At 38.9% G+C, this 57,671-nt stretch carries 56 protein-coding genes, 1 riboswitch and 2 other annotated features (2 of these 59 running past the window's edge); of the genes, 17 read left to right on the top strand and 39 right to left on the bottom strand.

Features of this window, described 5'->3' with window-relative positions; genetic code table 11:
* The 7 genes from proS to CRI88_RS12060 form a co-directional block, all read right to left on the bottom strand.
* Window positions 1-483, bottom strand: partial view of a proline--tRNA ligase gene (gene proS / locus CRI88_RS12090; protein WP_058844416.1) — the beginning only. It extends 954 nt beyond the left edge of the window; 483 of the gene's 1,437 nt are visible here — the first part of the coding sequence; the start codon lies at window positions 481-483; its stop codon lies beyond the left edge, outside the window.
* 135 nt (window positions 484-618) lie between these two features.
* Window positions 619-838 (bottom strand) — a binding site (T-box leader).
* A gap of 69 nt (window positions 839-907) precedes the next feature.
* Complete coding sequence (locus CRI88_RS12085) at window positions 908-2,614, bottom strand: putative bifunctional diguanylate cyclase/phosphodiesterase (RefSeq protein ID WP_058844417.1); 1,707 nt, start codon at window positions 2,612-2,614, stop codon at window positions 908-910.
* A 391-nt stretch (window positions 2,615-3,005) separates the two neighbouring features.
* On the bottom strand, window positions 3,006-3,176 hold the full coding sequence (locus CRI88_RS12080) for a hypothetical protein (protein ID WP_058844418.1): 171 nt from the start codon (window positions 3,174-3,176) through the stop codon (window positions 3,006-3,008).
* A 217-nt stretch (window positions 3,177-3,393) separates the two neighbouring features.
* Window positions 3,394-3,543, bottom strand: a complete 150-nt coding sequence (locus CRI88_RS12075) for a hypothetical protein (protein ID WP_036126419.1) — start codon at window positions 3,541-3,543, stop codon at window positions 3,394-3,396.
* 175 nt (window positions 3,544-3,718) lie between these two features.
* Entirely contained in the window at window positions 3,719-4,216 is a 498-nt protein-coding gene (locus CRI88_RS12070) for a DinB family protein (RefSeq protein ID WP_374703116.1), read from the bottom strand.
* Window positions 4,217-4,270: 54 nt separating this feature from the next.
* Window positions 4,271-5,233 (bottom strand): tyrosine recombinase XerC, encoded by a 963-nt coding sequence (locus tag CRI88_RS12065; protein ID WP_101966645.1) that lies wholly within the window; start codon window positions 5,231-5,233, stop codon window positions 4,271-4,273.
* 487 nt (window positions 5,234-5,720) lie between these two features.
* On the bottom strand, window positions 5,721-6,134 hold the full coding sequence (locus CRI88_RS12060) for a hypothetical protein (protein ID WP_036126425.1): 414 nt from the start codon (window positions 6,132-6,134) through the stop codon (window positions 5,721-5,723).
* 76 nt (window positions 6,135-6,210) lie between these two features.
* On the opposite strand from CRI88_RS12060, the gene CRI88_RS12055 reads away from it, so the two are divergent.
* From CRI88_RS12055 to CRI88_RS12045, 3 genes are all read left to right on the top strand, one after another.
* Complete coding sequence (locus CRI88_RS12055; RefSeq protein ID WP_036126427.1) at window positions 6,211-7,701, top strand: circularly permuted type 2 ATP-grasp protein; 1,491 nt, start codon at window positions 6,211-6,213, stop codon at window positions 7,699-7,701.
* Window positions 7,655-8,620: an alpha-E domain-containing protein gene (locus CRI88_RS12050; RefSeq protein WP_080717130.1), complete on the top strand. Its 966-nt coding sequence runs from the start codon at window positions 7,655-7,657 to the stop codon at window positions 8,618-8,620. The genes CRI88_RS12055 and CRI88_RS12050 overlap by 47 nt, the downstream gene beginning before the upstream one ends.
* A 61-nt stretch (window positions 8,621-8,681) precedes the next feature.
* Window positions 8,682-9,536: a transglutaminase family protein gene (locus CRI88_RS12045; RefSeq protein WP_036126429.1), complete on the top strand. Its 855-nt coding sequence runs from the start codon at window positions 8,682-8,684 to the stop codon at window positions 9,534-9,536.
* Window positions 9,537-9,579: 43 nt separating this feature from the next.
* On the opposite strand, the gene CRI88_RS12040 is transcribed toward CRI88_RS12045, so the two are convergent.
* On the bottom strand, window positions 9,580-10,455 hold the full coding sequence (locus CRI88_RS12040; protein ID WP_036126431.1) for a tyrosine-type recombinase/integrase: 876 nt from the start codon (window positions 10,453-10,455) through the stop codon (window positions 9,580-9,582).
* A gap of 366 nt (window positions 10,456-10,821) precedes the next feature.
* Here CRI88_RS12040 and CRI88_RS12035 point away from each other — a divergent pair, with 366 nt between their 5' ends.
* Window positions 10,822-11,616 (top strand): enoyl-CoA hydratase/isomerase family protein, encoded by a 795-nt coding sequence (locus CRI88_RS12035; RefSeq protein WP_036126440.1) that lies wholly within the window; start codon window positions 10,822-10,824, stop codon window positions 11,614-11,616.
* Window positions 11,617-11,660: 44 nt separating this feature from the next.
* Here the strand turns inward: CRI88_RS12035 and CRI88_RS12030 are convergent, their stop codons facing one another.
* Both CRI88_RS12030 and CRI88_RS22875 read right to left on the bottom strand, forming a co-directional pair.
* The gene (locus tag CRI88_RS12030) at window positions 11,661-12,476 is read right to left on the bottom strand and encodes an AAA family ATPase (RefSeq protein ID WP_036126442.1); all 816 of its coding nucleotides are present in this window, start codon (window positions 12,474-12,476) and stop codon (window positions 11,661-11,663) included.
* Window positions 12,477-12,654: 178 nt separating this feature from the next.
* On the bottom strand, window positions 12,655-12,783 hold the full coding sequence (locus CRI88_RS22875) for a hypothetical protein (RefSeq protein ID WP_255358811.1): 129 nt from the start codon (window positions 12,781-12,783) through the stop codon (window positions 12,655-12,657).
* A gap of 517 nt (window positions 12,784-13,300) precedes the next feature.
* Between CRI88_RS22875 and CRI88_RS12025 the strand changes: the two genes are divergently transcribed.
* Window positions 13,301-14,476 (top strand): aminotransferase class I/II-fold pyridoxal phosphate-dependent enzyme, encoded by a 1,176-nt coding sequence (locus tag CRI88_RS12025; RefSeq protein WP_058844421.1) that lies wholly within the window; start codon window positions 13,301-13,303, stop codon window positions 14,474-14,476.
* Window positions 14,477-14,547: 71 nt separating this feature from the next.
* Here the strand turns inward: CRI88_RS12025 and CRI88_RS12020 are convergent, their stop codons facing one another.
* From CRI88_RS12020 to CRI88_RS12010, 3 genes are all read right to left on the bottom strand, one after another.
* A complete protein-coding gene (locus CRI88_RS12020; protein ID WP_036126449.1) occupies window positions 14,548-14,913 on the bottom strand; it encodes a cupin domain-containing protein in 366 nt (121 codons plus the stop codon).
* A 91-nt stretch (window positions 14,914-15,004) separates the two neighbouring features.
* Window positions 15,005-16,204 (bottom strand): AI-2E family transporter, encoded by a 1,200-nt coding sequence (locus CRI88_RS12015; protein ID WP_089933574.1) that lies wholly within the window; start codon window positions 16,202-16,204, stop codon window positions 15,005-15,007.
* A gap of 64 nt (window positions 16,205-16,268) precedes the next feature.
* On the bottom strand, window positions 16,269-17,219 hold the full coding sequence (locus tag CRI88_RS12010; RefSeq protein ID WP_036126458.1) for an LCP family protein: 951 nt from the start codon (window positions 17,217-17,219) through the stop codon (window positions 16,269-16,271).
* A gap of 174 nt (window positions 17,220-17,393) precedes the next feature.
* Between CRI88_RS12010 and msrA the strand changes: the two genes are divergently transcribed.
* Window positions 17,394-17,915, top strand: coding sequence for a peptide-methionine (S)-S-oxide reductase MsrA (gene msrA, locus CRI88_RS12005; protein ID WP_082673741.1), 522 nt, complete (start codon window positions 17,394-17,396; stop codon window positions 17,913-17,915).
* A 54-nt stretch (window positions 17,916-17,969) separates the two neighbouring features.
* Here the strand turns inward: msrA and recQ are convergent, their stop codons facing one another.
* The 4 genes from recQ to argS all read right to left on the bottom strand — a co-directional run bounded on the left by recQ (window position 17,970) and on the right by argS (window position 24,108).
* Window positions 17,970-19,742, bottom strand: coding sequence for a DNA helicase RecQ (gene recQ, locus CRI88_RS12000; RefSeq protein WP_058844424.1), 1,773 nt, complete (start codon window positions 19,740-19,742; stop codon window positions 17,970-17,972).
* A gap of 7 nt (window positions 19,743-19,749) precedes the next feature.
* Complete coding sequence (locus tag CRI88_RS11995) at window positions 19,750-20,853, bottom strand: hypothetical protein (protein WP_058844425.1); 1,104 nt, start codon at window positions 20,851-20,853, stop codon at window positions 19,750-19,752.
* Between the two features lie 254 nt (window positions 20,854-21,107).
* Window positions 21,108-22,316 (bottom strand): MFS transporter, encoded by a 1,209-nt coding sequence (locus tag CRI88_RS11990; protein ID WP_257982897.1) that lies wholly within the window; start codon window positions 22,314-22,316, stop codon window positions 21,108-21,110.
* 118 nt (window positions 22,317-22,434) lie between these two features.
* A complete protein-coding gene (gene argS / locus CRI88_RS11985) occupies window positions 22,435-24,108 on the bottom strand; it encodes an arginine--tRNA ligase (RefSeq protein WP_089933581.1) in 1,674 nt (557 codons plus the stop codon).
* 44 nt (window positions 24,109-24,152) lie between these two features.
* Window positions 24,153-24,371, bottom strand: a binding site (T-box leader).
* Between the two features lie 113 nt (window positions 24,372-24,484).
* On the opposite strand from argS, the gene CRI88_RS11980 reads away from it, so the two are divergent.
* Together CRI88_RS11980 and CRI88_RS11975 are read left to right on the top strand one after the other, a co-directional pair.
* The gene (locus tag CRI88_RS11980) at window positions 24,485-24,784 is read left to right on the top strand and encodes an ArsR/SmtB family transcription factor (RefSeq protein WP_036125983.1); all 300 of its coding nucleotides are present in this window, start codon (window positions 24,485-24,487) and stop codon (window positions 24,782-24,784) included.
* A 138-nt stretch (window positions 24,785-24,922) separates the two neighbouring features.
* The gene (locus CRI88_RS11975) at window positions 24,923-26,113 is read left to right on the top strand and encodes an MFS transporter (protein WP_089933664.1); all 1,191 of its coding nucleotides are present in this window, start codon (window positions 24,923-24,925) and stop codon (window positions 26,111-26,113) included.
* Window positions 26,114-26,279: 166 nt separating this feature from the next.
* Here CRI88_RS11975 and CRI88_RS11970 read toward each other — a convergent pair whose 3' ends face one another.
* Window positions 26,280-28,166 (bottom strand): FAD-dependent oxidoreductase, encoded by a 1,887-nt coding sequence (locus CRI88_RS11970; protein ID WP_036125984.1) that lies wholly within the window; start codon window positions 28,164-28,166, stop codon window positions 26,280-26,282.
* A complete protein-coding gene (locus CRI88_RS22870; RefSeq protein WP_255358812.1) occupies window positions 28,130-28,264 on the bottom strand; it encodes a hypothetical protein in 135 nt (44 codons plus the stop codon). The genes CRI88_RS11970 and CRI88_RS22870 overlap by 37 nt, the downstream gene beginning before the upstream one ends.
* Before the next feature lie 532 nt (window positions 28,265-28,796).
* Between CRI88_RS22870 and CRI88_RS11965 the strand changes: the two genes are divergently transcribed.
* Window positions 28,797-30,401, top strand: coding sequence for an ABC-F family ATP-binding cassette domain-containing protein (locus CRI88_RS11965; protein WP_036125988.1), 1,605 nt, complete (start codon window positions 28,797-28,799; stop codon window positions 30,399-30,401).
* A gap of 456 nt (window positions 30,402-30,857) precedes the next feature.
* On the opposite strand, the gene fabF is transcribed toward CRI88_RS11965, so the two are convergent.
* The 3 genes from fabF to CRI88_RS11950 all read right to left on the bottom strand — a co-directional run bounded on the left by fabF (window position 30,858) and on the right by CRI88_RS11950 (window position 33,230).
* The gene (gene fabF, locus CRI88_RS11960; protein ID WP_089933587.1) at window positions 30,858-32,093 is read right to left on the bottom strand and encodes a beta-ketoacyl-ACP synthase II; all 1,236 of its coding nucleotides are present in this window, start codon (window positions 32,091-32,093) and stop codon (window positions 30,858-30,860) included.
* Window positions 32,094-32,120: 27 nt separating this feature from the next.
* The gene (locus tag CRI88_RS11955; protein WP_089933590.1) at window positions 32,121-32,678 is read right to left on the bottom strand and encodes a TetR/AcrR family transcriptional regulator; all 558 of its coding nucleotides are present in this window, start codon (window positions 32,676-32,678) and stop codon (window positions 32,121-32,123) included.
* 81 nt (window positions 32,679-32,759) lie between these two features.
* On the bottom strand, window positions 32,760-33,230 hold the full coding sequence (locus tag CRI88_RS11950; protein ID WP_036125994.1) for a DinB family protein: 471 nt from the start codon (window positions 33,228-33,230) through the stop codon (window positions 32,760-32,762).
* Between the two features lie 169 nt (window positions 33,231-33,399).
* Here CRI88_RS11950 and CRI88_RS11945 point away from each other — a divergent pair, with 169 nt between their 5' ends.
* Window positions 33,400-34,026 carry a hypothetical protein gene (locus CRI88_RS11945; protein WP_089933593.1) on the top strand — a complete coding sequence of 209 codons (627 nt, stop codon included), beginning with the start codon at window positions 33,400-33,402 and terminating at the stop codon, window positions 34,024-34,026.
* Window positions 34,027-34,084: 58 nt separating this feature from the next.
* Entirely contained in the window at window positions 34,085-34,909 is an 825-nt protein-coding gene (locus CRI88_RS11940) for a S1 family peptidase (protein ID WP_101966644.1), read from the top strand.
* Window positions 34,910-34,961: 52 nt separating this feature from the next.
* Here the strand turns inward: CRI88_RS11940 and CRI88_RS11935 are convergent, their stop codons facing one another.
* The 5 genes from CRI88_RS11935 to CRI88_RS11925 form a co-directional block, all read right to left on the bottom strand.
* The gene (locus CRI88_RS11935) at window positions 34,962-35,453 is read right to left on the bottom strand and encodes a YkvA family protein (RefSeq protein WP_089933600.1); all 492 of its coding nucleotides are present in this window, start codon (window positions 35,451-35,453) and stop codon (window positions 34,962-34,964) included.
* A 149-nt stretch (window positions 35,454-35,602) separates the two neighbouring features.
* Entirely contained in the window at window positions 35,603-35,734 is a 132-nt protein-coding gene (locus CRI88_RS22865; protein WP_256375538.1) for a hypothetical protein, read from the bottom strand.
* Window positions 35,727-35,858 carry a hypothetical protein gene (locus CRI88_RS22860; RefSeq protein ID WP_255358813.1) on the bottom strand — a complete coding sequence of 44 codons (132 nt, stop codon included), beginning with the start codon at window positions 35,856-35,858 and terminating at the stop codon, window positions 35,727-35,729. Before CRI88_RS22860 ends, CRI88_RS22865 begins: the two co-directional genes overlap by 8 nt.
* Before the next feature lie 307 nt (window positions 35,859-36,165).
* Window positions 36,166-36,366 (bottom strand): cold-shock protein, encoded by a 201-nt coding sequence (locus CRI88_RS11930; protein WP_004230088.1) that lies wholly within the window; start codon window positions 36,364-36,366, stop codon window positions 36,166-36,168.
* Window positions 36,367-36,587: 221 nt separating this feature from the next.
* Complete coding sequence (locus CRI88_RS11925) at window positions 36,588-36,908, bottom strand: DUF1033 family protein (RefSeq protein WP_230593917.1); 321 nt, start codon at window positions 36,906-36,908, stop codon at window positions 36,588-36,590.
* A gap of 88 nt (window positions 36,909-36,996) precedes the next feature.
* On the opposite strand from CRI88_RS11925, the gene CRI88_RS11920 reads away from it, so the two are divergent.
* Together CRI88_RS11920 and CRI88_RS11915 are read left to right on the top strand one after the other, a co-directional pair.
* Window positions 36,997-38,724, top strand: coding sequence for a methyl-accepting chemotaxis protein (locus CRI88_RS11920; protein ID WP_036126005.1), 1,728 nt, complete (start codon window positions 36,997-36,999; stop codon window positions 38,722-38,724).
* 45 nt (window positions 38,725-38,769) lie between these two features.
* Window positions 38,770-39,051, top strand: a complete 282-nt coding sequence (locus CRI88_RS11915) for an acylphosphatase (RefSeq protein WP_036126007.1) — start codon at window positions 38,770-38,772, stop codon at window positions 39,049-39,051.
* A 152-nt stretch (window positions 39,052-39,203) separates the two neighbouring features.
* Here CRI88_RS11915 and CRI88_RS11910 read toward each other — a convergent pair whose 3' ends face one another.
* Window positions 39,204-39,725, bottom strand: coding sequence for a hypothetical protein (locus CRI88_RS11910; RefSeq protein ID WP_058844433.1), 522 nt, complete (start codon window positions 39,723-39,725; stop codon window positions 39,204-39,206).
* Window positions 39,726-39,895: 170 nt separating this feature from the next.
* The gene (locus CRI88_RS11905) at window positions 39,896-40,042 is read right to left on the bottom strand and encodes a hypothetical protein (RefSeq protein WP_231745069.1); all 147 of its coding nucleotides are present in this window, start codon (window positions 40,040-40,042) and stop codon (window positions 39,896-39,898) included.
* Between the two features lie 407 nt (window positions 40,043-40,449).
* On the opposite strand from CRI88_RS11905, the gene CRI88_RS11900 reads away from it, so the two are divergent.
* Together CRI88_RS11900 and CRI88_RS11895 are read left to right on the top strand one after the other, a co-directional pair.
* The gene (locus tag CRI88_RS11900) at window positions 40,450-41,100 is read left to right on the top strand and encodes a 5-bromo-4-chloroindolyl phosphate hydrolysis family protein (RefSeq protein ID WP_036126015.1); all 651 of its coding nucleotides are present in this window, start codon (window positions 40,450-40,452) and stop codon (window positions 41,098-41,100) included.
* Complete coding sequence (locus CRI88_RS11895; protein WP_058844434.1) at window positions 41,097-42,164, top strand: toxic anion resistance protein; 1,068 nt, start codon at window positions 41,097-41,099, stop codon at window positions 42,162-42,164. The genes CRI88_RS11900 and CRI88_RS11895 overlap by 4 nt, the downstream gene beginning before the upstream one ends.
* A gap of 47 nt (window positions 42,165-42,211) precedes the next feature.
* Here the strand turns inward: CRI88_RS11895 and CRI88_RS11890 are convergent, their stop codons facing one another.
* The 9 genes from CRI88_RS11890 to CRI88_RS11850 all read right to left on the bottom strand — a co-directional run bounded on the left by CRI88_RS11890 (window position 42,212) and on the right by CRI88_RS11850 (window position 54,428).
* Window positions 42,212-42,409 carry a DUF6501 family protein gene (locus CRI88_RS11890; RefSeq protein WP_036126026.1) on the bottom strand — a complete coding sequence of 66 codons (198 nt, stop codon included), beginning with the start codon at window positions 42,407-42,409 and terminating at the stop codon, window positions 42,212-42,214.
* Window positions 42,410-42,673: 264 nt separating this feature from the next.
* Entirely contained in the window at window positions 42,674-43,405 is a 732-nt protein-coding gene (locus CRI88_RS11885) for an amino acid ABC transporter ATP-binding protein (protein WP_036126028.1), read from the bottom strand.
* A 12-nt stretch (window positions 43,406-43,417) separates the two neighbouring features.
* Window positions 43,418-44,143, bottom strand: coding sequence for an amino acid ABC transporter permease (locus tag CRI88_RS11880; protein WP_036126030.1), 726 nt, complete (start codon window positions 44,141-44,143; stop codon window positions 43,418-43,420).
* Window positions 44,144-44,313: 170 nt separating this feature from the next.
* Window positions 44,314-45,171, bottom strand: a complete 858-nt coding sequence (locus CRI88_RS11875; RefSeq protein WP_036126033.1) for a transporter substrate-binding domain-containing protein — start codon at window positions 45,169-45,171, stop codon at window positions 44,314-44,316.
* Between the two features lie 118 nt (window positions 45,172-45,289).
* Window positions 45,290-45,476, bottom strand: a riboswitch (Lysine riboswitch).
* Window positions 45,477-45,818: 342 nt separating this feature from the next.
* Window positions 45,819-47,078 (bottom strand): 2-oxoglutarate dehydrogenase complex dihydrolipoyllysine-residue succinyltransferase, encoded by a 1,260-nt coding sequence (odhB, locus tag CRI88_RS11870; protein WP_058844435.1) that lies wholly within the window; start codon window positions 47,076-47,078, stop codon window positions 45,819-45,821.
* Between the two features lie 94 nt (window positions 47,079-47,172).
* Window positions 47,173-49,998 carry a 2-oxoglutarate dehydrogenase E1 component gene (locus CRI88_RS11865; protein WP_058844436.1) on the bottom strand — a complete coding sequence of 942 codons (2,826 nt, stop codon included), beginning with the start codon at window positions 49,996-49,998 and terminating at the stop codon, window positions 47,173-47,175.
* 232 nt (window positions 49,999-50,230) lie between these two features.
* Window positions 50,231-51,616, bottom strand: coding sequence for a HAMP domain-containing sensor histidine kinase (locus CRI88_RS11860; protein WP_036126039.1), 1,386 nt, complete (start codon window positions 51,614-51,616; stop codon window positions 50,231-50,233).
* Window positions 51,613-52,287 carry a response regulator transcription factor gene (locus tag CRI88_RS11855; RefSeq protein WP_058844437.1) on the bottom strand — a complete coding sequence of 225 codons (675 nt, stop codon included), beginning with the start codon at window positions 52,285-52,287 and terminating at the stop codon, window positions 51,613-51,615. The genes CRI88_RS11860 and CRI88_RS11855 overlap by 4 nt, the downstream gene beginning before the upstream one ends.
* A 113-nt stretch (window positions 52,288-52,400) precedes the next feature.
* Window positions 52,401-54,428: a diguanylate cyclase domain-containing protein gene (locus CRI88_RS11850; RefSeq protein ID WP_036126045.1), complete on the bottom strand. Its 2,028-nt coding sequence runs from the start codon at window positions 54,426-54,428 to the stop codon at window positions 52,401-52,403.
* 541 nt (window positions 54,429-54,969) lie between these two features.
* On the opposite strand from CRI88_RS11850, the gene CRI88_RS11845 reads away from it, so the two are divergent.
* The gene (locus CRI88_RS11845) at window positions 54,970-55,518 is read left to right on the top strand and encodes a GNAT family N-acetyltransferase (protein WP_036126046.1); all 549 of its coding nucleotides are present in this window, start codon (window positions 54,970-54,972) and stop codon (window positions 55,516-55,518) included.
* 81 nt (window positions 55,519-55,599) lie between these two features.
* Here CRI88_RS11845 and CRI88_RS11840 read toward each other — a convergent pair whose 3' ends face one another.
* A complete protein-coding gene (locus tag CRI88_RS11840) occupies window positions 55,600-56,676 on the bottom strand; it encodes an undecaprenyldiphospho-muramoylpentapeptide beta-N-acetylglucosaminyltransferase (RefSeq protein ID WP_036126049.1) in 1,077 nt (358 codons plus the stop codon).
* A 172-nt stretch (window positions 56,677-56,848) separates the two neighbouring features.
* Here CRI88_RS11840 and CRI88_RS11835 point away from each other — a divergent pair, with 172 nt between their 5' ends.
* Window positions 56,849-57,671: the 5' portion of an MATE family efflux transporter gene (locus tag CRI88_RS11835; protein WP_058844438.1), read on the top strand. Its footprint extends 524 nt past the window's final position; the window shows 823 of its 1,347 coding nt (coding positions 1-823); the start codon lies at window positions 56,849-56,851; the stop codon falls past the right edge of the window.

Raw genomic sequence — 57,671 nt, 5'->3', positions numbered from 1 at the left:
ATCGACGTGCGCTGTATGTCCTTCTTGCCATAAAAATTCAGATGTGCGAATAAAAGGAAGAGTTTTCTTTTCCCAACGGAAGACGTTTGCCCATTGATTAATCAAAACGGGTAGGTCACGGTAGCTTTTAATCCAATTGGAGTAAAGATGGCCAATCATCGTTTCAGACGTTGGACGTAGTGCCAGACGTTCTTCTAATTGTTCCCCTGCTGCCTCTGTTACCCAAGGTAGCTCAGGTGAGAATCCTTCGATATGATCCTTTTCTTTTTGGAAGAAAGATTCAGGAATAAGCATTGGGAAATAGGCATTACGATGCCCTGTCTCTTTAAAGCGACGATCCATTTCCTCTTGAATATGCTCCCAAATCTCATAGCCATCAGGTTTAAAGGCAATACAGCCACGAACAGGTGTATAATCCATTAAATCGGCTTTTTGGATAGTTTCAATATACCATTTCGAAAAATCTTCTAATTGTTTTGACATGTGATCTCCTCCAATTTTTGTTAAATCATTGTTGCCTTGGTGTAAGAAAAACAGTGCCATCTACCAGGGCGTTTAGCTTGTTTCAGCGAGCTGTTACTATCAAGCTGAATGAAAAAAGCACAAAGCTGTCCTCTGAATAAGGACGTCTTTGTGCTGGATAGACGTGGTACCACCTTGATTTAGCTTTAAGTAGAACTTAAAACCCTCTCACGTTTGGTAACGAAAACGACTCGGTTATGTTTGCATAACATCTCCGTGGTAGGTGTTCAGTAAAGAAGCGGTGATATAGCTCTCAGCAATTGCTATATTTTCTGTCTCACAATTCTTACTTACTTGGCCACATCATCAAATTGAATATTGTCTGAACTGTTTGGCTTTATCCTACTTTAGCAAAATCATTCAGGAATAGCAATTCATAACTGGTCTATTTTGTCACAGAATTAACGATTAAATCTGTAAAATCATCTACAGACAATGGCTTACTGAAATAATAACCCTGCACATACTCACAGCCATGCTCACGAAGTACGTTCAATTCAGCTTCTTCCTCGACACCTTCAGCAACTACTTGAAGATTTAAAGCATGTGCTAAGGAAATCATAGCTGAAATCATCGCAATCCCTGATTTTTCAGGCACAATGTCACGGACAAAGGCACGGTCAATTTTAAGGACATCCACAGGGAATTTTTTTAAGTAGTTTAACGATGAATAGCCTGTCCCGAAATCGTCTAATGAAATCGTAATGCCCAATGCCCGTAATTGCTTGATCGTATCAATTAAATCTTCCGTATAATCAAGCATACTCATTTCCGTAATTTCAATTTCTAATAAGTGTGGGTCAATGCCTGTTTCTGCAATGACTTCACACACCATGTCCACAAAGCTACTTGTACTAATATGAATCGGAGAAATATTGACGGCTACGCGCAATGTTAAATTATGTGCTTCATTCCAAAAACGAGCTTGAGCACAGGCTTTATGTAATACCCAAACACCGATATCATTAATAAGCCCACATTCTTCTGCAAATGGAATAAAACGATCTGGTGGAATATGACCTAATTCAGGATCATACCAGCGTAGCAAGGCTTCCATGCCAATGACCGTATCTGTTTTTAAATCAATTTTAGGCTGGTAATGTAATTCTAAGCGGTCCTGTTTTAATGCTTGGTGTAATTTTGTTTCTAATAGAAGCCATTTATCGTTGGCTTCATCCATATTGTCACGGTATAAACGGTACTGATTTCCACGCGTAGATTTTGCTGCATACATGGCAATATCCGCATTTTTCAATAATTCTTCTACAGAGTTTGCATGATCTGGGAATATACTAATGCCGATACTGATGCTTGCATAAAATTCATAGGTATCGACGATGAAACTTTCATTGAAGACATTAATGATTTCTTTGGCCATTTCGTCAATGCGACTGACGTCATTTAAAATCATGACAAATTCATCACTATTGTGGCGATAGAATGAATTAGATGTATAATCAACATTTCGTAGACGATTCGACATTTCCACTAAAAACATATCGCCGATAATATGACCAAGCCCGTCGTTAATGTGTTTGAATCGATTCACATCAATGAAAAATAACGCAAATTTATCTCCTGTACGTCGAGATTGATGGAATTCATTTTCTAAACGCTGTTCTAGTTTACGACGATTTGGCAGTCCTGTTAATTCATCGTGATAGGCAATATGGGTAATTTTTTTTATGTCCTTTTGCGCTGTAATATCGACGCGAATGGCGATATATTGATAAGGCTTTCCCTTTTCATCAAGGAATGGGAAAATCGTTGTCTTTACCCAATATAAACTGCCATCTTTCGCACGATTGCACACCTCGCCATTCCACATATCACCATTACCTATTGTTCTCCACATCTCTCTAAAGAAAGATTTAGGATGGAAGCCTGAGTTAAGTAAACGGTGATCTTGACCTACTAATTCTTCACGCGTATACTTCGAAATTTTGCAAAAATGATCATTAACAAACGTAATTTTCCCGGTACGATCGGTAATCGCTACAATGATGGAACTATTCATGGCGGAAAAGATATCTTGTAATTCTTTTAGACTATAGTTCATTTGATTAATGCTATTAGGCGTGATATTCATCATTTTCATTCTCCGTTCATTAAAATATGAAGGGTTTGGTACTTTTGCTTTATCTTACAGCGAGGTATAAAGTTGTGGTATATCGCCCTTTTTTATGTAATTATATTATAGTCTTAGAAAAGCAGTTAATTCAACCCAAATATCAAAAACATCTAAAGCCCTATTTGAGGATTTATGAGAAAATAGCCAAAAAATAGCGGTTATAAACACCCTAAATTTACCTAATTGTAAAGTTTTTTGATACTTTTGTACTATTGAAAGTGCTTTCTTTAGGCTATTTATCTATTAAATACAAATTTCAATTATGCTAGATAAAGAGAATGCAGCTATGTAAATTTTTTGTGAAAGCAAAAATACCTTACGAACCCACAGAGGTAATAAGGTATTTTACAAGTTAAGAAACCTCATATTCGATTGACTCTTCTGATGATTTTGCATATTGGTTATATGCATGTAACTGCTCTTGCGATAAATTTAAAATATAATAGTGAAAATTAATAGGCTCTAGTCCGTGCTCCTCACATACTTGGCGGTAAAATTCATAACCCTCTCGATAATCTGTCACCCTTCTAACTTCCTTTCATGATTGCTACTAAATGTGGTTTTTGATTTTTGTTATATAACAGTAATATTATTTTCTAAAAATATATAACAGAGTATGATGCTTGTCAATAAATTATCTGAAATTTCTTTTATAAATCACAAAAGCCCAAACCATTGTATTTAGTATGGCTGGGCTTTTCATAAAATATTCACGTCGGCTTCCGTCATAACCACGTCCTTTAAATGCCTAATTGTTTTGCTTGCATGTTATAAGCAGACAGTTGTTGCTGTGATAACTGTAATACATAATAGCGGAAAGAAATTGGCTCTAATCCATAACGCTCACACATTTCACAATAAAATTCATAGCCGTCTCGATACTTTGTCATTAAAAATTCCTCCTTGATTTGAAAACTGTTTTATAACAGTTGTTATTATTTTTATTTAATATATAACAGATTATGTAGCACGTCAAGAGGTTATGATAGAAAAAACATATAACAATAAAAGGAATTTGGCTCACACTTGTGTGCTCAAATCCCTCTATACTTACTTACCATATGTTTATTTCATTATTTCTTGTATTTGCTCGATATGACGCTGCTCGTGTAAATAAACCATTTCAATCCATTGATCGAGTGGCAATGTACCTAAGGCTGGGTGCTTCACAGCATATTTTGTTAAAATTTCAGGTTCTTCAATTGTTTGTAAAAAAGCGAGAAAATTCATTCTTGTTGTGGCTAGTAAATCTAGCATCTCCTGAACGGTAAAAGGCTGATCTATTGGCTCCACAATAGTTGGTGCTTGAAATTTTTTTGTTCTATCCAAAACAACAAGCTGAACATTTTTTCTTGCAGGTGATGATTGTTCCTGGGCTTGTAATCCCCATGTAATGGCTTTTTTGGCTGCTTCCTCTACTAACACAAGATGATGACAGATTTGTGCTACACTCCAGCTTTGTGCATCTGGTTTGTCATTAAAGCTTGTATTGTCTAAGTTTTGAATCGTTTGAAGTAATTGCGCCCTTGTTGCGTCGAATTGTTCTTTTGCTACTAACATCATAAGTTAACCCCCTTCATTTGGCATACTACTATATTCGACAGAGAGGGGTAAAAATCATCTCTCGCGCACAATATTAAAGGGATTATTTTCTAAAACATGTTGTAGCTGCTCGTCCTCTATATGCGTATAAATTTGAGTCGTCGCTACACTTGAATGTCCTAAGATATGCTGTAAGCTCCGAATATCTGCACCTGCTTTATACATCATAGTCGCAGATGTATGACGCAACTTATGTGGTGTAAGTCGTTCCTTTTGAAGACCTGATTGTTGATTAATACGTTTCACGGTTTTGGCAACAGTTTGGCGCGTAAAGCGTGTTCCTTTTTGTGAGACGAAAAGAGGCTCATCCCCGTCCCCCTTATAAGGCGTTTTCCCACTATTTTCATAATCTGCGAGTGCCTGCAAACAGCTATCGTTTAAGTAGACAGTACGCTCCTTATTGCCCTTCCCGACAACCGTTAAATAACGTCCTTGAATAGATGTTTTATTGAGCTGGCAAAGCTCCGTCACACGTATTCCTAAATTTAAGAAAAACATCATCATACAGTAATTTCTTGGTGATGCCTGATTTGTTGGTATTCCATCAATAAATTGAGTAGCCTCTTGAAGATTCATATAAATTGGTCTTTTTCGGCCAATTTTTGGTGTTTCTAATTCTTCTGCTGGATTTTCCTCAATAAGTCGACGTTTTCCTTTCAAGTACTTGAAAAAGGATTTTAATGTCGCCACTTTTCGTGCCCTCGAAGCAGCAGAATTTCCTCGCTGTACCTCACAGTACTCCATAAAGTAATAAAGATCCTCTAATGTAATATCACGAATTTCTTCTATTGTAATAGTGGCAATATCAATGGCTACTAAATTTTCTATATCCAGATCCTCCTGGATTGCTTTATGGAAACGGAAAAATAAAGTTAGGTCATATTCATATTCTTTTCTTGTGCGCTGTGATTTTCCTTTGATGGTCGTTAAATAAACTAGAAAATCCTTCATGAATTTCGGTTGCTTGGTATTTTGCATGCTAATCACCTCTATTTGCTCTATTTTACCACGAAAAAACGTTCCCAAATATAAATTTGGGAACTTTATTGAAAAAAATGCCCTTTTTCACGATATAGAACAAACGTTCTTTTTAAGCAATAAAAAAATCCCCTTTTTAAAAAAAGAGGATTTCCTTTTAAATCTTTTGTGACAGTTGCAGGAAAATAGTCATAAAGTTCACGTTAAATGAATATTAAAATCTAGTATACTTCATCTTGATTCAGCTTAAATGCTTGTCTTGCCCACCTTCTACTAAACCGTCAAAAAGGGCTATGTCTTATGGCAATATCGGTGTGATTAATATCAAGTAACTTCTACTTGGTAGCTTGAGCATTGTTTATTTACTTGAAAACAAAGAGTCAGCAGCCATTACGAGGAGTCGCAATTTGCTTACCCTGTGAGAAGCTTTGAAAAAATAGAAGATGGGTCACTACCCATGTCGATTCGTCTCACAACGCGAATGGTATTATTTTACAAAAACTGAATAAGCACCGTCTGCCTGTTTTGTTAGTGACCAGTTTGTCGATAACATTTGCTGAAGTCTTGCGACTGTCTCCTCATTACACGTTAAATGCTGGATACCTGTTTCTAACAGTTGGTAATCCTTCCCTTCTTCTAATTGAAAGCGAAGTTGCAATAAACGTTGGATGCCTGGCAATGTTACATACTTGATTCGATAATGGCCATGGTACGCTTCTAAGAATTGTTGTTCCCCTTCTTTATAAAGAGCCATTGTCTCATTAAATTCATAGTTTGGTACTTGTTCTTGCCAAGCTGATACATCCCCCGTACGTAAAGCGCGTAAGATCTCTTCTTCTGAAAAATTTAATTTAGATAGTTTATCTAATTCATAAGCTTGCATTAAATTAATGATGGTCATGATTGTTAGCTCCTTATATGTATTTATTCACAGTGTAACATGTTTTCACTACTACTTGAATTCGGAGGCGATCCATATGATGAATTTATATGATTCTAGTCTGTTTTTCGATGAAATGTTTGATGGCAATCAGCCGAAGCCTCATTATCAATCTTTTCATCATAAGCTATCCTTTTTTTCTCAGGAGCAACTTGAAGAAAAGTATCGACAAGCACAAGCAAGCTTTCTCAGACAAGGAATTACCTTTACGGTCTATGGAGCGCAAGATGGAACTGAGCGTACAATGCCCTTTGATTGTGTCCCCATTATTATTCCTCAAACGAAGTGGGCCATGATTGAGGCAGGCGTCAAACAGCGTGTGCAAGCCCTCAATTTATTTTTGCAGGATGTTTATGGGCAACAAAGGATTATTCGAGACGGTTTTATTCCAAGACAGCTTGTTGAAAATAATCCGTATTTTACGGCAACAATGATGGGTTTCCAAGTACCGATTGCGAATCATATATTTTTAGCAGGCATTGATTTAATACGGGATGAAAAGGGTGATTATCATGTATTGGAAGATAATTTACGCAACCCTTCTGGCATTTCCTATGTCTTTGAAAATCGTGATGTCATGAAGGAAGTGTATCCTGAATTTTTCTCTAAGCATACCATCCAACCACTTGATAAACACATCGCTTATATGAAAAAAGCACTTCTTGTGCACCGCCCACCTTCCATGCAAGCAGAGAGAGAGCCTAAAGCCGTGCTACTAACAGCTGGCATGTACAATTCAGCTTATTACGATCATGTCTTTTTAGCCCAGCATTTAAATATACAGCTCGTAGAGGGTCGTGATTTAGTGGTACAGGATTTGAAAGTATATATGAAAACTATTTATGGTCTACAGCAAATAGATATTATTTATCGTCGTATTGATGATGATTTTTTAGATCCTGTTGTCTTTCGTGAGGATTCTTTATTGGGTGTTCCTCATTTAATGGCTGCCTATCAAGCGGGGTATGTCGCCATCTTAAATGCTGTTGGCAACGGGGTTGCTGATGATAAAGCAATGTATGCCTATGTACCAGAGATGATTCGGTATTACTTGCAGGAGGAGCCTATTTTACCGAATGTGAAAACCTATCATTTAGGAGATGATAAGCAACGAGCATGGGTGCTAGAACATATTCAAGAGCTAGTCATTAAGAATGTGAGTGCCTCTGGCGGCTATGATATGTTGATTGGCCCGCATGCAAGTGAGGAAGAAATTGCTTTGTTTAAGCAAAAAATTAGCAAGCAGCCATTTCAATATATTGCACAACCAACGATTAAATTGTCTAGAGCCCCTGCCTTTCAAAATGGACGATTTTATCCTTGTCATGTCGATTTACGAGTTTATGTCACGAAGGGTGAGGATTGTTATGTGTTGCCTGGCGGTTTATCTCGAGTGGCACTACAAGAAGGATCACTTGTCGTAAATTCCTCACAAGGCGGTGGTGCTAAGGATACGTGGATACTAAAGGAGGAGTTGCAGCATGCTAAGTCGAGTAGCCGACGCGCTGTACTGGATGGCACGGTATAGTGAACGCACACAATCAAATGCACATATATTACAGGTACAGCTGTTGAATATGTTGGAGCAATCGGGGCAAGAACATGCTTATCTTGATCATTGGGAGGCTGTCTTAGCTATTTGTGCCTCTAAGGAGGAATATTTAGCGAATTACTCAGCCATACGTGTCAACCCATTGATTGACTATCTACTTTTTTCCGAGAAAAACGGCAATGCCCTCCACGTTACATTACGTGCCATACGAGAAAATGCACGGGTTACGCGTGATAGTATACCAACTGAGCTATGGGAAATACAAAATACCTTTTATTTAACGAAGCAACAGGCCATACTGACAAGAGAACGCCCAATCCCACTTATTGAACTTCAAGCATTTTTACAGGAAGTAAGAAAAACTCTATGGATGGAGAACGGGTTAATCGAGAGCACGATGGATCGTGATCTTCCCTTTTATTTCATGCAGGTTGGCAAATGGCTTGAACGAGCAGAAAAAACGTTGCGGATGACGTTAAGTATAGTGGAACAACAGAAGCTGTCGGGCCTATCCCTGTTAGAGGATGATGGTAGCTTTTTATTGGCGCTTACAGCAGCAAGAGAGTCTTATATGCGGAAACATTGCCAGACGAATTTACTTGCGGTTATTCGCTATTTAGTACAGGATGAGCATTTCCCATGTTCTGTGATGTTTTGTCTAAAGAAAATAGAGGAAGCTATTACGGCGATTGAACATGATTCTTTATCCTCAAGATTTTTAACACTGCATACAAGCATTCGTAGCCTCATCCTAGCAATCAATCATCTTGATTTTTGGCAAATGACTCTTGAAGAAACGATGACTATAATGGAGGAAAGACTGTCGCAATGTATAGCTTTTAGTGATACCTTTTCGACAGTTTATCATTTATATGAACCCAGCATACAACCTTGAAAGGAACCCACCACAGCTCCCTTTCAACAGGCAAGTCAGTAAGCAGAAGGAAGCGGACACGATGAAATTTGAAATTCAGCATACCAATATTTTTCAATATGAGTCTGAAGTCGATCAAAGCTTGAATACGATTCGTTTAAAGCCTCGCAGTGATGAGCGGCAGCGATTATTATCGTATCGAATTGCCATTACGCCCTCCTCATTGACCCGTGAGCATACGGATATTTGGGGTAATACAGTTGGTTCTTTTTATATACCGGAGCAGCATCAAATACTCGAAATTCATACATCTTCGATTGTTAGTATTCAGCGTGCACCATTTATTCATCGTATTCAATATTCGCCCGAAATGCAGACCATTTTCCATTCACAGCTATTTTATGAGCATTATTTACCGTATTTAAAAGCAACTCATTTTACTTTTATGACCGATCAGCAATTAGAGGAAGTTTATCATGCGATTGGTCATGCTGAAAACCCAGTGCTCTTTTCACTTAATTTAATGCAATATTTATATGCTAGCTTTGAGTATGATCCTACAGCGACAGTTGTAACGACAACAGCAAGTGAGGCATTTGCATTAAAACGGGGTGTTTGTCAGGATTTCACCCATGTCATGCTAGCTGTTTTGCGAGCTAAAGGCATTCCCGCTCGGTATGTCAGTGGTTACTTATATGTGGATGAAAATTCAGCCCTCATTGGTGATAGTGCTACACACGCCTGGGTGGAAGTCATGATACCAGGTATTGGCTGGATTGGTCTTGATCCAACAAATAATGTAGAAGTTTTAGAAAATCATATTATTTTATGTATAGGTCGCGATTATAGTGATATTAGCCCTGTTGAAGGTGTTTATAGTGGAGGCAAGCATGATTTAACGGTCAAAGTGAGTGTCAAAGCATTGAATCATTTATAATAGGCGTGCAGTAATGGTGATAAATCGCGATTACTGCACTCTTTTATTCGAAGCGTTGCTGTCTTTCTGTCAGCACCCATTTCCTCACATAGCCCATTTCTTGTTGGATATGCTCCAGCGTTTTTTCCTGCTGAAAAGCCCGTTGCATAACGGTATATCGCAAATCAGTTGCTCTTATGTTTTTTCCTATATCTTGTGACATCGTTTGAAAAATACGCTCCACCGTCTTCGTTGAAATTGGCTTCACAATACTTGCCTCACTTACCCAAACCCATTCCCCTACCTCTTGCCCATGTAAAACTGTTGTCGCTAGTTTATACTGAGCTAGCATGTCCATTAGTACAGGAGAACATTTTATTTCTCGACGGCCATTTCGATTCGCAATAAAAAGGGTTGCCTTTTCTTCGTTAAAATGAGTCCATTTCATTCGCACAAGCTCTGCAGGCTTACAACCTGTTTCCATCAACATTTGGACTATACAGCCATTGCGTCTAGCCAGCCAAGCATGCTCCTCTGTTTTTGCATATTGAAAATAGGTTGGCCAGACGTTGGCAATTTGCATAATCTGCGTATTGGTCAGTACTTGCAGCACCTCTTTTTGCCTTTTTTTCGGCTGTAAAATGGGCTGATAATCAAAAGGTGTCACCCATTCTCGTAAAAAAATAAAGTCTACAAAGCCTCTCAATGTCGCTATTTTATGGTTAAATGTATTGATATTGCAGTAGGTTTCCTTGAGATAGTCACAATAAAGCTGTAATAGATTTTTTAATTGATGATCCACATACAAGTATTGGTGTTCATGGGCGAACGTTAAAAATTGCTGTCCATCTATGTTGTACTGCTTTTTTGTGGCAGCACTTTTTTTCAATGATTGCAGCAGTAAGATGTAACTATTCCATGCTTCCTTGAGTGTGACCATATTGCCCCTCCTTGTTTGCTGTGCGTCATGTCATTTTATTTTACTATATTTTGGGTGCGTGTGTTTCAATTCATTTTATAATAGTTTAGTGTCGGATAATCTGTAATATCGATACACAAGCCGCTTCCAGTCTTCAAATGCCCCTTACGTGCATAAGAAACGTATGTTCCTACAGTAGTTTCTCATATCTTTTGCTTTCTTACAATAGTAAATTCCGCTCCCCTGTTATAGAACAATAAATGCTGACTATTCCCTACATTCTTGTATAACAACGCAATTTTATGTGAAAATTCATATCATTTCGTGTTTATAGTTGATTGTGTTATATAATAAAGATAGACATTAATACGTAGGAGGCTTTCCACTATGCAAGTAAAGACGACACGATTGGAAGCAGAAGATGCAAAAATCATTTATCAAGAAACAGCTGGACTAGCGATAATTACGATTCACCGACCACAGGCAAAAAATGCGTTAACCGCAAACATGTGGGATCAATTAGCAAAGATTGCCCTACAAGTATTAGACAATCCGAAAAATAAAGTACTCATTTTACGAGGCTCTGGTCAAAGCTTTACCGCAGGCTCTGATATTAAAGAATTCAATGCCATCTCACTTGAACAAGCCGAGGAGGCGTTTGTACATATGGAAAAAACCATTTCCACAATTGAGCGCCTTCCGATTCCAACAATCGGCGTCATCAACGGGCCTGCGATGGGCGCTGGTTTAGAATTGGCATTAGCTTGTGATATCCGCATTGGCTCAGACAAAGCCAAGCTCGGCATTCCTGTCGGAAAATTAGGCATCACCATAAACAATAAATTTGCGCAACGTTTAGTACAGCTCGTTGGCCCTGCGACCACAAAGGACTTAGTCTTTACAGGACGCATGTTTAAAGCGGAGGAAGCCTTCAAGCTTGGGATGCTTAACTACTTAGTAGCCGAAAAGGATTTAAATAAATATATGATTCGCATGGGCAAGCTTGTGGCAGGCATGTCACCAGAGTCCTTGCTTGCTGTGAAGCAATCCGTTCAAGAATGTCTCGATAGTGTGCCGACCTTATGGCAAGGCTCTTCACCGTTTGTAGGCAGCGATTTCGCCGAAGGCTGTCGTGCCTTTGTGGAAAAACGTCAGCCACAGTTCAGCCGTCAACCAAAATAAAAACAGGTACTCTCGTCGCAAAGTGCGTTGGGAGTACCTGTTTTTCACGACTTTTTCTTTTGTATAGCCGTCTTGACATGAACATGAATCGCATCTAATTCATAGCCAAATTGTAAATAAAACGCCTTCTGCACCGCCTGCTGTAGCTCTAGTAAACGCGCTGCTAATGGATAATCTATCGGTAGCTTTACTTGTATGGTCAGAATAGCTTGAGCCTGATCTCCTAACAAAAATTGGGCCTGTTCCACCTTTTGTACAATTGCTTGTTGACTACAGCAATACGTCAGTAGCTGAACATAAACATGCTTGCTAATTTCAATGTACTCCCGTTGAAAATCAGGTCGCACTATCGTTGTTTCCCCGATTTTTTCGCGCTTTGATGAAAAAATCTCCATGCCCTTTTGTACCAATCGTTTAAAAAAGTTTTGCTCCACTTGTCGATAAGGAATTGGCATCACATGCTTGCCCTGCGTTTGACGAATAAAACGAGCTTTTTGAATTTCCTTAAAGGAACGAACATCCTCCACATCGTAATAATGTTCAATGGGTCCAAGATCTAGCTGCTTAGCAATACTATTCGTCATTTTAGTGGATGTCCCAATCAGTAAAATGGACTGCACCTTATGACTTGCTAACGCTTTTTTGACAGCCTCACGATGTTCCTGTTCCGTAAAAATGGCACGTCGTACAGCGGTAATTGTATTTTTTTCGAATTTGGCAGAAATGCCAGCAACTCTTATTCCATTGACAATGAGAAGACCATCATCAATGATAGCCTCCACTCCTAATTTATGAGCAAAGGCAAGGGCACTCGTACTTTTGCCTGTGCCGCTTGGTCCACTTAACGAATATACCTTCACTGCCCTCTCCCTCCCTTACTAAATGGTTTGCGTATCAGGTAGTATCATTCATACATGCTTCGAAATAGTGTGCATGCCGCAACTATGGTATTCCGCATAGTATCATAGTCAGCAGCTGCGTAGGTTTTTACATACAATGCCCGCTAGTCCGCTGGCATATAGCTTTTTTAATACCTCCCTATCTTGGCTGTAGACAATTGAAAATCGTAATGCTGAACGATTCAGCATGTTTTGTAAAGACTGCCTCGTCGTACACTTGCATAGGCAGCTTGTTTTGCCCATACTCATCCAGCATTGCCACTGTCAATAATAGGGGAACATCAATACGATGGCTATCCTTTAATACTATTCAGTATGTATAGCTGTAAGCAAAGTCTATGTCCAATCTTGTAAAAGGAGGTTGTTTCTGTTACGGCGCAGACAATAGTGAAATCTTGCAACATATCGTTCACTACTGAGTCAGCTATTCAATCGTTAAGATGCATGCTCTCCCCACCTGAAAAACTTTATACTCAGTATAATACAATTTTCTCTTTGAAGGTATTTATAGTCGCTTATCCCAACATCAGACAATCTATTTTCGCTAGCCTATGCACACATCCTCTACATTATATAAATATTTTCTTTTTTCAGAATATCTGCCCATTTCTGTGCTTTAGTATGATAAAATGTGTACTACTATTCTGTTATCTCGCATAAACAGGCCCGTAAGCAAACAATGGTCTGTTAAAGCCCGATTTGTGCAAACAAACAATTAGCGTAGACAAGAGAATCATCTACGGATTGACGTTGCACTTTATACAACGATAAGGAGTGTACTAGTTTTGAAAATCGTACCATCTAAAAAAATGTCATTATTTACACCAGCAATTTTCGGAGATTTGAAAAATTTTGCCCGTGAGCAGCAAGCAAAGGGCATGACCTTGATTGACTTAAGCTTAGGAAGCCCTGATCTTCCTCCACATGCCAAAATACGTGAGCATCTTTCTTATCGCGCAGGGTTAGCTGAATCTTACGGCTACACACTGACAGGCACACAGCGTTTTTATGAAGCCGTTAGTCGCTACTATAAGCGTCGTAGCCATGTCGATTTAGATCCCGCTACGGAAATTATTCAAACTATTGGCTCTCAAGAAGGCCTTGTCCATTTACCGATAGCCTTTTGTGACCCAGGAGACATCGTGTTATCCACAAACCCAGCCTATGTTGCCTATGATGCAGGAATTCACTTAGCAGGGGCAACACCTTATTACATGCCTCAAACGGCCGATAATGGTTATTTACCTGACTTAGACGCTGTCCCAGAAGAAATTGCTGAGAGAGCAAAGCTATTGATTTTAAACTTACCAGGGAATCCTGTACCAGCGATGCCGTCCTTAGCGTATTTTGAAAAAGTCATTGCCTTTGCCAAAAAATATAATATTATCGTCCTTCATGATGCGGCATACTCCGAGTTTTATTTTACAGGTGACGGTCCGATTAGTTTCCTTGCAGCACCAGGTGCAAAAGAAGTCGGCATGGAGATTAACTCCCTCTCCAAAAGCTTTAGTCTTGCAGGAACGCGTATTGCCTATATCGCAGGAAATGCTGAAATGATCGCCGTTATTAAGCAATTAAAATCAAATTTAGACTTCGGTATTTTTGAGCCTATTCAAGATGCAGCTGTCGTCGCACTTGATAACGCAGAAGAAATTACGGAAAGCTTACGTGCCACATTCTCAGAACGTCATAAAACCCTGATGAACGGCTTACAAGCATTAGGCTGGGAAGCCGCACCATCTGATGGTGGAATGTTCGTATGGGCAAAATATCCGTTCGATATGGACTGTACAGAACTAGCCTTTCAATTAATTGAACAAGTTGGCGTTGTAACCGTTCCTGGCACCGTATTTGGTACGGCTGGACAAGGCTATTTACGTTTAGCATTGGTGCAACCAAAGGAACTTCTTCAAGAAGCTGTTGATCGCTTAGCACAAGTGCAATTACTGGCACAAAGCTAGTGCTTTTGAAAAATAATAAACCCTTCTAACCTTGTCTGTTAGAAGGGTTTTACTATGACTATTCAGGAATGTTAAATCCACACATCATTTTCAGCAGTTAGCTCTGATGGTGCTTCGCCTGTATTGACAACCCCCATCGGCTCTACAAGTAGAATTTTACACTCAGAAGCCGCATAAGGTTTATGTTCAACATGGCGTGGTACGACAAACATCTCTCCTTCATTTAAACGCACTTCTCCATCTCTGAATTCGATGATTAGCTGCCCTTCAATGACGATAAACACTTCATCCGTATCATCATGTTTATGCCAAACAAAATCCCCTTGTACTTTAACTAATTTAAATTGATAATCATTCATTTCAGCAATCACTTTCGGAGACCAATGCTCTTGAAACTTAGTTAATTTTTCTTGAAAATTAATCGGTATGTATGTCATGCCCTTTTCCCCCATCCTTTTGATGAATCTACTAATAAGGATAACACACATTAAAAAAACAGCTACTGTCAAACGGCAGTAGCTGTTTTTATCACACATCATATTTTTGATGAACATCATCTTCGTAACGGTTGTAACGCTGTTTAAAGAGCTTGAATAAATGGGTCACCAGCACCTTAAAGATCGCATAGCCTGGAATCCCTAAAATAACACCAGGAACACCGAATAATGAGCCTGCCGTTAATAAGACGAAAATGATCGTAATTGGGTGAATACTGAGTGATTTCCCCATGATTTGAGGAGAAATGAATTTTCCTTCGATTAATTGAACAATCGTCCATACAATCGCCAGCTTAATCAACATCAATGGAGATGTGACAAGGGCAATAATAACGGCTGGTGTAATGGCAATGACTGGCCCCAAATAAGGAACTACACTTGTAATCATCGCTAGGAATCCAAGCAATAAAGCATATTTCATGCCAATGATTAAAAAGCCAATGGTCACCATTGCTCCAATACACATAGATACTAAAATTTGCCCCTGTATGTATGAACTAATTTGCTTGTCCATGTCATGGAAAATTTCAGTGACTTCTTTACGCATACGTGGTGGGCACACTTTCAGCATAAATTTCGGTAATTTTTCGCCCTCTTTTAATAAGTAAAATAAAATGAATGGCACCGTTACAAGTGATAGCACAATACCTGTTAAGGTTGAAAGGAAGCCCGTAATACCTGTGGCCACACCTTGCGCTACATTTGCAGCTGTTTCCCTTACAGTTTTCACCATATCTGTAGTGAAGTTTTTAACCACTTCATTGTAATCAAAATTAATTTTATCTAAATAATCGTTAAAACGTGAATTGTTCAAGAATGCAACGATATTTTGTGTAAACTTCATGAAATACTCTGGGAATTCCTGTGCTAAGTTCGTGAACTGTTCGCGTAAAAATGGATAAACCAACACAACGAGTAGTGTAATGACACCAATAACCGCAATGTATAGTATTAAAATCCCCCAAATTCTTGGGATTCGCCATCTGACCAAGATCGCCAACAATGGACGCAATAAATAGTAGCCTATGACGGCTAGTACCCCTGGTAAAATCACTACTTCAAATAATACTTGTAACGGGGTAAAGATAAAGGAAACCTGATTAAACATAAAAATAACACATGCAACTAGTAATAAAATCACCAGCATAAATAATAGGTTTCTACCACCTAAAAAACGAATAAACTTGGTTGCTAATAGGCTTGAACGCTCTTTTGGTCTTTCTTTTTCCATATATCCACCCCAATCCAAATGCTCTACCTTTATATTACAGGATAATGTTGGTTTTTGCGAAACATCACTCCAGTGAAATACCTAAAAATTCACTTAAAAAGGCTTTGTTTTGCTCCACATCAATGACGATGGAATCGCCTGCATGACTAAAGTTTTGGAATTGATAGCTACCTTCGATGGGAATCGTTGCTTTTTCAATGTTGACCTTACCTTTAGATAGCAATTTAAGCACTTGCTGCATTTCCTCAGCAGATGAATAATCGGTTGTTATATAGCCCTGTGCAGCTCCAACAAATTTTGGTAAATTTAACATGTTCGTAGGCGTTAATAGCTCTGTTTTTAAAGCCTCAATGACTTTTTGCTGACGGGCAACACGACCGAAATCTCCTTCAGCATCGTGACGGAAACGTGCATAGCCTAATAGCTCCTGTCCATTTAAATGATGAACACCTTGCTTTAACTCTACCCCAATATTTTCAGACATATCCTTTTCTACATCCATTTCCACACCATTTGGCGCTAAAATGTCCACTAATGATTCAAAGTTTTTAAAATCAATTAGGGCATAATGATGAATCGGTAAGCCAAACATATTTGTCAATGTATCCTTTAATAGCTGTACACCGTCTAGGTAGTAAGCTGTATTAAGTTTATAGGATTGATAGCCTGGGATATCTGCGTAAATATCACGCATAAAGGACACAAGCTTAATATCATTGTTTGCTTTATTCCAGGATAATACCATCATCGTATCTGTACGAGATTTTTCCTCGCCACGTGTATCGACTCCTAAAATTAAATAGTTCTCAATATCCCCTTTGATTGTATCTCCAGAAAAATCCTCCTGCGCTACTTTCGTATCATTCGCCAGCTCAAGCCCGCTGCGATATTGCATGACAGCATATCCGACGATGACAATGATACACAGTAATAATAGTGTAAAAATTGCTCTCCCTTTACGTAATTTACGTTTTTTAGGACGTTGGGAGCGTCTCGTATAATCTTGCTCTTCCATAACAACTAACTCCTCTATTTTGATATAGTTAATGTAACGATTGATTAGCTAGAAAGTTTCATTTTGGCAATCAGCTATTCCATGTTTTTCTATCTCATCATTATTTTACACCTAATTACTCAGTTTCGAGCAAAACAATGCTATAATATTTTCACAAAAGAAAGGATGATGTAAATGATCGAAAAAGCTACATTTGCTGGCGGATGTTTTTGGTGCATGGTGAAGCCATTCGTCGAGTGGGACGGTATACATAAAGTGACTTCTGGCTATATGGGCGGCCATTTAGAAAACCCAACCTATGAAGATGTTAAGGAAGGGTCTTCGGGCCATTTAGAAGTGGTCGAAATTGAATTCGATCCTGCTATTTTTAGTTATGAGCAGCTCCTGGATATTTACTGGATGCAAATTGACCCAACGGATGCTTATGGACAGTTCCATGATCGTGGAGAATCCTATACAACAGCTATTTTTACCTACACAGATGAGCAAAAGCAAATCGCAGAGGCCTCAAAAGAAAAGCTTGCCAATAGTGGACGCTTTGATAAACCTATTGTAACCAAAATTCGCGATGCTGAACGCTTCTATCCAGCAGAAGACTATCACCAAGATTATTATAAAAAAGAGACGGAACACTATCAGCAAGATCGTGCCATTTCTGGCCGTGATACATTCATAACAAAGCACTGGGAACAATAATGAAAAGAGGTGTCTCACAATGGAGAGACACCTCTTTCTACGTAATAAGCACTATTACACGGAAGCTTCTAAAAACGATTGTAATGCGTCAAAGAATCGCTTACCGTACTTGTCAAATTTCACCTCACCAATACCGCTCACCTGTCGTAAATCCTCCAGTACGGCTGGCTTCTTATCACATAAATCACGCAATGTTTTGTCAGAGAACACTACAAATGGTGGCACCTTTTCTTCATCTGCAATCTCTTTGCGCAATACGCGTAAATGTTCGAATAAAGGATCATTGTCCACCAGCTTCTTCACTGCTACAGCTTCCTTGCGCATAACCTGTCGATTGCCAAGCAGTACTTCCTTGCCATTCGCTGATACATATATGGTTGGGAATGTCCCATGCTTCACAGCAAGTAAACCTTCCGCAATTAAAAATTCAATAAAGTTCGAAACATCCTTTGAGGCATATTTTCCTTTTAAGATGCCATAGGTCGATAAACGTGCAAAGCCAAATTCCGTTATTTTTTGATTTTTGGAGCCAATCAACACCTGAGCCACCATGGTCTTGCCGAATTTTTGTCCCATGCGTACCACACAGGCTAACACCTTTTGTGCATCCTCAGTCACGTCTGTCACTGCTCGCCCATCATTGCAATTACTACAACGCCCACAAGGCTCCTCTGGCTCTTCAGCAAAATAGGATAAAATCGCATTTTGTAAACAGCCCTCTGTATGGCAATAATCGACCATTGTTTGGAGCTTGGCTAATTCTTGGGCTATACGTGCTTCATCCTGTGTTTGTTCAATTAGAAAACGCTGTGTTTGGACGTCCCCAGAAGCATATAATAAAATACAGGCACTCGGCAGACCATCACGTCCTGCACGACCCGCTTCTTGGTAATAACTCTCCATATTACGAGGCATTTGATAATGCAACACAAAGCGCACATTACTTTTATCAATCCCCATACCAAAAGCATTCGTTGCTACCATAATACGTGCTTCATCTTTTAAAAACCGCTCCTGCTCAGCTATTCGCAAGTCCTCTGACAGACCCGCATGATATTTCGCAACCGCTTCACCAGAGCGACTCAGCATGTCATAAATCGCGTCTACTGCTTTTCGAGTGGCTGCGTAAATAATGCCGACTTCCTGTTTATTTTGTTGTACATAATTTTTTACATAACGTTCTTTATTTTCACCAATTAGTACGGACAGCGCCAAATTTTCACGTGAAAAGCCTGTCATGACTGTCGCTTGCTCATCAATTGTTAGTAATTGGCGGATATCATCACAGACAGCTGGTGTCGCAGTGGCTGTCAGCGCTAAAACCGTGGGCTTTTGTGACCATAGTGTAAACAGCTTTTGAATGGAGCGATAGCTTGGTCTAAAGTCATGCCCCCATTGCGAGATACAGTGTGCCTCATCTACCGCTATTAACGGCACAGGTAAATAGGATAGTGCTTGCAGAAAGGATACACTTTCCAATCGCTCAGGCGCAATATAGAGAAGTTTTAAATAACCTGCGCTCGCTAGTTGCATCGTTTCATCTACTTCCTGTGCCGACAACGTACTGTTAATATAGGCGGCAGGAATGTTCGCCGCACGTAAAGCCTCCACCTGATCTTGCATCAGAGATATAAGGGGGGAAATGACAATAGTTAACCCATCTAGCATTAATGCAGGAATTTGATAGCAAATGGATTTCCCTCCACCAGTTGGCATGACACACAGGCTCGACTGCCCTCGTAATGTTTGTTCTATAATTTGGGCTTGTCCTTGGCGAAAGGCTTCATAGCCAAAATGATGCTGTAGCATTTGTCTTGCTTGCTCCATGCAAAGTTCACTCCTCGTTTGTTAGACGAAGTAGCATGTACTCGCCCTGTTCATTTTTTTCGATTTCATACAGTATGATGGAATGGGCAAGTGCCTCCTGCCCTGCAGCATTCGTCAAAACATATTCCGTTTTAGCACGTAGAATAAGATGCTGGCCTTCTATACGAATAGCTTGAATATCGGTATTAGAGAAATGGATCTTAGCTTGTTTGGAAGCATAATAAGCAACCATGCTATTCAAGGTCTCTTGTAAATCCTCTGTTCCGACAATTGGTTTCATGACACTCGCATCCTGAATGGCCACAGCCGCCTTTAAATGCTTATGGAACGTATCTAAAAACAGCTTGATTTCATCTGTATTATACGCAAACACATTCTCACCATATTGCTCAATTGCTTGCTGTACAGCTTCTTTGTCACCTTGTTCTATATAGGGATATAAATTTTTGGATTGGGACAATCGTACACTGGCTTTCATGCCATCCTCAATCCATTTATCCACGAATGATTGGATTTCCTTCATCGGCAATATGTATGGCTGGGACTCTCCTTGCTGTTGACGATTAAAATATAGTCCAACAATGGCTCCATTTTCAGCCTCCATCACAGGACTTCCTAAAGGCATAGCTTGTTTCACATCTATATAATAGGCCGCTACCTTATCTTGATATTTCTGAATCGTGTAGGGCAAGCCATTCACATAAACGGCTAGCTGATTCAGCTCACCTTCATACGTTTTTGGCACATGCACATTCGCTTTATACGTTACTTGTAGAAGTGCTAGATTATGAGCTGTTGACATGACATGTACATTTGCTGCCATTAGCTTGTCTTGACCAAATTGAACAAGGGCCGTCGGTTTGGAAGCAACTAATGCACCATTTGTTAAAATATACAGCTGATTATCCTGTTGCTTTATAATAATGCCTGCCCCAACACCATACTCTCCGATGACTTTGACCTCTGGGACAATTTTTTCCTCTTGCTTGGTCACTGCCCCCTCTGTTTGAACCTCCGCATTTTTACTTTGAAACCAGCCTGTGCCTATTTGACTGTCACAGCCTGTAACGAGGAAAGCCGTCGCTCCTAACACGAGCATTTTTTTATACATACCTTCACCAAAACTTTCTATTCATCATTCTCTATTATCTATCATAATCAAGGATTTGTGATGTTTCAAGTTTACATAATATTATTATTTCTATAATAATGTTAGGGAAATGCGACAACACCGCTAAATATATTTCATTCTACCTATTATTATTTATGAAATACGAAATTTGCTATGAGGATTGGAGGTTAACTGGACCTAAAAATAATTTTCATTAAAAAAGACATGCGCATTGCTTCACATGTCTTCTTCGATTATTTTTTTCTTAACAGTCTTGTCGATACGATAATGCCCACCATCAACAGTAAAAAGATGATATAAGTCCATGTATGATTGCCTGTGATATCATAGCAAACCCCGATCATAATGGGAATAATTGCACTCAGCATAAAGCCACCTGATAGCACCATGGATGACCAGCTATTAGCCTCCAGATCATTTTTGGCTTCATCCAGCGGTAACAATAAGCCAATCGGAAATAGACCACTTAGAACAATGCCGATTAATAAAACAGCAAGCCATAAATAGACGCCTGACGTAAGCCATAATAGCGTGAAACCAATTAATCCTACAAAGCCTAGTGCCAGTATCCATACCATTCGACTTGACCATTTTTCCATGAGCATCGGCACTGCAATATTGCCGATCATTTGCACAATAGACATAAACGTCAGCATAGCACTTGCTGTTTCTAGTGATAAGCCTTTATCCTGCAACAGCGGTGTAAGCCACGCCATCATCGAAAAAAACAGCGAGGTTTGTAAGCCAAAGTATAGTAAGATCGCCCAAGCACGTCCAGATGTCCAAGGATTACGAGCATATTCAGTCGTCGTTATCTTTAGAACTTGTTCATTTTGCTGTGATGGTATGGCCCATAACCAAATAACTAGCGCCCCTAATGCAAGTAGAGCCCATATCCCCAGAGCGACGGTCCAGCTATTGCCGAAAATTTGATAAAATGTCACCGTTAAGGCCGCACTTAATGTAGCACCTACGCCAATGCCGAAGGAATAAATGCCAATCACGGTCGTAAAACGCTGTGGAAACTTTTTCTTAATAAAGGCATTTAAAATAGGACCAATCATCGCAATAGCTAAGCCTGCTGCAAAGCTTGTCACAATGAGCAAAGCGTAGCTTTCTTGTAAAAGGCGTAGTCCATTGGCAAGGACGAGAATAGCCACTAAAAATGTTATGGCGGATTTCGTGCCAACCTTTCGCTGAAGCGGTACAGCCAAAGGTGCAAATAAACCCATACAAAAAACGGGGATGGATGTCAGAAAACTCATACTTGTATTGGAGACATGTAAGGATGTCATCAGTACATTATAAAGTGGGCCAATCCCTGTTACTGCAGGTCTCATATTGAGTGCAACAAAAAATATACTGATGACCACTAGTATAAGTGAAAGGGTCCATTGTTTTTTTGCCATTTGTTCAATATCCTCTCTACTGCCACTCAACATTCATTGCTGAAAGAGTTTGTTTATTTATTCCTCTCTCCTTTTACCATGTTTTCGATAGACGGTCAATCTTGGGACAGTTTCTTGAAAATGGCTATTTTTTATCTTGATTCAGTAGATGTCACATATTTTCAGGTAATTCAATGCCCAATAAGGCGAATGATTCTTTTAAGACAATCGCAACACATGAACAAAGTGCTAGACGTGACGCTTGATATTCATCATCCGCTAATATTTTCTGTTGGGCATAATATTTATTCAATAAACGGGCCAATTGTAAGGCATATTTCGCTATTTGGGACGGGTCAGCCTGATCAAAAGACGTAGCTACCACTTTCGGAAACTGCTCCAGTAATAAAACAATTGGCCAAGCCTGCTCTCCTAATGGCTGGAAGGTCATCACTTCAGCTGGGGCGTTTGCTTTTTCTAAAATGGAGCAAAGACGGGCATACGTATACTGTACATAAGGACCTGTTTCACCTTCAAAATTCATCATTTGCTCGATCGAAAATTCAATATCATTGAGGCGATGGTATTTCAAATCATTAAATATAACTGCGCCAACCCCAACTTGCTGGGCTACTCGCTCCTTGTTAGGAAGATGGGGATTTTTCTCTTCGATATTACGCTTCGCCGTCGCAATGGCCTCTGCTAGCACATCTGCTAATAACACCACTTTGCCTTTACGGGTCGACATTTTTTTGCCATCCTTGAGCATCATCCCAAATGGGACGTGCTGTAGATTTTTGGCCCAAGCATAGCCCATTTTTTCGATGACTTGAAAAAGTTGTTTAAAATGGAGGGATTGCTCATTGCCAACAACGTAGAAAATCTTTTCTGGCTGGTAATGCTGTTGGCGATACAGGGCAGCAGCTAAATCGCGTGTCGCATAAAGCGTGGCTCCATCTGTTTTCGTCATTAAGCATGGGGGCATTTCCTCCATCTCCACAACATACGCCCCATCTGATTCCACTAGGAGCCCTTTTTCTTGTAGTTCTGTCACAACAGGCATCATTTTGTCATTGTAAAAGGCTTCTCCTGTAAAAGCATCAAAGTGAATTCCTAGCAACTCGTATATTGATTGAAATTCTACTAATGATACATCTCGGAACCATTGCCATAATGCCAGTGCCTCTGCATCGCCATCCTCCAACGCTTTAAAGGCGGCACGTGCCTGTTCAATCAGTGCTGGGTCTTGCTCTGCCTCTTCATGAAACTGCACATAAATCTTTAATAGCTCCTCAATTGGTGACGCTGTAATGGCTTGCTTATCACCCCAATATTGATAAGCCACAATAAGCTTACCGAACTGTGTACCCCAGTCCCCTAAATGATTGATGCGAATCGCTTGATAACCATTTTTTTCTGCCATATTGGCTAAAGCATTCCCAATGACTGTTGAACGTAAATGCCCCATCGAGAATGGCTTCGCAATATTAGGAGATGAAAAATCTAGGACGACAGCTCCCATCCCCGTTTGATTAGTTCCATATGATTGTTTTGCTTGCATGATGTTGCTTAGCACTTGTTGCGTCACTTTTTGTTGATCTAGAAAAATATTGACATAGCCTCCAACAGCTTGCACACGCTGGATATTGTCATTGTTTAATTGACTTGCTATATCCGCTGCAATAGTTTGTGGTGACTTTTTCCATCTTTTTGCTAAGGTAAAACAAGGAAATGCCACGTCCCCTAGCTCCGAGCTTTTTGGTTTTTCTAATAATGACGCAATATCATCTGCTGTTAATTGATGATTTACTACTTCTGCCATACTTTCAGCGATTTTTTTATTCATCTTGATCCTCCTCCTGTCCAAATAAAAAAGCCCCCGTCTCTAAAATTAGAGACGAGAGCATCATAATCCCGTGGTACCACTCTAGTTGCCATTTAATATGACCACTTTCCATTGTTAACGAGGTGACGCCCCGCTATTCTCTACTACTTGTTCGAGAATCTTCTCCAAAGTGCGCTTCATTCATGGGTTCTGCATTAGGCTCACACCAACCCTAACTCGCTTGCCAGTTGTCCATCAATTACTCTCTTCTTCATCGAATTTTTCTATGATTTTGACATATATTACAGGACTTCCTTATTGGCGTCAACCATTTTTTAAATATAATGTTGGTACTTAGCAATTGACATATCGAGATAATTCGATATATTATTGCGATATGGAACCAATTGAAATTTTCAAAGCGTTATCAAACGAGACTAGGCTAAACATCTTACAGTGGCTGAAGGAACCTGAGGAACATTTCCCAAAAGTGAGTATCGAAGGAGGCGTATGTGTTGGTGATATTCAGGAGAAAGCTAAAACTTCTCAATCAACCGTTTCTCACTACTTAAATATGATGCAAAAGGCTGGACTTCTCGAATCTTTTCGTCATGGTCAATGGACATATTATAAATTAAAAGAAGAAACGATTCATCAAATTGCCTCGTTTCTTGTATCAGATACCCAAAATGATTAAAATTGGGTTTCTGTTTAAAATGCCATATCGATTATTCACGATAAATAGATACGTTACAGTTATTAGGTTTCGTATACATTTGCACAATACATCGAAATTTCTCGATATATTGATATAAAGGAGTGATGTTTTTTGATTATGAATAAAGAAAATGCATTTAGCAATAAACATAAAATTTTAGCCTTCACATTAACCTTATTAACGTTTGTCATGGGAACAAGTGAATTTGTTATTGTAGGATTATTAACGGAGGTCTCTACAGATTTAAGTATACCAATTGCCACAGCTGGTTCCTTGATTTCTGGATTTGCTATCGCCTATGCGATTGGTACACCCATCTTAACCGGTTTTGTTAGTAGATTTGCAAAATATCCACTCATGTTAGTATTGATTTCCCTCTTTATACTTGGAAATATTGTAAGTGCCCTCTCTAGTTCCTATGGTATTTTAATAACTTCCAGAGTTGTTACGGCTGTTGTCAGCGGCGTACTTACAGCATTAGCCATGTCCATAGCGAATGATAGTATGCCAAAAGAAAAAAGATCCTCTATCATTGCTTTCATATTTGTGGGCTTTACCATTGCCAACGTCATGGGTGTACCTCTAGGAACAATGGTTGGACAATGGAGTAATTGGCACATGACATTTTGGTTAACGGCAGCTTTAGGCGGGATTGCCTTTATCATCAGCATGTTTGTGCTACCTCGAAATATCAAAGCAACAAAAAGTTCACTATCAGAGCAATTAAGTTTATTTAAGCAACCTAAAATCATTCTAGCATTCTTCATTCCTGTTTTTACGATTGCTGGAACATACACAATCTATACTTTTATTACGCCCATTTTACAACAAAAACTTGGTATTGAAACGAAATACATAGGTATTGTTCTCTTAATCTATGGCTTCTTTTCAATCTTTAGTAATCTTTTAGCTGGCAAGATTGCTCAGCATAACGGTTTAGGTAGATTGCGCTATACGTTCATTATTCAGGCCATTATCTTATTTACTCTGTATTTTACGATGTCCTCTATGTGGTTAGGGCTACTGACTATTATGTTAATGGCTGTCATGCTATATACTGTTAATGCAACTGTCCAACTCTACTTCATGGATTTAGCTGAAAGATATTCTCCCTCTGCAAAAGACTTTGCATCCTCATTAACCCCTGTTGCTGTTAATGTGGGGATTGCATTAGGTTCTGCAATAGGAGGATTTGTCGTAGCTTCTGGCAGTCTAGACAAACTTTCGTGGGCTGGTGGAATCTTAGCGCTCATAGCCTCAGTGTTAACATTCATGAGCTATAGATTAAATCAAAAGGATCAAATTTAATACTTCCGTTTAACACTATATGTAAAGGTTGCTTGAAACAAAAGGAGATCTCTGACTGAGTGAGGCTGCCCATAGTGGAAATCAACGGCTTTATATTATTGTAAAATAAAAAAACTGTAGGCAAACGCTCAAATTTTTCGAGCTTGTCTACAGTCTGAAACATTCCTCAAGAAGAGGAATGCTTCTTTTCTACATAATGAATGACATCAGCCATGATGGCGTACATCTCTTTTAATTTTAATTTCTTATTGTCTGAAATTTTCTTTGCTACTTTTTCAGTGACAATTCCTTTTTCCTTTAATGTATCCCAGCTAGTCGCATTGGATTCACCAATGAGGACGTCAGCCAAATATTGAGCCATCTCATCACGTTCAATGGCTTCTTCGCCATTATTATAAACTTTATTGATGACAATTTCGAGCTGATCACTCATACCTGCTGCACTTTCTCCACCAGCTCGTAGCATACTCTCTTTTAACATTTTAGCAAACTTTATTTTTGTCGCCTGGCTGTCCACTTTTAAATCATTATCATAACCACCCACCACTAGGCCATAGTTAATGAGTGTTTGAATAGCTTCATCATACCATTTCCCTTGATATGGGTACTCCATAGAAAATGAATCAACATATGCTCCCTGTTTGTCGAGCTGTTTTCTTAACGTAGCAATTAACTGTTTATCCTTGCTCATATCTCTAAAGGTTACATCCTCTTTCATGACTAGTGCAGCCGCAGTCCCGGCCGCTTCACCTGTCACCATCCCTGTCGGAACAATGCGCGCACTACCTGCCGCCAGTGATGAATACCCTGCAGAGCGTCCAACCACCAATAAGCCATCAATGTCCTTCGGTACTAATGAACGGAAAGGAATAGCATACTGCTTTGGCGCTGCAATGACATACCCATAATCATGCGGCGTTTGTGCTTGCACATCGACTGGATAAGAAGCAATCCCAATGCTATCCCATTGGTCACTATTTTTCCACAGGTCAGCCATCGTTAATTGATATTCCGCCCAAATATGTCTCGTTTCTCTTACATAAAGTTCCTCTGGATAGCTAATAATTTCAGCCTTTTCAAACCCTGGAAAATTCGCTTGTAAATATTCTAGAATGTGTAACGTTTCTTTCTTTCCTGCGACAATAGCAGCTTGTTTCGAATTGTCATTTAAGCCATCAATACCAAAAATCTGTAATGCATTAATAAAATATTCATCATCTACACGAGCTAAGTTTAACCCTCTTAATCGTGTACCCTCTTGCAAAGGCTTGTATTCATCATGGAGCTTTGTAAAGCCCCACATCACGGTATGATTCAAATTAGCACCGCCAAACACATCGGATTTAGCCGCTTTTTTTACTTCATCCCAATCGACATTTTTCAAATGCAACATTAATGTCACAGCCATGCGTTTATCTTTTATGCCAATATCTTCTCCTCCCACAAAGAAAGGAACGTTGGACATGGCCGCAAAATCAGCATCCTGCGTGGCATCTATAAATGATTTCCCTGTCACTACATATGTACCGTACTCATTTTTTAATTCCACTGACGTTAATTGTTGTTGATGAACATTCGCTTTCACGACCTCGGTTTGCACCGACAAGGTTAAATTAGGTTCTTCATCGATCAGTTTTTTAAAGGCAGCCTTAGCACCAACAATGCCAAACGCATCTTTCCCTGTCACCAGCTCATGCCATTCCTTAAAAATACCTTCACTAATTGAGTTGTTACGACCATCACGCGGAATATCAAGGAAATTCAACATACCGTATGTAAATAATCCACCTAACTCTTGTCGTTTTTCTACCAATAAAGTTTTAGCACCATTTCGTGCCGCAGCCACTGCCGCAGCTACTCCCTCAGGTTCACCACCAATGACAATGACATCATACTCTGTCTCTATATTTTTGATTGGCTCTGGCTTTTTATACTCATCCACTAATTTATTGTATGCCATAGAGTTCGTCATTTCTTTTATAAAATAGTAGCTTCCAAACCCAAGTAAAACTACTATTACACAAGTGGCTGTCCATAATAAGCCCTTACCCATAAAGTACCTCCGATAACTAATATTTCCACAAACATGTTTATTTTATCATCATTTCCGCCTCTTGGAAGAGCTGAATGTCCTATTTTCTGTGCATCCATATGAAAGCATGTCTGTAAAGCTAACTAAAACGCCTCATCTACGGAATTCTTTGGTTTGAAAGGATTCACCTAAACTCATGAATGTAATCATTTTTTGAGGATTGGATGTTTTTTGTCCATCTGTTAGACAATGCTAGTTGCGAAAACTAGGATGATTGAAAGGAACGATCGGCTAGCAATCAAATCGGGGATGACGTGCCTACACACCAGTGATGATCAGGACGTTGTTTCCTTGAATGTAAACAATCAGCATTATTTTAGTTGATAGCTTTGTGAAGAAGCAAACAATATCCATGTGGTAAATGATGTCATTTTTCTATTCTTTTGCAAAAACAGTTAATCACACTACAATGTAGACGTCTCATCCTAAAAGAAAGTTACAGCAAGAAAAATTTTAAAAATGTATCTTTATTCAGTTTTTGTTTAACAAAAACTATTGAAAGAACGCCAAACCTTGATTTAATAATGTTTATAGACTATGGAACATATTTCATGCTATACTAGAGCCATTGTGAAAAAAGGAGGAACTTGCATGATTCAAGTTAGTAATGTAGGTCTTCGCTATGGCGATCGTAAACTATTTGAAGACGTAAATATAAAATTCACACCAGGAAATTGCTACGGTTTAATTGGGGCAAATGGTGCTGGTAAATCAACATTTTTAAAAATCCTTTCTGGTGAAATTGAAGCCCAAGAAGGTAACGTATCCATGGGCAAGGACGAACGTTTATCTGTCCTAAAACAAAACCACTTTGAATACGATGAGCATACAGTGCTCGACACAGTTATTATGGGGAATAAACGCCTCTATGACGTAAAAACAGAAAAAGACGCTATCTATGCGAAGGAAGACTTCTCAGATGAAGATGGCATGCGTGCAGCTGAGCTAGAAGGTGAATTTGCCGAGCTAAACGGTTGGGAAGCTGAATCAGAAGCTGCAACATTATTAAACGGTTTAGGTATCTCAGATGATCTTCATTACATGCTAATGGGCGATCTTGAAGGTTCTGACAAAGTCAAAGTTTTACTTGCACAGGCACTATTTGGTCAGCCTGATGTCCTTTTACTCGATGAGCCTACCAACCACCTTGACTTAAAGGCGATTCAATGGTTAGAGGAATTCCTGATTAACTTTGAAAATACAGTCATCGTAGTATCCCATGACCGTCACTTCTTAAACAAAGTATGTACACATATTGCGGATTTGGACTTCTCTAAAATCCAATTATACGTAGGTAACTATGATTTTTGGTATGAATCTTCTCAATTAGCGCAAAAAATGGCGCAAGATCAAAATTCGAAAAAAGAAGAAAAAATTAAAGAATTACAAGCGTTTATCGCACGCTTCTCTGCGAATGCTTCTAAATCAAAACAAGCAACATCTCGTAAAAAAATGCTGGATAAAATTGAGCTCGATGATATTAAGCCATCAAGCCGTAAATATCCATTTATCAACTTCCAAATCGGTCGTGAAATCGGTAATGATGTACTGACAGTAGAAGATTTGACAGCAAGTCATGAAGGCGCAACATTATTCAAAGACATTCGCTTCTCTATGAACAAAGAAGACAAAATCGTTTTACTTGGTAGCCCAATGGCGAAAACAGCCCTTCTTGATATCTTAATGGAAGAAAAAGAAGCAGATGCTGGATCATTTAAATGGGGTGTCACAACATCTCAAAGCTACTTCGAAAACGATCATGACAAGTACTTTGAAGGTTCTGAGAAAACATTAGTGGAATGGCTACGTCAATATTCTCCAGACGATGAAACAGAAAGCTTCCTACGTGGATTCTTAGGACGTATGCTATTCTCTGGTGAAGAAGTGAAAAAATCCCCTGCTGTTCTATCAGGAGGCGAAAAAGTTCGTTGTATGTTATCAAAAATGATGCTTGCGACAGCAAACGTGATTTTACTTGATGAACCAACGAACCACCTTGACCTTGAATCCATTCAAGCACTGAACGAAGGCTTAATTCGTTTCAAAGGTGCCATGATTTTCACATCACATGACCATCAGTTTATCCAAACAATCGCCAACCGTGTCATCGAAATCCGTGAAGACGGCTCAATTTTAGATAAACAATTAACATATGATGAATTCTTAGAGTGGAAAGACAGCCAAGGCTTAAGCTAATTTCCACCAAAAATCCTCTACCAGCATTAGGTAGAGGATTTTTTTGTGTAGCGGATGCTGTCATAATTTATAGAATGCTATTAAGATACAAAAGATGATTTAGGAGGGGTAAAATTGCAATTATTTCGGATGTCCACGGAAATAAACCAGCATTAGAGGCAGTGGTAAAGGACATTTGATTAAGAAAGATTGAAAGAATTTTTTGTTTAGGTGATAATAACTAGTTTTGATCAAAACCTTGAAAAGCCCCTGATACAACCACTCCCCCACAACATGGAGATTTGCTTGTTCTGCTGATAATTCTCTACCTCTTCCAATTACCATAATATAGCTTTTGATTGATTTATTATAAGAAAGGTTTATTGAATGAAACGATTTCTTAGGAGGGGCAAAAATAAAAGAATGGTAAGAAGCTGGATGCTCCTACCATTCTTTTCATCAACGATTACTCGATTTTTATTCCTCCACCTTTTTAAACGCTAGTACGGCATTATGGCCCCCAAAGCCAAAACCATTGGATAACGCAATATTGACAGGTTGTTGTAGTGCCTTGTTCGGCACATAGTTTAAATCACACTCTGGATCTGGTGTTTCGTAATTAATGGTTGGCGGAATGATGCCTTCCATTATACTTTTCAATGTAACAATGGCTTCGATGCCCCCAGCCGCTCCAAAGAGATGCCCTGTCATCGATTTTGTAGAGCTCACCTTTAAGTGATAGGCATGTTCGCCAAAGACACTTTTAATTGCCTTTGTTTCGGATTTATCGCCCTCTGGTGTACTAGTACCATGCGCATTAATGTAATCGACAGTCGATACATCTATATCGCCCATTTTTAAGGCTAATTTCATCGCATTGGCAGCGCCCGTATAATCAGGTGCTGTAATGTGGTAAGCATCTGTTGTGACACCATAGCCTACAATCTCACCAAGAATCGTTGCGCCCCTTTGTTTGGCATGTTCATATTCCTCTAAGAATACGATGCCAGCTCCTTCTGACATGACAAAGCCATCTCGCTCACTGTCGAAGGGACGGCTTGCTTTTGCTGGCTCATCATTTCTGGTAGACATTGCTTTCATTCGTGAGAAACCTGCAAAGCTAAGTGGATTGATGGGCGCCTCTGCTCCACCTGCTAAAATGCCATCCGCATAGCCATGTCGTATAGCTAAGAAGGCTTCTCCAATCGCTTGGTTTCCTGTTGCACAGGCTGAGACAGGTGAAAAGCTTGGCCCTTTAAAGCCTGTTTGTATCGCTAGTATTCCCGCGGCCATATTGCTAATCATCATTGGCACCATGAATGGGGACACCCTTCTAGGCCCATTATCGAGCATTGCCTGATGATTCTCTAAAATCGTCTCAATACCACCAATGCCTGAGCCAACATAAACACCTAGACGCTCCTTATCGATCTGCTCCATATTTAAATTGGCTTGCTCTAAAGCTTGTTGAGAAGCGGCAACTGCATATTGCACAAATAAATCATACTTACTGATTTCTTTTTTATCCATATACTGTGTTGCGTCAAAATCTGTAATCGTCCCTGCAATTTGCGTATTAATACCGCTGAATTGCTCTCCTTGAATTTTTTGAATTCCTGATTTCCCAGTTTTTATATTCTCCCATAGGGCTGAAACTGTATTCCCTAATGGAGATACAACACCATATCCAGTCACAACGACTCTTCGTACCATGCACATCTCTCCTTGTTATTTAGAAAATTATTTTAATAACGCCTTTAATTGCTCCAGCATTTTTACAAAAAACGCTTCTCCTAAAACGCGTTTATATTGTAACGCACCCTTTGTACTAGAAATAAGCAATATGGCTAGAGACTCTAAATCATCCGTCGCTTGGAGTGCACCCTGTTGTTTGGCTTCCTTCAATAGGGCTACAAAAACATCGATTTCCATTTGACTAAGCTGTTGTAGCTTGTCTTGCATCCGTTGTGGTAATTCTTGATAATCTGCCTGTAAAGCTGAAATAGGACAAACACCCTCTTTTTCTAGGCATTTTACTCGTTGCAAAATAAAAGCAAAAGGTTTTTCCTCCACTGGTATAGCGGAATCTTGAATCGTTTTATACGTCCCTTCTAGCCCTTGTTGAATCCTTTCGCAAACCGCAACTCCTAAGTCTCCTTTCTTTTCAAAATGATAATGAATACTTGCCTTCGTAACGCCAAGCTCTTTAGCTAAATGGTCATAACTAAATGATGTGAAACCTTTTTCCTGAATATGCTTCAATGATAATTCTATAATTTGCGTTTTTCTATTTGTCATGGTTTTATACTAACTTACTAGTAGGTAAGTGTCAATTTTTAGAAATACAGCAGATAAATGATTTATCTGCCGCTTGAATAATTATTGCATTTCTTTTGTTGGTCCCATCACACCAGGTACTGGTAAACCAGCTTGACGTAGCAGAACCGTCATTTGTCCACGATGATGTGTTTGATGGTCGATCAATACACGTAATAAAGCCCCTTTTGGCATTGGCGCTGTAAAGCCATTGACTACCTCTAGTAAATCTTCGTTAGAAAGCTTTGCCACTTCCTCTTTAATACCGTTGGCAATATTTTCATAGGCTGTCACAATGTCAGCAGCTGTCGTTGGTACGGGATCTTCTTGTCGAATCATTGGCACCTTTAAGCCTGCCAGATAACTAAAATAGCCTGCAGCCCCAACTAAATGCCAGCCTAGCCAGCCAAGTGTACTGTGGCCCTCCACAATATTTTGATTTAGCTTATCATCTGTTAGAGCCTGTAATACTTGCAGTGTTCCTTTAGATGCATTCGACCATTCCTGTAAAAAATCATCAATTTGTCTATACATATCTTTGCCCCCCACTCTTCAACTTCATTTCTATCATAGTTAATTTTCCCATGGGAGACAAGTTTCTGATTATAGTTTACATAATATAATTATTTATATTAACCTCATATCACTCGTATAACGTCTCGCATTCACGTATAATGAAAGAAAATAGCGAAGGAGTATGCCTATGAGACACTTTGTCCTAGTATTTTCTCTTGCATTTTTACTCACTGGTTGTAATGAAGAAGGAAAAGTAGAGCCCACGCCAACTGCGGAGGACAAACAGCCTGTTGAGCAGAAACAAACATCGCTTCTCTCCTATTTTCCAGCTGATGGGTCTACGGCCTATTTTCAAGGAGAAGGAAATGAGTTTGCTAGCTTCACACTGCGTACAACCTATCTCGATCCACAGCATATTGCACAAATAGAGGATAATGGTGGTGTGACTCTCTTAAAAATCTATCGCATAACGGATACAAATATTGATCTTGTCTATCGGGAACCAGTTGACAGCAATCCAAGTTTGCCAAGTGCAGCAGAGGCAGCTTCTTATCCTGTACTGGAAACAATTCTTCAAAAGCCATTACAAGTTGGGACAAGTTTTCAAGGCTGGACCATTCAATCAACGACCGCCACTGTTGATACAGGAACAAACATTTATCAAGATGTGATCCAGCTAACCCGCTCTAAAGATCAAATGACGACGACCAAATATTTTGTGAAAGATATAGGCCTAATTCGCATAGAGGATACGATGGAGACAGATCAAGATGAACCATTTGTTGTAACATCCACCTTGCAAAAAATAGAATAGTTTGATGATAACAGGCGTCCAGCTTGGGCACCTGTTATTTTAGCTTAGGGGGTCTTATATGAGTGACATACATAATGCAACATCCAAGCAAGAAGAATTGACGGAAGAAGAATTCATTGAGCTCGTACTCGAAGTACAACAAAAAGCATTAGCACGAGAACGAGAAGAACGGCTTCATGGAAAAAAGCCCAAAAAACAAAAACCTCTTGTGCGTTGGATGGTGTGGGGCATGGCAATGGTCCTATTTTTCAATACATTCGCCTTAGTTTTTCAAATTTATTCCATTCCAGCGATTGAATTCATCAAAGTTTCAACCCGACTCTCGGCACAAGAGGATATACAAACCTATAAAAAGGCAGTCGTTGAAATCTCGACTGGCTCTAGCAAAGGCACTGGTTTTGCCATTTCTCCTGACGGGCTTATTGTCACCAATGCCCACGTAGTAGAAGATGCCACTTCATTATCTGTTGTATTTCCAGACGAGGGATTGATGGAGGCAACGTTAATCGAAAGTTATCCAGCAGTAGATTTAGCTCTAGTACAAGTGGAGGCCGAGCAACTCCCCTATCTCCCACTAGCAGAAGATCCACCTTTTTCTGCGGATGAACATATTTATTTTATTGGTAACCCTCTCGCATTTACAGGTATTGCGAATGAAGGGACACTACTAGAATCCATTCAATTAGAGGATTGGCAGGAGCCCGTTATGATGCTGAAAGCCCCGGTTTATCGGGGGAATAGTGGTAGCCCTGTAATCGACCAACAGGGGAAGGTCATTGGCATTATCTTTGCGACGATGAAACATGAGCCGATTGGTCGTGTCGGCCTGTTCGTACCCGTTCAACAGCTCCATCATTTATTAGAAGCGCAACATAAAAAATGAACTTGTGGTAAGCAGGTTCATTTTTTGGGGGAATAGAGTTTACATAATATTATTATTTATCCTTACTTTCTTGCTTCACAAACTGAGCGATTGGTGATTTCACAGGGATCTTACTGACTACCTCATCACTCACTTCTGCAACTTTTTGTAGCACATGTAACAGCTTATCGTCCCCTGTCCAATGCTTTTCCACTACTTCCGGCCCCAATTTATTGATGATCGTATTGATCACAAAAGTCGCCAGCACCACATCATCTAAGTAGCCACCAAAGCCTAATAATCCCTCTGGCATCAGATCAATCGGCAGCACAAAATACGCAATAGAAGCCCCTATTAAAGCTCGACTTTTCTTATCTACACCCGCATCGGTTACTGTTTTAATTAATAAATGAAATAAATCAGGCACAAACATTAAATAAGGCGCAAATTTATTCTTTTTCCCCTTCTTCGATCCAAGAAAAGCTACTAATTTCATACGCAACTTCTGATAAAAATCTTGCTGCTCCTGTTCCTCAGGCAATTTTTCTACATTCTGCAAATCCATCTACCTCCTTCATTATTACAAACAATCTAGAATTTTTTCCATGGTATTCGCTACTATTAAGTGCAGTCTTTTCTCTACTTAGCACGGTTGCCCTTCAATTTTGCAGGCTATCCTTCGCTTTGTGTGGTCTATCCGCTACTTTTGCTATCCTATCCACCGCTTTGCTCAGATGCTCTCCATTTTTGCGAGCTATCCTTTGCTTTGAAGATTCTATCCGCTACTTTCATAAAGCTATCCTTCGCTTTACGCAGTCTATCCGCTACTTTTGCTATTCTATCCACCGCTTTGCTCAGATGCTCTCCATTTTTGCGAGCTATCCTTTGCTTTGAAGATTCTATCCACTACTTTCATAAAGCTATCCTTCGCTTTACGCAGTCTATCCGCTACTTTTGCTATTCTATCCACCGCTTTGCTCGGATGCTCTCCATTTTTGCGAGTTATCCTTCACTTTACAGATTCTATCCACTACTTTCATAAAGCTATCCTTCGCTTTACGCAGTCTATCCGCTACTTTTGCTATCCTATCCACCGCTTTGCTCAGATGCTCTCCAATTTTGCGGGCTATCCTTCACTTTGCTCATTCTATCCACTACTCTATATATAACCTAAATAATGATTTGTAATCCCTTAAACTTTTAAATGCTACAAAAAAAGACACCCTATTTGCATAGGATGTCTGGGTTTAACGAAAGTATTTTTTAATTACTGAGAATTAAAGTTTAGTTACGTTAGCAGCTTGTGGTCCGCGGTTGCCATCTACAACTTCGAATTCCACTTTTTGACCTTCGTCAAGTGTTTTGAAACCTTCGCCTTGGATAGCTGAGAAGTGTACGAATACGTCGTTTTCACCTTCAACTTCGATGAATCCAAAACCTTTTTCTGAGTTAAACCATTTTACTGTACCTTGTTTCATTTAAGAAAACCTCCAAAAAATAAAAGTGAACAATATGTAATTTCTTCAAGGAATGAAAAAAATTCACATATTACAAAGAGTACCGAACTAACGCGATCACTTTTTGTAATATGTGAATTCATGTTTCCGGTGAAGCAATTAAATTGTTAACCTAAGTATAACCGCCATTCATAATTTTGTCAAATAAAGAAATTGTTTTTTTACTTTATTTCAAAATCTTTTTACAACTCTCCGATTTTACAAGCAATAATGCCATGATAAACTTGTGCATCGTCATCACAAGCCTCACAATAGAAGCTTTCGTCATCAGACCAAAAAGCCCAATACTGCCCTTCTTTCGTCATTTCATTGTCATAAGAGGAACGAAAGTGTGCTAATTTTTGCTGTAATGCACTTTCAAAAAGCTCCTTCGTTTCAAATGTATCTTGTGTTTGAATAAAAGCTTCCCAGCCTTCAAATTTCCACCAAGGCTCGTAGTCCGCTTTCATGTAAATAATTGTATACATATTTGCCCATTCCTTGCTGTCATTAGATAATTTCATTTTAGCAAACACATCTGAAATGTCTATTAAAACCACCTGAATTATGCTATTATTACCTTATTATACATACTTTTTGGGAGGAATTTTTATGTTTTCAAGTATTCGACCTAAAGCAGAGTTAGAAGAACTTCTAAAACGTGGTACGGATTTGCATGCAACAGGCCGATTCCATCAAACACTGGCATTCAACCATTTTCATTCACAGGATGAGGAGCATTTGAGGACACTCTATCAAAAGCTAAAAGATATTACCCCCTCCATGAATGCCATTTTTCATCATTATTTAAGCGAGATATCCCCTACCTCTCAATTAACCATTAGTGAAGAAAATATCAATCAATACTTAACACAATTTTTCTTAGCAACACGTGATGATAATTATGTAGACGAAACTGTCAAATTTTTCAATCTATTTCGCAAGCATCAATATGAGCCTGGTAAACTAATTGTCGTATTTAATCAATTCGCATTCTATATTACGACATATATTTTACACAATTTTGGTATCAAGCCGAATAAGGCATTTCAATTTATGAAATCATTCCAATCCGCTGTCAATGTCGATCAAGAATTATTAGTGGAAGTCTTGACGGAACGCATTATTGAAAATGTAGTGGGCGAAGTATCCTCTTTAATGGATGTTAATGCCAAAATTATGTACATGAAAGATTTGGTCTTTAGCTTAGATAAACAAAATGAGGAAATTCAATCCTCCACTGCTGCAACAGAACAGATTGCCGCTTCTATTAATGAGGTAGCGCGTATGTCTTCTCATATATCTGAGAAAACGACTGAATCTGTTGACCATGCAACGCAAGGGAAAAATGCGATTGAGCATGCCTTATCAGAAATTTTTAAAACGGAAGAAACGTTTACTTCTATCGTAGAATCATTTTCAGAATTGCAAAAGCGGGTAAATGATATTGAGCAGGTTGTCACGTTAATCAACCAAATTGCAGATCAGACGAATTTACTTGCTCTCAATGCCTCCATCGAAGCCGCACGTGCAGGTGAACATGGAAAAGGCTTTGCGGTCGTAGCACAAGAAGTACGAAAGCTAGCTGAAAACACGGTCTCTGCTCTAAGCGAAGTATCTGCGAATGTTCATCATTTAAAGAGTTATTCCAATGATGTGTCTCATTCCATTACAGAAACGACAGCCATCATTAAAGAAGCTACTGTCGAGGCAAAAGATTCATTACCATTATTAAATGCCATTGTGCATGCGATTGAAGGCATTAATTTAGATGTTACAAATACAGCAGCCATTTCACAACAACAAGCAGCTGCAATTGATGAAGTCTCTGCGAGAATGATTGAAATTTCAAGTTTGCAGGAAGATATTCGTGATTATAGCCATAATACATCCAGTGACATTCATTTATTAGGGAAAGAAATTAACCGTTTCCGTAATGATATTATTGCCAACAATAATGTGCAGCTTTCATCTATTGCTCTTTTACAATTATCGAAGGCTGATCATATTTTATGGAAATGGCGCATTTATAATATGTTCCTTGGCCTAGAAAAAGTGGAACCAAGCGATGTTTCTTCTCATCGAGATTGCCGACTTGGCAAATGGTACACAGCGCCACGGACAGTAGAACGTTTCGGCCATTTACAGGACTATCATGAGTTGGATGGCTATCATTTACGTGTCCATGAATCAGCGAAGCTTGCTGCAGAAGCCCATAAAGCTGGCCATATCGAGCAAGCCGATGTCCATTTAAAGGAAGTAGATGAGGCATCTAAGCATGTTCTTTATTATATTAATAACTTAATTGCTTATTTAGAAAAAGAACGTGTCATGCAATAAACGGAGAGGCTCATCCCTCTCCCCCATTAGCTAGGAGGTATTCCCTTGAACAAACGAGCAAGTATCAAATTTTTTGGTGATGTTTACGGCACAGGCTACCGTTTTTTCATCAAACAAAAAGCTATTGAATTAGGGTTAAAAGGCTACTGCCGATTGAATGACGCAGAGCAAATTGAAGTGGAAGTAGAAGGCTCTGAAAAAGCGCTTAATGAATTCCTCCTTTTTGTCCAAAAAGGCGTCAGCCCTCAAGCTGATTCCAATTCATTTTCATTAGAATTGTACGATGAGTTAAAAGGATACGTACGTATGGAGTCAGACATTGTTTAGTCTGGCTCTTTTTTTTGTACTGTTATACGGGACGTCAAAAAGAGTAAAGAAAGCATTCCCTTTTCGCCATACATTGATATGAAACATTCCCCAAAACTAGGAACATCTTTTCATTTGAGCGTTATTTAATGTTCGTAATAGTCAACAACATACTAATCATATATTCCCCATTCAAATAAAAAATAATGACTATCAGATTTTCCAAATATATAATCATATGTATGTCCCTTTTTTATTTGAATAATTTCGACATTATTCAATCTAGTTAAAAGTTCTTTTACAATGGCCTCTTGAGCATTAAGGTATGCTAACTCATTTTTAAATCTACTGATAAAATCATCTTTGTTCACTAACTCCATATAACTGTATTTTTTGGGGTAATACTCATTAATCCAGCCCATTTCTAACGCCGTTATCCATTGTTCATCTGAAGGGTCTGGGTCATCATTAACTTCCCACTCCTCTCCATCAAACAATTCCTTTTTAAAGATCGCTGAAAATGCCTCTTGAATAGTATCAAATTGACTTTTTTCTGCAAATATTAAATCGACTTGCATAACATAGTTATCTCTAAATTCATATACATCAAATGATAAATTCGATAACCTTACATTAGCAATTTGTCTCGCAAATAAATTGTGATCATCAAGCAACTCTTGAATATCTTTCTTCATCAAATAATCTCCATACCTTTCTTCCTACTTCTATTAAATTAATACTACACCGCATTATTGTAAGAACTATAAAAGGCAACAAAAAGCCACGTTCAGACTTCTGACGATTATTTAATTTTTATTTTTTGAATCGTCGCAACATAGATAGATGCTTCATTGATTTTCACATATTAATTTTTGGATTCCTTCAAATATCCCTCTTTGCATAAATACGCTTTTAGCTTTGATTTTTTCTCAAAGATCTTTTCTATCACCTTTTGCTCCCATACTTGTTCATCTATATTTTTAGTAATCGACATCATATAAATTTTTGTCATGCTCTTTCCCCCTTTAACTATTTTACGAATTTATTTGGGTAAAGTTTCAATTAAAAAAAGACGTGCCCTTGAGCTAAGACCTATCATTTTGTTCCCATTCATAATGTTTTTGGGGTTGGGTCATCCTATTTATGAATGGATGCTACTGTTTTAGTTAACGCTTGAATGGTTATTAGTACTGATATGGGGAGATGACCGTTGAATCGCTCATGCCAATGCCACAATCGTTCATTAGGAGGACAAAATCGACGCATTTGGAGAAACAATTCACTTATTCTATGTATTATCATTGAGAAAGTTAACAAATAGCAGTAAAATTTATGTAAGGGATCATTTTTCAATGAAACTTTATGTCGATTATTTCGTATAAGAAGATAGACATATTGAAAAGCAAGGAGGATGAAACAATGCTTAGTGTCGGACAGTTTTTTTCTAGACATTCTGCCAGCTTTCTTATTTCGCTTACGACCGTTTCTATCGCAGCAATTGCGGCAAATCCTGGATTCTTCCTTGGTGGTTTACTGTTTGCGGGTTCCTATGCGACGAGTACAGCGTTGCTGAAACATAGACAAAAAAAGAAAGTCATGCAAATAGCAGGTATTACAAAAGAAGAATTCAAGCATATTGAAACACAATTATCAGCAGCTAATAAGCATATTCAAACATTAAGTCAAAACTATTTACGCGTACGTTCTGTATCTGCGTTTAAACAATTACTTGAAATGACGCGTATTTCTAAAAATATCGTCAAAATTGTGAAGACAGACCCACGAAAATTTTATAATGTAGAGCCCTTTTTCTATGCACACTTACCTTCTGCTGTGGAATTAACGGATAAGTATACAATGCTTTCGAAGCAGCCTGTGAAGGATAAAGAAATTCAATTAACATTATCAAAAACACGTGAAACGCTAACTGATTTAAATGATACGATTCAAATTGATTTAAAGGACGCGCTTGCTAATGATATTGATACCCTACAAATGGAGATTGAATTTGCAAATCGTTCCAATCTTAGACGTAGAGAACAATTGGATTGGCGAGGGGACGATAAATGACAGCAAATGAACACGCATTTCAACTGAATACCATACCAGGGCTTTCTCCACTGGTCCAATCCTATTTAGAAACAACTCCACAAAATGAGGCGATGGCGACTTATGAAACGCTATCGCCTCTTGCACAAAGTCGTGCCTTACTTTATGCTAGTCAAATTGATTTGACAGATTTTGAATCATTGCTGTCCCTTGGGCAAGATTCACAGCGAGCTCTGTCTCAATTTGCTGATCGCATGCTTGCGCAAGTGAAGCAAAAGGACGTCTCAAAAATCGGTCAAATGCTTGATTCCTTAATGCACACGTTAGATCGAATAGACCCGACGGCTTTAGAACCAAAGAAACAAACCTTTTTCAAAAAAATCTTTGGAAAAACAGAGCCGACTGTGAAGCAAACATTAACAGAATTTGAGCGTATTAGTATTCAGGTGGAACGTATTGGCGTTCAGCTAGAGCGTGCACAGCTTCAGTTGATCAAGGATGTCGAAAACTTAGAAGCGCTTTATGCTCATAATCGTGGATTTTTTGAGGAGCTGGCTACTGCTATTGCAGCAGGTCAAATGAAAAAACAGCAAGCCATTGAGGTTGAGTTACCCACACAAATAACGAGTGTTCAAGCAACGAAACAACCGCTTGCTATTCAGCAGCTCAATGACTTTGCCGCACAAATTGAAAGGTTGGATCAACGTATTTATGATTTACAAGTATCACAGCAAGTAGCGCTGCAAACGGCTCCTCAAATACGCATGATTCAACAGGCGAATCAAACGTTAGCGGAAAAAATTGAATTTTCGATTGTCACTTTGATTCCTCTTTGGAAAAATCAGCTGGCGATGATGCTTTCTATGCATATGGATCATCACTATGCACAGCTAGAAGAACGATTAGCTCAGGCACATGATCGCTTCTCTAGTCCATCGTTTGAACAACAGGTTTCGAAATTTAAAGAAACGCAGCGAGAACTGCAAACCGCGATTAAAGATGTGTTTGCCCTGCATACAGCAACTGAACAAGAAAAACAACAGCTACAAGATGTGGCAGGTGCCAGAGGCTATCAGCGCGATTAACAAAAAAGGGGTGGCTCAGCATATAATCTGAACCACCCTGTTTTATGTTATTCAAAATAATCTTTATAGTAGCCACCGACATTACCTGTATTATCGATGATAAAAATGAACTCTTCTGTTTCATTTTTTACTTCATATTCTTTCCCTACTGTTAATACATTGGACACTAAGTATTTTGATGCATTTGTATGTTTGCAAGTTATCGTTCGTAGTGTTGGCGCATCTTTCCATTTTAAATGTAACATATTCTCTCTACCTCTCTTTACTAGCCGAAGCTAATGTCTATTGCTTATTTTATAATATTTTTGGGCTTTTGTGGAGAAAAAAGAAAGACTATAGCTATTCTATCCAAAAAAAATGACTATTTGAGGTGTTATGATGAGTTTTGGTGGTGTACCGCAATGGTTTTTTATTATTGCTGTAGCATTTGCAATCTGCTTTGTTCTTTATGCAGAATGGAATTCTAGAAAATAAGTGAGTCCAATAAATCGGACTCACTTTTTCTATGCTTATTTTAATGTCCGCTTTAAAAATTCTTTTGTCCGTTCATGCTGAGGGTTTACTAATACTTGTGATGGCGGGCCTTCCTCGACAATGATGCCTTTATCCATAAAGACGACACGATCTGCCACCTCTTTGGCAAACTCCATCTCATGTGTCACGATTAACATTGTATTCCCCTCAGTGGCTAACTGTCGCATCACCTTTAATACCTCACCGACCATTTCTGGGTCTAATGCCGAAGTCGGTTCATCAAATAGCATGACATCTGGATTCATTGACAATGCTCGAGCGATAGCCACACGCTGCTTTTGCCCCCCTGAAAGCTGACGAGGCTTGGCGTTCACATATTGATCCATACCAACGATATTCAAATATTTAAGCGCCGTTTCTTCTGCTTCTTTCTTTGATCGCTTCAATACTTTGATTTGGCCCACTGTGCAATTGTTTAACACATTGTGATTGTTAAATAAATTGAATTGCTGGAATACCATTCCTAGATGTGTACGATATTCTTGAATATTGTGCTTATCATCTAAAATGTCTTCCCCTTTATAAATAATTTGACCACCACTTGGCGTTTCTAATAAATTGATGCAACGAAGTAATGTTGATTTACCAGAACCAGAAGAGCCAATTAAACAAACGACTTCGCCTTTTTCTACTTGGAAATTTACATCTTTTAACACTTGGTTACGTCCAAATGATTTACTTAAATGTTCAATCTTAATCACTGCCATTTGTGCGTCCCCCTATACAGCTTCTTTTTGTTCTTTTTGATAGGCATCAGGTCCATCTAGACGTTTTTCAACATAGAGAAGGATGCGAGATGCGGTAAATGTCATGATAAAATAAAGAATACATGCAACAAAGAATGATTCAAAATAACGGAAGTTGTTACCTGAAATTGATTTTGTTTGGAAGAATAATTCCGTTACCCCAATGACATTTAATACGGCTGTATCCTTAATATTCATAATTAATTGGTTACCTGTCGCTGGCAAGACATTGCGTGCTACTTGTGGTAAAACAACATGCAGCATGATTTGGAAGTGATTCATACCAATTGCCGACGCTGCCTCGTATTGACCATTATCAATCGAGACAATACCACCTCGAACAATTTCTGCCATATAGGCCCCTGTGTTAAGGGAAACGACTAAAATACCTGCTGTAATAAAATGCATATCGATACCAAATGCAATATCTAGTCCGTAGTAGACTACCATAGCCTGTACAATCATTGGTGTACCACGGAAAAATTCAACATAGCATGTCAGGATAAAATTAATAAGCTTTAAGCTATAAAATTTTAAACCTTTTTTACGAACTGGAATCGTATGCATAATTCCAATGAAAAATCCGATGAATGCACCAATAATTGTACTAATAATCGAAATCAGTAACGTATAATACGCACCTCGTAAAAACATTTGCCAGTTGTTTTCAATAATTGAAAGTATCCATTCAAGACTCATGATGTTCCTCCTAACAATGTCATGTTGCTTGCTTATTTCCTTCGTGTCCTAGCTATTTCTACTATTCTATGATTTGTTACGCTAGGACATTATCATTATGTAGAGAGGTTCTCATTTTGATAATGATGAAATGATCATGCACGGACCAGCAACTAGCCCGTGCCTTGTCATTATTGTGCTGCTGGTTGTTGAGAAATCGCTTCTTCCATAATCGCTTGACGATCGTCTTCCGAAATACCTTTTAGGATTTCGTTGATTTTTTCACGGTTTGCATCGTCTTTACGTAAGCCTACAGCAATCGAAGTATTGGAAAGATCCGTATCAAAGCCTTCTTCAAATGCGACATATGTGAACTTATCGTTGGCAGCAGCAGCGGAAATACCTTCTGGACGTTCTGCTACATAGCCATCAATTTTGCCAGCCTCTAAAGCGACACGCATTGCGGGGAAGCTTTCCATTGCTGTTTGTTTTTCTACACCGTTAATTTGATCAATAACGTTGTAGTTCGATGTATTTAATTGTGAAGTAATTTTAGCACCAGAGAAATCTTGAATCGATTTTGCATTTTCATACTTGCTACCTTTCTTAATAACCATAACGAAATCAGAAGTATAGTAGTTTTCTGTAAAATCAATCGTTTTCTTACGCTCTTCAGTTGGTGACATACCCGCGATAATCGCATCAATTTTGTTAGATTGTAGCGCTGGTACTAATCCGTCCCATTCCATTTTGACAATGACTAGCTCTTTGCCTAAGCCTTCAGCAATTTTTTTTGCCATTTGGACATCGTAGCCGCCTGCATACTCTGCATTATCAGCAATTTTCACTGCACCATTAGCATCACCTTGCTGTGTCCAGTTAAATGGTGGATAGCCAGCCTCCATTCCGATTCGGAATTCACCGCCACTTGCTTCCTTGTCAGCACCAGCATCACCTGAACCGCCATCCTTTTTGTCGCTAGTGCCACATGCAGCTAGCACAATTGCTGTCATGATAGAGATCATTACTAACAACCATTTTCTTTTCATAAAAAACTCCCCTTTTCTGTAAAAAAATAAGACAACTGTAATAAAAAAGACCTAAGTATATTGAACTTAGGTCTTACCTTGTATGACAGTTGCCCAAATCCTCACTATAATTTCCATTTTCCGAGATAGCACAACCTAGTAAATCTGGAAATCCATTTACTAGGACAGTCCTGCACTTATTCACTGCAGACCCAGCATAAAAGTACGAGCTCCTTTTATACTTCGGCGATATTTCCTTCTTCATTGCGTCTTCGCTTGCTTGAACTCAACAATGAACTAATAAATACCGCGCCTCTACCTCACTGGTAAACGTTAGTGAGGTTTGTTTATTTAATTGATATTTAGATACTACTATAAAACTAGTACACTCGTCAAGACAGTTTTAACATTTTTCTGACTAATGGCAATATTAGGATATTGTTCGTTCTCTATTCATTTTAAATCGTTAAGCTTCTATCTATATTTCTGAAAATTAAAACAAATTTTTATTATGGAGTATGTGCTCTATGTGAGAAAAGTTATGTTTATGTCTTTTTTGCTCCTCTAAACGATATAACATTAGTACTCTTTCAAACATAGAATCGGTCAAAATCTTTCGTCATGCATAAAAAAACCCTGCTGAACATTGTTCGCAGGGTTGAATCGCATTATGAATTTAATAGTAAATCTTCAGGATTTTCGATTAATTCTTTAACTGTTTTTAAGAATCCTACAGAATCTTTTCCATCGATGATACGGTGATCGTAAGAAAGTGCTACATACATCATTGGACGGATTTGAACTTCACCATTTACTGCAACTGGACGGTTAACAATTGAGTGCATACCTAAAATACCAGCTTGCGTACCGTTCATAATAGGAGTTGACATTAATGAACCAAATACACCACCATTTGTGATTGTGAATGATCCACCAGCCATGTCATTTAAGCCTAATTTTTTATCACGAGCTTTTGTCGCTAAGTTAGCGATATCTTTTTCGATTTCTGCAAAGTTTTTGCTGTTTGCATCGCGTACAACTGGTACAACTAAACCTTCTTCAGTTGATACAGCAATACCGATATCAAAGAAGTTATTTAAATGAATTTCATCGCCAGAGATTTGAGCGTTTACGTATGGGTATTTTTTTAGTGCCGCAACAACAGCTTTTGTGAAGAATGACATGAAACCAAGTTTGATGTCGTTTGCTTTTACAAACTCTTCTTGTTTACGTTTACGAAGTGCCATGATATTTGTCATGTCAATTTCGTTAAATGTTGTTAACATTGCTGTTGATTGTTTCACTTCTAATAAACGTTTAGCAATTGTTTGGCGACGACGGCTCATTTTTTCAACTGTTACACGGTCAGAATTAGCTGCTGGTGTAAATACTACTGGGCCACCTGAAGTTGCTACTGATGTAGGTGCTGCTACTGGTGCTACAGCTGGAGCTGTACCATGAGCTGCTACATCTTGTACACGTACACGTCCTTGTGGATCTACTGGAGATACTGCTGCAAGGTTGATACCTTTTTCACGAGCAAGACGACGTGCTGCTGGAGAGGCGATTACTCGCTCACCAGAAGTTTCTTCTACAACTGGAGCAGATGCTACTGGTGCAGATGCTGCTTGTGGCGCTGCTGGAGCCGGAGCTGCTTCAGCTGGAGCCGCTGCAGGTGCAGGAGCTGCGCCTTCGCCTGCTTCTACTACTGCGATAACTTGACCAACTAGTACAGTATCGCCTTCTTCAGCTAAAATTTGTGTTAATACACCTGCTTCTTCAGAAATGATTTCAGCGTTTACTTTATCTGTTTCAAGTTCAACGATGAATTCACCTTTTTCAACGCGATCGCCCACTTTTTTTACCCACTGTGCGATACTACCTTCTGTAATCGATTCTGCTAATTCAGGGACTTTAATTTCAGCCACTTTCATTTCCTCCTTTGATTAACGTGCATGACGCACATAAAAGGGCTACTGCTTGAGGGCAAGTAGCCCGGTTTTTTCAAAAATTTATATGTGATTATTTAACCTTCACTGGCTCAGCAACTGCCGCTTCAATTAATGCTGCTTGTGCTGCTTTATGAGAATCTGCATCCCCTTCAGAAGTTGAGCTCATTGCAGGACGACCTACATAGCGAAGTTTTTTACCTTCTGAAAGTTCATATAATGTTTCTAATGCATAATTCCATGAGCCTTGGTTTTTAGGTTCTTCTTGTACCCAAACAATTTCTTTCACATTTGGATACTTAGCAATAATACCAGCAACTTGCTCTTTTGGGAATGGGTAAAGTTGTTCTACACGAATAATGTGTAAATGATCGAAGCCTTCTCCGTCTTTTACGCGATCCGCTAAGTCGATCATCACTTTACCAGTTCCTAAAACGATACGCTCTACAGCTTCTGGTTTAGCGCCTAAACCTGGTTGTTCAATCACTTCTTGGAATGAACCATTTGCTAATTGTTCAGCATTCGCCGCCGCTAATGGGTGACGTAATAGTGATTTTGGTGATACGACTACAAGTGGACGTACCCCTTCTGTACCTAATAACGCTGCTTGACGGCGTAATAAATGATAGTAGTTACCTGCGTTTGAACAGTTCGCTACAAACCAGTTGTTTTCAGCTGACATTTGTAAATAGCGTTCCATACGGCTTGAAGAGTGCTCTGGACCTTGACCTTCATAACCATGTGGTAAAAGGATCACTAATCCAGATTTTTGGCCCCATTTAGAGCGTGCCCCTGAAATAAAGTTATCAAACATCACTTGTGCCATGTTCGCAAAGTCACCGAATTGTGCTTCCCACACTGTTAAAACATGACTATTTTCTAGGTTGTAACCATACTCAAAGCCTACTACTCCCGCTTCAGTCAGTGGAGAGTTGTGTACTGAGAAGGATGCACTCGCACCAGAAATATGATGAAGCGGTGTGAAGACATTCCCATTGTTTTTATCGTGAAGTACTAAGTGACGTTGAGAGAATGTACCACGTTGAGCATCTTGACCTGTAAAACGTACTGGTGTGCCGTCTTGGATAATTGTCGCATATGCTAACGTTTCTGCATGGCCCCAGTCAATTTTTGCTGATGCATAGGCATCACGACGTTTTTCTAAAATTTTGCCAAGCTTTTTCTGTGGCTCGAAGTTTTCTTCAAACACTAAAAGCTCTTCATTGATTTTTTCTAAACGTTCCGCACCAACTGCTGTATCAATTTGTGGGAACTCTACTTTTAATTCTGCTGGCATTTCTAAATGCTGATGATCATCTTTATCTGCCATTTCTCTTACATGGTCATAGGCTGCTTGCATTTCTGCATAGATTGCTGTATCTAAGGCAGCTACATCTTCAGCAGATAGAAGACCTTCAGCCACTAATTGTGCTCCGTATAAAGCACGCACTGTTTCATGTTTAGAAACCAATTTGTATGTTTCTGGGTTTGTCACAGTTGGGTCATCTGTTTCATTATGACCATGGCGACGGTAACCAACTAAGTCTACAATAATATCTTTGCCGAATTTTTGACGGTAGTTAGCAGCAAAACGACCCACTTGCGCTACTGCCTCTGGGCTATCTGCGTTGACATGGATTACTGGTACCTCGTAACCTTTTGCTGGGTCAGAAGAGTACACAGAAGAACGAGAATCATAATGCTCAGTTGTGAAACCGATCATATTGTTCGCGATAATGTGGATTGTACCACCTGTTGTAAAGCCTTCTGTTTTAGCAAAGTTTAAAACCTCAGTCACAATCCCTTGACCTGGGAATGCAGCATCACCGTGCACTAAAATACCTAAGCCTTTAGTACGGTCGTGTACCGCTTGGCCTGGTTTAGACGTATCATCTTGTGTTGCACGAGTAGCTCCAAGTACAACTGGATTGCCAACTTCTAAGTGAGATGGGTTGTAAGCCAATTTAACATTCATACCCGATTCACGGTTGTAAGAAGCACCCATATGGTATTTCACATCACCTGTCCAACCTTTTGTAATTTCAAGGCGGCCATGCTCTGGCATAAATAACTCATTTGAAACATGTGCAAAGTCAGAGAACATCATGTCATAAGGTTTGTTTAAGATGTGTGTTAAAACATTTAAACGACCACGGTGTGCCATACCAATACGTACATTTTCTACATTTTTGGCTTCTGCTGTTTTAACGATTTCATCAAATAGAACGATTTGCGTATCTAAGCCCTCACCAGAGAAACGCTTTTGCCCTACAAAAGTTTTATGAATAAATTTTTCGAAATTTTCAACGCGAGTTAAACGATCTAATAAGGCTTTCTTCTCTTCAGAAGATAATGCTTGTTTAAATGAGCCTGATTCAATTTGCTTTTGAATCCAATCACGTTCTTCTGTAACTACTACGTGACCGTATTCAAATGCCACTTTATCTGTATAAACAGCTTTTAGATAGTCGATTGCATCCTTACCATTTTTCACGTTTGCTGGCACATCTTTGAAGAAGATTGCTGCAGGAATTTCAGCTAAATCCGCAGCGCTTAAGTTGAACGCGCTTTCTTCAATTTGAGCTGTTTGTAGTTCACGGTTTTTCAGAGGATAAATATCTGCCGCTAAATGACCGTGTGAACGGATTGCGTCTGCTAATTTCACAGCGGCTAACACTTTTTTGTAATCGCCAGCAGGAGCCGCTGCTGTATGACTAACTACAGCTACTTCACCTTCTACTACTACTGGTGCACCAAATTGTTGGAATAAAGAAACTAACTCCGGTTCTACTTCTTCAGGAGACTGTAAGAATAAGTCGTATTGCTCCATCACATATCCTAGGTTAGGACCAGAGAAAGCTGACCATGGAGAACTTACAGTTGTAACGTTGTTCGACATGAAAAATGACCTCCAAATTTTGCCTTTCGGCAGTTCCATTAATTAAATTACAATTAATTATATAATATTTAGCCGTTCTTTAAAAGAAAGTTTCACACTACTTTTCCATATTTTAAAGAACGTTTTTTCCATCTCAATCTTACTACTCTTCACAAAAAATACAACTCTTTTTAGCAAATTAAGCAATTTTTTTCGCAAAGGATAGAATAATGAAATAAAGCGTGAATTTTTCTTAATATTTTAGCGGTATTCTTAGCGAGAAAACGGTTCCAATATTAACCTCACTCTTGACTTCTACTGTCGCATTGTATTTTTCAAGTAACATCTTCGAAATGCTAAGTCCTAAGCCAGTTCCACCAATTTGACGATTTCTTGCTTCATCCACTCGATAAAATCGATCAAAGATAAACGGCATATTCTCTTCTGCTATTCCTATACCATTATCAGCAATTTCTAAACATGCAATTTTTCCAGCAGTTGTAAGAGAAATTTCAATCTCAGGAATTTTTTCACAATAACGAATTGCATTCTCTATTATATTACGAACGATTTGACTTAGTGCATTTTCGGTAATAAATAACGGACCGATTTCGCCATTTTTCGACAGCGATATTCGTGCTTGTGGATGGACAAGCTGTAGCTCCTCCATGACGGCTTCTATTACTACTAGTGCATTTGCCTCACTTGCCTCATCTTTTTCCTCACGTCGTGCAAGCTCTAATAATTCCTCAATCATTTTACGCATCCGAGCAATTTCCGTTAGTGAAGTATCAATGGATTCTTCTAAAATGGCTGGATCATCTTTGCCCCATCTTTTTAACAAGGAGAGATGCCCTTCAATGGCTTGAATCGGTGTTCGCAGTTCATGGGAAGCATCTGCGACAAATTGTTGCTGCTGGGTAAAGGAAATTTGCAGCTCATTCATCATCGCATTGTACATTTTTAACAGATCACCAATCTCATCCTGTGATGTATAGGTTAGCTGGATAGGCTGATTAAATCCTTGGTCTACCACCGTCTTCATGGATGCACGCAATTCATGTAATGGCTTCATTAAATAATTGGCCAAATAATAACCAATGGAGCCTGATAGTATCAATGCCCCTATCCCCGCTATTAGCATCGCTGTCAGAAGGTAATGCATAAGGGATTGAAAGCTAGTCAAAGGATGAATAACTTGGATATAGCCTTGAAAAAAGCCGATCCGTATCGGTTCATTGATGACGAGTACATCCTTCTTATCGATGGTCATTTCCAGAACTTCTTGCATCGATTGTAGCGGTGCAGCAGCTGAAGTATCATTGATACGTAAAATATCCACTCCATCTCTATTAAATATTCTGACCGTTTCATCGCGATCGGCAATGGATTTGAGCAAACCTGTATTTTGTTGTATTTGCTGAATGGTAACATTAGGACCTTGTGATTCTAAAAAGGAGATAATATCGTCACTTGTACGTTTGACCTTACCTTCCTCATCGTTTAAGAGCCATGTATGAAGCGAAAGATAAACGACTATACAAATAATTGTAAAGCTAATAAAGATGACACTACTTGATGTCAGCATCCATTTTTTCTGTAAAGATTGGTGACGTACATAATTTTTTAATTTATTCATTCACGCATCACATACCCAACACCACGAACAGTTTCGATATAAGCGTTCATATCACCAGGGAGCTTTGTGCGTAAATGTCTGATATAAACGTCTACTACATTGGTCTCGATATCCGTATCATAGCCCCAAACTGACGTTAAAATATGCTCCCTCGTACACACTCTATTTTTGTGCTCGATTAATAGTTTTAGTAAATCATATTCTGTCTTTGTTAGGTCAAGTTTATTCCCTTGAACAAAAACTTCATAGGCTGCCACATCTATTTCAATATCTCGTAAACATAAAGATTCACTGCTAGTAGGCTCTGGTGTGACACGACGTAAAATCGTCCGTATTCTAGCAAGCAGCTCTTCAATAGCAAAAGGCTTGACGATATAGTCATCGGCTCCTGCATCTAAGCCCGCTACACGGTCCATTACAGCATCTCTCGCCGTTAATAAAATAATTGGTACCTGTGACTGCGTTCGGATACGGCGGCAAATTTCAATGCCATTAATGCCTGGCAGCATCACATCCAATAAGAGAACATCAAAATTTTCCGTAGTGGCCAAAGCCAGTCCATCCCGTCCATCAAAGGCTGTTTTCACCTCATAGCCCTCATGCTGTAATTCTAGTTCAACAAAACGCGCAATATGCTTCTCATCTTCTACCAACAATATCTTCTTAGGCATTGTATCACCTTCTATTCTAAAATAACGATATAGGATATTTATCCCTCTCACGTTCTAGCATAACATCAAACAAAAAGTCTGTCTCACAAGGGAAACCTTGTGGACAGACTTTTTTATTGTATTCCCGAAATGGAAAGATTATTTTTTCCCAACTCTTTTGATCGATATAAAGCTCGGTCGGCTAAATCCATTAACTCATCCAAAGTTTGTGCATGATCTGGATAATAGGCAATACCGATTGAGGCTGTAGGAGTAAAATGATGGTCTTCAATCATCCAGCCTTCTGCTAGTTCATCGCGGATTCGACGAATAATATGCATAATTTGGTCATGCCTTTTATCAGCTTCTCTTGTTAAACCTGTTAGGATGACGATAAATTCATCGCCACCAATTCGAATGACCATGTCATGACTGCGAACCGTTTGATTTAAGGCATTACCAAAGCGCTGAATAAACGCATCCCCTGTGTCATGACCAAAACGATCGTTGACTTCTTTAAAATCATCGCCATCTAGATAGAGCATGGCGACACAGGTTTGATTTTCAGCTGCTTTTGCCAGTATTTTCGGAAACTCTTTTTGTAAATAACGTCGATTAGGTAGCTGTGTTAACGCATCATGATAGGCTAAATAGAGCAAATCATTTTCTCTTTCTTTGCGATGAGTAATTTCTCGAGACACCATCATAATTTGTGAAACCTTTTCACGTTCAGGGTCATGTACAACCGTGACATTGCCCTCTGTCCAAATCGGTGTACCGTCCTTCGCCTTTAGTAAAAGCTCAAACTGTGTTTCTGGCTGACCTGTAAAATTGTTTAAAAATGTTTGCCATTCGTTTTTACTTTCTTGATCTAAAATATCACTGTAAAACTGCCCAAGTAGCTCTTCATTTTCATACCCTAAATAAATCCCATAGGATGGAGACGCATAAAGAATAATGCCATCTTCATTCGTAATCACGATTAAATCATTTGTATTTTCCGTAATGAGTCGGAAAGTACGTTCAATATTTTTTAATTCTGTGAACATTTTTTTCTTATCTGTAATATTATAGTTAATGGTTAAAATTTGTTCGATTTTACCGAACTCATTTTTTAACGGCACAATGGTTGCCTCCACCCAATAATCGGCATGATATTTTGTGCGATAGCACAGTTCTCCTCGCCAAATCTCCATTGTATCCAGCTTGCCTTCGATTAATTGTAAAAAGTTTTGCGCATTGAACCTTGGCTCCATTAATGAATAGGGCTGACCTATTAATTCCTCCGCAGTGTAGCCAGAAGCCTGTAAAAACATATCGCTTGCTTCCGTAATATAGCCTTTATGGTCCAATACAGCAATGGCTGTAGCTGAATTTAAGGCAGACTTAAAAACTTCTAAACCATGAGACTTCGAACGTAATTCTGCTTTTTGTAAAGTAAATTGAGTAAAATCCTGCATGATTAGAAAGATAGCAAACGAATTATCATCCTGCATTACAGGCGATAGGGACATTAAATACATGCGCTCCTGACCTTCTGACGTAAACAGCTTGATCAGCTTTTTATCAAGGTTTTCCCCTCTCGCTGCTTTTTGTAAACAAGCTTCAATGTGTTCAACCTCTTCTTTCGGGATGATCGGTAAATCAACAAACAATTTTTGCTTGACAGTTTCATTATCTAATTGGAAATCTTCCATAAAGCAAGAATTCACTTCGTATACCATACCTTCGGCCGATAAAATGACCGTGGAGAAAAAGGCATGGTCAAACATGGACCGCATAAATAAAAATTTATCCTCAATATTGCGGTCATAGAGGATTTCCTTTGTGATGGCTAATATATAGTCTTCATTATTATATTTCAACGGTCTGACAGACGTTTCGTATTTATGAACCTCCGACTGAAAATACGCATAATCTACATAGTCAACCTGATTATGCTCCCTAATCGCTTGATCGTAGTTTTTCTGAATGATCGAAAAAATGCGCTCTGAGGTAACGCTTGAAATCATTTTTCCAATCGCCTCATTTGATAACAGGTCACGAGCTGCTTGGTTTAAGCGAATATATTGATAATCATCCTCTACTTTTTTCATGAGAAAAGCAAAATCTTTGCCAATAAATAATGAATTAAAAAAATCTTCGCTTAAAAGATACTCCATGCTGTCACCTCCAGAAAAGCCATTGCAATCATGATAAAAATGCTAGTATGTATGTTTTGTTCGATTTTATATAATACTACTATTATAACATAAAAATCAAAAATTACCCTTACAGAATAAGATAAATTATATCCTTTTTAGGATATTTTTTGATATATTACCTATTGTAGAAACATTTAAATCCTACTAAAGAAGTGTATAAATGATTAATATTAGATAAAATTGATAGGATAGACTTAATGCTAAAAAACAACAATATTTTCGCCAACGCCTCTTCTTTTGTCAGAATTTACTGACTACTAAACTCAAATTTTGTTTTTTTCGAGCAAAATGATTGCATCAAACAGCTTTCGTGTTATATTATATTTAAAAAACTAGCCTTTTTTCGGTATGGTCGAAATCAGTAAGACAGCGGGAGATTATGGAATATCATAGTTATAACGTCTAGTTCTTTGGGTTTTAATTCCAGTACGAATTTTAGTTTTCTTCTTTATGCTTCAACGGAATTGTTTTAACTACCCTAGTAAAGGAGGCGTTTCGTATGCTTAAACATCGAGACCTGCATGAATGTACAGAGCTTTATGAGCTATTATCACACCCTTCTGTATTCCCTTTTGTCCGTCAGAAAGCCACATCCGCTGATGAGTATTGGTTTATGACAAAACAACTGATTGAAGAGGAAGCGAGAGGACTCGCTATCTCGAGGACCATTACTGATGATTGGGGTCAACCAATCGGCACCATTAGTATTCACGATGTGGAGGACGGTGCAGGCTTTTTAGGAACGTGGATTGGACTCCCTTACCAGGGTAAAGGCTATAATCAAAAGGCAAAAATGCTATTTTTGAATGAGTTATTTTTTGATTATAATTTCCATACGGTATTTCTCCGTATACGAGTTGAAAATTTAAAATCACAGCGTGCCGCATTAAAGCTACCTTATGTGGTGAGTGCCAATGAAAGTCATCCGACTTTATTAGCACAGGTCAATAGCGGTGAAGCTCAATTTAATTTATTCAAAATTCAAAAAGATTTATTCTACTTAATAACAGCACATCAAATGCAAGAAGGCGAAGAGCAAGCCATGTAATGTGTCATATATAATAAGAAGCTATAAGGTTTTGTCATCTTTGACCTGCCTCATAGCTTCTTTTCTTTTTTCAAAGAGCCTTTATTTTTTGTAGTGCAAAATTAATGTTGCCATTTCGTCTGGTGTTTTTGGTTTTTGCGTTTTTGACATCTTCTCTACCATTTCTGCCTTACACTCTGTTAATGTATGAACCGACTTCATAAAAGATTCCTTTGTTAATTCTTCTTCCTGCAGCACTTCCGCATAGCCCTGTTTTTTAAACAAGTTGGCATTTAAAATTTGATCCCCACGACTTTTTTGTGCGGATAGCGGCACTAATAGCATCGGCTTGTGGAGTGCCAAAAATTCGAAAATGGAGTTAGAGCCTGCTCGTGACACGATAAAATCTGCTGCATGCAATAGATCAGGTAACTCTGTTGTCACATACTCAAATTGCTTGTAGCCAGGCATTGTCTCTAGTGCTTGGTCATAGTTCCCTTTCCCACACAAATGAATAATATGAAATTGCTTTAAAAGCTCTGGTAAGTTTTGACGCAATGCCTCATTTAGAACAACAGAGCCTAAACTTCCGCCCATCACTAGTAAAACAGGCTTTAATGTTGAAAAGCCACAGAATGATAACCCTTTTGCCCGTTCGCCCTCAAACAACTCCGGACGAATAATGGAGCCTGTGCAAGTTGCCTTTTCTTGTGGTAAATGCTTTAGTGTTTCTTCAAAAATCGTGAACACATGAGAGGCAAAAGGCAGGGCAATTTTATTGGCAAGACCAGGTGTCACATCAGATTCATGTATAACAACAGGCACACCTGCCAGTTTTGCTGCCATAACAACAGGTACTGAAACAAAGCCACCCTTTGAAAAGACAACCTGTGGCTTTACTTTTTTAATAATACGAAAAGCCTGCATCATTCCAGCAAGCACTTTAAATGGGTCTGTAAAATTTTTCATTGAGAAATAACGACGCAATTTACCACTCGCAATGCCATAAAACGGAACATCGGGGAAAGCCTCGCCTATTAATTCTTTTTCAATACCTTGTTCTGAACCAATATAGTGGACATCATAACCAAGTTCAAGTAAAGACGGGAGTATCGCTTGATTTAACGATACATGGCCAGCTGTCCCACCACCGGTTAAAATGATAGTTTGTTGTTTCACATTAATTCTCCTATTCCTTAAAAACCATTGTAGTCCGCACTACTTTTTGTTTACAGTGTTCTATTTTACTATATGCTGAAGAAAAGATATAGATGAAGCACGAAAATTTCAAGCTTTTCTCTCTTTACATATGCTATACTTGTTCATTATGTTCACGAAGGAAGTATCAAATATGTACCAAACATCCACAATTAAGGAAAAATATGCACTACTTTTAAAAATGATTGTTCCCATCTTAGTAACACAAGTAGCCATTTATCTTATTTCATTTTTTGATATTTTAATGTCCAGTCGCTATGGGACCGCCGATTTAGCAGGTGTCTCGATTGGCTCCTCCATTTGGATGCCGATTTATACAGGACTATCGGGTATTCTCCTTGCCGTTACACCGATTGTCTCACAGCTAGTCGGAGCGAAACAAGAGATGGATGCCAAAAAAGCCGTTCAGCAAGGCATTTATGTAGCCATTTTACTGGCAATCATCATCTTCACAGGGCTCTTTTTTGGCATCGATTGGATACTTAGCAAGATGAATTTAGAATCTGCTGTACATAGCATTGCAAAAGGCTACATCTATGCGATGTGTGCTGGTCTTTTGCCTTTATTCTTATTTTTTGTCATGCGTTGTTTCATTGATGCCCTTGGGCAGACACGTGTCACAATGATTATTACATTACTGACAACGCCGATTAATATCGTCCTTAACTACATTTTTATTTTCGGTAAATTCGGTGCACCGGAGCTTGGCGGGATTGGTGCAGGTGTCGCAACAGCAATTACGTACTGGTTTATTTTCTTGATTACTGTATGGATTATCGCCAAACGAGTACCGTTCGAACGTTTCCGTTTGTTCCACCATTGGCCGAAGCTGGAATGGCTTCGATGGAAGGAAATTTTACTGATTGGTGTGCCAATTGGCATCTCCTTATTTGCAGAAACAAGCATTTTTTCTGCCGTTACCATGATGATGAGTAATTTTAGCACAGAAATTATTG

The organism is Lysinibacillus fusiformis, from assembly GCF_002845985.1.
Lineage (GTDB): Bacteria > Bacillota > Bacilli > Bacillales_A > Planococcaceae > Lysinibacillus > Lysinibacillus fusiformis_D.
The sequence above is the reverse complement of the archived record's forward strand: the minus strand, read 5'-3'. Positions and strand labels throughout refer to the sequence as shown.

What these genes read in the sequence shown, in the direction of transcription:
- CRI88_RS12085 (WP_058844417.1), bottom strand. Translation starts at nt 2,614, where the DNA reads ATGATGAATATCACGCCTAATAGCATTAATCAAATGAACTATAGTCTA.
- CRI88_RS12075 (WP_036126419.1), bottom strand. Translation starts at nt 3,543, where the DNA reads ATGACAAAGTATCGAGACGGCTATGAATTTTATTGTGAAATGTGTGAG.
- CRI88_RS12070 (WP_374703116.1), bottom strand. Translation starts at nt 4,216, where the DNA reads ATGATGTTAGTAGCAAAAGAACAATTCGACGCAACAAGGGCGCAATTA.
- CRI88_RS12065 (WP_101966645.1), bottom strand. Translation starts at nt 5,233, where the DNA reads ATGCAAAATACCAAGCAACCGAAATTCATGAAGGATTTTCTAGTTTAT.
- CRI88_RS12060 (WP_036126425.1), bottom strand. Translation starts at nt 6,134, where the DNA reads ATGACCATCATTAATTTAATGCAAGCTTATGAATTAGATAAACTATCT.
- CRI88_RS12055 (WP_036126427.1), top strand. Translation starts at nt 6,211, where the DNA reads ATGATGAATTTATATGATTCTAGTCTGTTTTTCGATGAAATGTTTGAT.
- CRI88_RS12050 (WP_080717130.1), top strand. Translation starts at nt 7,655, where the DNA reads ATGCTAAGTCGAGTAGCCGACGCGCTGTACTGGATGGCACGGTATAGT.
- CRI88_RS12045 (WP_036126429.1), top strand. Translation starts at nt 8,682, where the DNA reads ATGAAATTTGAAATTCAGCATACCAATATTTTTCAATATGAGTCTGAA.
- CRI88_RS12040 (WP_036126431.1), bottom strand. Translation starts at nt 10,455, where the DNA reads ATGGTCACACTCAAGGAAGCATGGAATAGTTACATCTTACTGCTGCAA.
- CRI88_RS12035 (WP_036126440.1), top strand. Translation starts at nt 10,822, where the DNA reads ATGCAAGTAAAGACGACACGATTGGAAGCAGAAGATGCAAAAATCATT.
- CRI88_RS12020 (WP_036126449.1), bottom strand. Translation starts at nt 14,913, where the DNA reads ATGACATACATACCGATTAATTTTCAAGAAAAATTAACTAAGTTTCAA.
- CRI88_RS12015 (WP_089933574.1), bottom strand. Translation starts at nt 16,204, where the DNA reads ATGGAAAAAGAAAGACCAAAAGAGCGTTCAAGCCTATTAGCAACCAAG.
- CRI88_RS12010 (WP_036126458.1), bottom strand. Translation starts at nt 17,219, where the DNA reads ATGGAAGAGCAAGATTATACGAGACGCTCCCAACGTCCTAAAAAACGT.
- msrA (WP_082673741.1), top strand. Translation starts at nt 17,394, where the DNA reads ATGATCGAAAAAGCTACATTTGCTGGCGGATGTTTTTGGTGCATGGTG.
- recQ (WP_058844424.1), bottom strand. Translation starts at nt 19,742, where the DNA reads ATGGAGCAAGCAAGACAAATGCTACAGCATCATTTTGGCTATGAAGCC.
- CRI88_RS11995 (WP_058844425.1), bottom strand. Translation starts at nt 20,853, where the DNA reads ATGTATAAAAAAATGCTCGTGTTAGGAGCGACGGCTTTCCTCGTTACA.
- CRI88_RS11990 (WP_257982897.1), bottom strand. Translation starts at nt 22,316, where the DNA reads ATGTTGAGTGGCAGTAGAGAGGATATTGAACAAATGGCAAAAAAACAA.
- argS (WP_089933581.1), bottom strand. Translation starts at nt 24,108, where the DNA reads ATGAATAAAAAAATCGCTGAAAGTATGGCAGAAGTAGTAAATCATCAA.
- CRI88_RS11980 (WP_036125983.1), top strand. Translation starts at nt 24,485, where the DNA reads ATGGAACCAATTGAAATTTTCAAAGCGTTATCAAACGAGACTAGGCTA.
- CRI88_RS11975 (WP_089933664.1), top strand. Translation starts at nt 24,923, where the DNA reads ATGAATAAAGAAAATGCATTTAGCAATAAACATAAAATTTTAGCCTTC.
- CRI88_RS11970 (WP_036125984.1), bottom strand. Translation starts at nt 28,166, where the DNA reads ATGGGTAAGGGCTTATTATGGACAGCCACTTGTGTAATAGTAGTTTTA.
- CRI88_RS22870 (WP_255358812.1), bottom strand. Translation starts at nt 28,264, where the DNA reads ATGGATGCACAGAAAATAGGACATTCAGCTCTTCCAAGAGGCGGAAAT.
- CRI88_RS11965 (WP_036125988.1), top strand. Translation starts at nt 28,797, where the DNA reads ATGATTCAAGTTAGTAATGTAGGTCTTCGCTATGGCGATCGTAAACTA.
- fabF (WP_089933587.1), bottom strand. Translation starts at nt 32,093, where the DNA reads ATGGTACGAAGAGTCGTTGTGACTGGATATGGTGTTGTATCTCCATTA.
- CRI88_RS11955 (WP_089933590.1), bottom strand. Translation starts at nt 32,678, where the DNA reads ATGACAAATAGAAAAACGCAAATTATAGAATTATCATTGAAGCATATT.
- CRI88_RS11950 (WP_036125994.1), bottom strand. Translation starts at nt 33,230, where the DNA reads ATGTATAGACAAATTGATGATTTTTTACAGGAATGGTCGAATGCATCT.
- CRI88_RS11945 (WP_089933593.1), top strand. Translation starts at nt 33,400, where the DNA reads ATGAGACACTTTGTCCTAGTATTTTCTCTTGCATTTTTACTCACTGGT.
- CRI88_RS11940 (WP_101966644.1), top strand. Translation starts at nt 34,085, where the DNA reads ATGAGTGACATACATAATGCAACATCCAAGCAAGAAGAATTGACGGAA.
- CRI88_RS11935 (WP_089933600.1), bottom strand. Translation starts at nt 35,453, where the DNA reads ATGGATTTGCAGAATGTAGAAAAATTGCCTGAGGAACAGGAGCAGCAA.
- CRI88_RS11930 (WP_004230088.1), bottom strand. Translation starts at nt 36,366, where the DNA reads ATGAAACAAGGTACAGTAAAATGGTTTAACTCAGAAAAAGGTTTTGGA.
- CRI88_RS11925 (WP_230593917.1), bottom strand. Translation starts at nt 36,908, where the DNA reads ATGAAATTATCTAATGACAGCAAGGAATGGGCAAATATGTATACAATT.
- CRI88_RS11920 (WP_036126005.1), top strand. Translation starts at nt 36,997, where the DNA reads ATGTTTTCAAGTATTCGACCTAAAGCAGAGTTAGAAGAACTTCTAAAA.
- CRI88_RS11910 (WP_058844433.1), bottom strand. Translation starts at nt 39,725, where the DNA reads ATGAAGAAAGATATTCAAGAGTTGCTTGATGATCACAATTTATTTGCG.
- CRI88_RS11905 (WP_231745069.1), bottom strand. Translation starts at nt 40,042, where the DNA reads ATGACAAAAATTTATATGATGTCGATTACTAAAAATATAGATGAACAA.
- CRI88_RS11900 (WP_036126015.1), top strand. Translation starts at nt 40,450, where the DNA reads ATGCTTAGTGTCGGACAGTTTTTTTCTAGACATTCTGCCAGCTTTCTT.
- CRI88_RS11895 (WP_058844434.1), top strand. Translation starts at nt 41,097, where the DNA reads ATGACAGCAAATGAACACGCATTTCAACTGAATACCATACCAGGGCTT.
- CRI88_RS11890 (WP_036126026.1), bottom strand. Translation starts at nt 42,409, where the DNA reads ATGTTACATTTAAAATGGAAAGATGCGCCAACACTACGAACGATAACT.
- CRI88_RS11885 (WP_036126028.1), bottom strand. Translation starts at nt 43,405, where the DNA reads ATGGCAGTGATTAAGATTGAACATTTAAGTAAATCATTTGGACGTAAC.
- CRI88_RS11880 (WP_036126030.1), bottom strand. Translation starts at nt 44,143, where the DNA reads ATGAGTCTTGAATGGATACTTTCAATTATTGAAAACAACTGGCAAATG.
- CRI88_RS11875 (WP_036126033.1), bottom strand. Translation starts at nt 45,171, where the DNA reads ATGAAAAGAAAATGGTTGTTAGTAATGATCTCTATCATGACAGCAATT.
- CRI88_RS11865 (WP_058844436.1), bottom strand. Translation starts at nt 49,998, where the DNA reads ATGTCGAACAACGTTACAACTGTAAGTTCTCCATGGTCAGCTTTCTCT.
- CRI88_RS11860 (WP_036126039.1), bottom strand. Translation starts at nt 51,616, where the DNA reads ATGAATAAATTAAAAAATTATGTACGTCACCAATCTTTACAGAAAAAA.
- CRI88_RS11855 (WP_058844437.1), bottom strand. Translation starts at nt 52,287, where the DNA reads ATGCCTAAGAAGATATTGTTGGTAGAAGATGAGAAGCATATTGCGCGT.
- CRI88_RS11850 (WP_036126045.1), bottom strand. Translation starts at nt 54,428, where the DNA reads ATGGAGTATCTTTTAAGCGAAGATTTTTTTAATTCATTATTTATTGGC.
- CRI88_RS11845 (WP_036126046.1), top strand. Translation starts at nt 54,970, where the DNA reads ATGCTTAAACATCGAGACCTGCATGAATGTACAGAGCTTTATGAGCTA.